Genomic DNA, 57,671 nt, shown 5'->3' with positions numbered 1-57,671 from the left:
CTAGGCGTATAACCCAGTTCCCTGGCGGCTGCAAGAACCTTCTCCTTCGTCTTTTCCTTCAGCGGACCGACATTGTTCAGCACACGGGAGACAGTCGCTTCGGAAACTCCGGCAAGCTCGGCAACCTCTTTGCGGCTTGCGATAGCAATCATCCTTTCCAAAAGTTCTGGGAGCCTAAGCTCCCCTCAAATCTTGTATAATGTACACGCGTACATTCTCTCACGAAGAGCGGTTGGCGTCAATCCCTATTTGAACCAGGACTGGACATGCCCCAGGAACCGTCTGGTCGCCGGAGAAGCATGTCTCATGGAATGCACGGCGATGCCCAGTGAACGGAAGCTGCGTTCTTCGAGCTCCAGCATGGCGACGTTATGGTTCTGGCGCTGGATGACCAGCTCAGGCAGAATACTGATGCCAAGCCCGTTTTCCACCATGGCAATAATGGCATAATCATCCCCCGCCGAAAACTTGATATTCGGCTTGATTGCTGCCTTTTCCAGCACCCTCCTGACATCGTAATCCGAACCTGCCTTGGGGATAATGAAATCCTCATGGGCGATTTGCGCAAGCGGCATATAAGGGGCCTTGCTCAGGGGATGCTCCTTGGAGAGAATGGCCAGCATCCGGTCCTGCTTCAGCGGAAACACCTCGAAGTTCTCCCTTGTGGGCAATGAAATAAATCCGCAATCCACCACTCCGGCCTCGATCCATTGCTCGATTTCCAGATAACCGCCTTCCATCAGCTTGAACCCGATATAAGGATATTCCTGGCGGAACTGCTTAATCATCCCCGGCAGCCAGTGAACCGAAACGCTGGTGAAGGTGCCGATGGTAATCGTCCCTGTCTCCAGGCCATGGATATCTGCGACCTGCTGCTTCAGCTGCTCATTCCATTTCATGATCTCGCGGATGGGCTGAACCACCTGCTCGCCGTTGACTGTCAGCCTGACTCCCGAGCGGTTCCTCAGCAGCAGAGTGAAGCCAAATTCCGATTCCAGACTGCTGATCGTGTGGCTGATTCCCGATTGGGTGAAGCCCAGCACCTCTGCGGCCCGGGTCAGGCTTCCCAGCTCCACTACCTTTAGAAACACCTCGTATTTGCTGATGCTCAAACTGCTATGCACCTCCTGAAATCACATGAGTTTTACTCATGTATTCTATGATAAACATTCAGTTAACTTATGTATTCGAGCATATTATACTATAGTGGCTTGCAACTTGGAATGATGAAGGATGATGAAAGAATGAAGCCGCTTAAGGCTGAACTGCTGCTTATGGCTGTAACTATGTTCTGGGGCTCCTCTTACCTGTTCATGAAGATGGGACTGGGAACACTGGGAGAATTCAATCTGATTGCCCTGCGTTTCGGGCTGGCCTTCCTGCTGGCGGGACTGCTGTTCCGCAGGCGGCTGCGCAGCATCGATGCCAGAACGTTGAAGTATGGAGCGTTGCTCGGCTTTTTGCTGCTTGGGGTGTTCACCTGCATCACCTTCGGGCTGAAGACGACCACGACCTCTAATGCCGGCTTCCTGGTGGCTCTGACTGTTGTGTTCGTTCCCATGCTGGAGGTTCTTGTCTTCAAAAAAAGAGTCGCACCCCAGCAAATCTTCGGCTCCGTTCTCGCCATCAGCGGCATCGGGCTGCTTACGCTGAACGGCTCGCTGCAGGTCCGGCCCGGCGATCTTCTCTGTATCTTGTCTGCCGTGTTCTATGCGGTGCAGATCCTGGTCACAGCCCGGGCGGTCAAGACCAGTGACTCGCTGAACATCGGCATTCTGCAGCTCGGCTTCGCCGGAGGCTATGCCCTGATTCTGTCAGCCGTCTTCGAGACGCCTTCCCTGCCGTCCACCCTGCCCGGCTGGATTGCCATTCTGGCCCTCGGCATCTTCTGCAGCGCCTGCGGCTTCATCCTCCAGCCCGTGGCCCAGAAGTACACCTCGCCGACCCGTACCGGCCTGATCTTCGCGCTGGAGCCGGTCTTCGCTGCCTTCTTCGGCTACTGGTTCGTGCATGAGAAGCTCTCCCTCCAGGGCTACACCGGCGCAGCGCTGGTGCTGCTGGGCATCATCGCCTCGGAGCTGCTGGGCAAGCTGCATGTAGTGCCGCCAGCAAGAATGCTGAAGAAGCGGCGGGCGAATCTGTAGCTTAGTGCCGCAGCAGCCTGACCTTATATAGCGCAAAGAACGTCCCTTCCTGCCAACCGGCAGCAAGGGACGTTCTTCATTCTTACAACAGTACTCGCTTACTGGACCCAGAATCTGAGTCTAACTGTCTATTTTGTAGAGCTTAGCTAGCCCGCCTTCTGAAGTTTCGCGGTAACTACTGTTCATATCCAGGCCTGTCTCATACATGGTCTGTACAACCAGATCAAAAGATATCTTACGGGTATTGGATAAGAAATTGGCCAGGCTCAGCGCATTGATCGCCCGCATCGCAGCCACCGCGTTCCGCTCGATGCAAGGAATCTGAACAAGTCCGTTAATCGGATCACAGGTTAACCCCAAATGGTGCTCCATGGCAACCTCCGCCGCATACTCAATCTGGTCGATCCCCATACCAGACAGCTCTGCCAGTGCAGCCGATGCCATAGAGCAAGCAGTGCCAACCTCCGCCTGGCAGCCGCACTGAGCACCGCTGATGGAGGCGTTCTGCTTCACCAGATTGCCAATGAGCCCGCCGACTGCCAGCGCCCGGAGAACCTGTTCGTCCGGGATATGCTTCTTTTGCTGCATATACCGGAGCGCGGCCGGCACGGTACCGCTGGCCCCGCAGGTCGGGGCCGTTACGATTGTGCCAGCGGCGGCATTCTGCTCGTTGACGGCGAAAGCATAGGCGCTGACGATCCTGTTCTCCCGCGTCTCCGGGCCCTCATCCATATGCCGCTGATTATACAGATATTGCGCCTTGCGTTCGACATTCAGACCGCCTTCCAGAATACCGGTGGCAGCAAGCCCTTCGTCGATCGAACGCTTCATCGCTTCCCAAATCCCACTTAGAAAATCCCAGATCTGTTTGCCTTCACATTGTTCGACGTAATCGCTTAGGCGGATCTGATTCGCTTTACAAATTGTACTGATTTCTGCAAAGGTGTTCTCCGGGTAGACATCGGGCGTTTGCATCTCCTCCCGGCCCTCAATAACAATGTCCCCTCCGCCGATACTTAAGACACGCATGGATGTGGTTTGCTGCCCGTCTTTGTAAGCGAAAAAGTCCATGGTATTGGGATGGGGCAGAACAAAATCGGCTTGTGGAACAAATTGAATCTCCGCCCGAACGGGTGCCAGTGCTCTAATAATGGCCTTGTCCGTCATATGGCCTTTGCCTGTTTTGGCAAGGGAACCATAAATCAGCGCCTTGAATTGGTCTGCGTCTTTATTCTCTGATTTGAAGATTCTGGCCGCCTTCTCCGGCCCCATGGTATGGGAGCTGGACGGTCCACTGCCAATCTTATATAGTTCTGTCAACGATTTCACTGCACCCATCCCCCTTCTCAGTTGTCTTCAGCATGAAATCTTCGTGGTGCTTGGCCAAAATATACTATCGCCCATTCCTCTGAAAACGTTCCTTAATTCTATTCAGCCGCTCAAAAATCCCTTCTTCATCAATGGCCATATCGTACAATTGGCGAGTAAGCTGGAAGCCTTGATCATGGGCGAGGGCTTCCTTCCATGGGTGCGACACAATCGAATGGGCAAGATGTCTTGTAGAGCGGGGTGCCTGCATGATCATCTCTGCCAGTTCCCGTGCACGGGGAAGAAGCTGTTCGTGAGGCAGTACCTCGCTAACCAGACCGAGGTCTAATGCCGTTTGAGCATTGATGTTCATACCCGTGTATGCGTAAAATGCCGCTTTCTTGATGCCTAGTATCTTTTGAAGTGCCAGGACGATTCCATCTCCAGGCGGTACACCGCCCGGGTATGAGCATCGAAAAACGCTGTGCCTTCAGCACAAATGGTAATATCACACAGTGTTCCCAGTTGCCAGTGTGATCCTGTGCCATTGATCACGCCAATGGTGGGGATGCCGATGCAATAGATCATATTTTCAATCATTCTCAATGACTCATGGTACATTTCCACTTTCCGGCTATTCGGCCAATCCATGAATTTTGTTGTCCAGACTTCAGGATTACCAATCTGCCACAACTCCCCTGTTCCTGTAAGGATCATGACCTCATTCTCAGGATCACGGCCAATATCTGACCATACATGACCATATGCTGTCTGGACCGGCCAGTCGAATTGTAACGGTCCCCCGCGAGTGTGCATACGCACTTCGAGGATGCCGCCGCTGCGGGTCATTAAGAATAAGTCTTTATACTTCTCTGAGTACTCTTCGAATCTTGTAGGTCCCGCCATATCTCTATTACACTTCTTTGCCCATTAGACGTCCTTGCATTTTCTTCAGTCTCTCCAGAGCACCTTCTTCATCAATGGCCATGTCATACATTTGGTGAGCAAGCTGGAACCCTTGATCACTGACCAATGCTTGTTTCCATGGACGGGAGATAATTGAATGGGACAGATGTCTCGTTGAACGCGGTGCCTGCATAATCATCTCGGCTAGTTCCCATGCGCGGGGAAGAAGCTGTTCGCGGGGGAGGACTTCACTGACTATGCCCAGTTCCAATGCTGTTTGACCATTGATATTCTTGCCGGTGTATGCGTAGTATGCTGCTTTCTTGAAACCTATCATGTTCTGCAGCGTAAGCAGCATCCCGTCTCCCGGAGGTGTGCCTCCCAGGAAATGCGGATCAAAAAAGTCCGCGTCTTCGGTACAAATGGTAATATCACAAAGAGTCGCTAGCTCACAGTGCGTTCCCGGCCCATTGATCGCCCCGATGGTGGGGATGTCGATGCAGAATATCAGATTCTCAAGCAGTCTCAGCGATTCATGATACTGTTCGAGCTTCTTTTGCTTCGGCCAATCCATAAATTTCGTATTCCAGACCTCAGGGTCCCCGATTACCCATTTATCCCCTGTTCCGGAAATGATCATGACCTCGTTCTCAGGGTCACGGCCAATATCGGACCATGCATGGGACCAGGCCGTATGGGCTTCCCAAGAATGTTTATAGGATCCTCCGTCAGTATGCAATCGCACCTCAATGATTCCGTCACGGCGGGTCATTAATAGAAAGTCCTTGTACTTCTCCGAGTACTCCTCAAATTTGGTTGGTCCAATCATACGTCTTTCTGACATTTCAATTCCTCCTTGTTGTGTTAAGAACTTATCTATTACTTTCAAGCCAATCTCTGGCGAAAGCAGCGTAAGCCGCAGCTCCTCTATGAAGCACCTCATCCGAGAACATCGTCTTTGGATGGTGCATCGGGTAACCATAACCTTCTCCGGTATTGCCTGCATTAAGAAACACTGAGGTACTTGGCACCGCTTGGGATACAAAGGAGAAGTCTTCCGATCCCATTAATTTACCGCCGGGTATTAATTGGGTTAAACCGATACAGGAACTGGCGCCAAAGGTGTTTGCAATAGTAGTTCTCATTTGATGGTTCAGCTCACTGTCACTTTTCACCTCAGGACAGCCCCTGGTATAAATCACATCCACCTTTGCATGAAATATGTCTCCAATACCTGCAGAAATTTCGTGGATGCGGGTTTCGATTTTATCACGCAATTTGGCGTCAAATGTGCGTACGCTGCCTTTGATTCTGGCAGTATCGGGAATCACGTTGCTGGCACTTCCACCTTCCATCACACCAATTGTAAGGACTGCACTCTCAATTGGCGAAATCTCGCGGCTTATGATCCCCTGCAGCGCCAGATGAAGATGAGCCGCTACATTTAATGGGTCCACCGCGGCACTCGGCATCGCTCCATGTGCGCCCCGTCCGCGGATGATGAGTTCGAACCAATCGGAAGAAGCTGATATCGCCCCTCCGGCCTCAGGCACTACAAATTGCCCGGCAGGAATGGGCATTCCAGTCAACACATGAAGCATCATTGCTGCATCCACTTTAGGATTGTCGAGAATCCCGTGTTCAAGCATCATCTTTGCCCCTTGCAAGGTTTCTTCACCCGGCTGAAACATAAGCTTAACCGTCCCGCGAAGCTGTCCTTCGTTTGCCTTCAGGATCTCTGCAGCTCCAAGCAGCATAGAAGTATGCAGGTCATGGCCGCATGCATGCATGTTTCCGTTCAGTGACGCAAAAGAAAGATCCGTTTCTTCTTTAATCGGCAGCCCGTCCATATCTGCACGAATAAGAATCACCTTCCCGGCATGTTGTCCGCCGATGGTAACCATTAAACCTGATTCTCCTACGGGAATGGGCTTAAGATCCATCGACTCCAACCTCTCTTTTACGTAAGCACTTGTTCTGGGCAGACTTAAATCAAGTTCCGGAATCGCGTGAAGATGATGCCTGTACATGACCAATTTCTCCTGAAGCTGATTGGCCATACTCAGAAAGTCATCCGTTTTTTCAATCACAATGAACATCTCCCAAAACACAAATTGAATTAATGTAACAACAGAGCGAAAATGACCTCCTTTCGTATTTTAAGACTTTTTAAGAACACTTTTATCGTACTTTTTAATCTACAAGATGTCAATATAATATTAGACATTTTAAGAACATAATTTCTAAGCTACCGGGAAGATTGAAATATCACATTTATTGTGATATAACTCTTTTGATTGAATTGTTTATGAAAGGAATCTACTATGAAAATCAAGCTGGGCATCATCACGCCTGAGACCCATATGGACTATTTCCGCATCATTGAAGAAGAAATGCGGCCCTTATGTCAGTTTCGGTTTCTTACGATCAGCAACTTCCGGGAAACCAAAGACGTATATCTGAAAAACTTAGGTTCGGTGGACGGATTTGTGATCAGTGGCAGGTTGCTTTACGAGTCAATAGGTATGGAATGTCTGGATGAGAAAGTGCCTGTTCACATTTTGCAGGATAATGAAAACCTTCTGTATAGAGAACTTTTCCGGCTACTGGTTACAGAACCCGGGCTTGACATCTCCAGGATCTATGTGGATTATGCATATATTATTGATTCCTTCAGGGAATTCCAAAAATACCTGACTCACGAAGGAAAGCCCATTGATAGCGGCGATCTGCTTGAACGAGTGGAAACAATGCTCGAGAACCATATCACGCTGTGGGAAGAAAAGAAAATAGACCTGTCCATCACGGCGTTCGGTCATTTTGTTCCAGAACTCAAAAAGCACGGAGTAAGATATATCCTAATACGGCCCACTTTGGAAAATGTTAAAGAGACCATAAAAGAGATCATCAACGAAATTACTATCCTCAAGCTTAAGAACCAGAGGGCAGTTGTAGCATGCATATCGGCCAAAACAACGCAGCCGCCATCCGAAGACGAACTTCATGAGCTGAAAGTCCTTGTCAGCAGGTTTCTGCGCAGCGTGAATCTTGCAGACACGGCCCAAATTTCGGAAGGCTTTGTCAGACTGTACACCACCTACGGAAATTTCATGAAAATTACCTCTAACGCGCATAACTGCACCCTGCTGGAGTATCTGGAAGAGCAGATAAGCGACAAGGTAAAAATAGGGTGGGGCTCGGGGCATGAGTATTTTCAAGCTAACGAAAATGCCACCAAAGCTCACAGACAGGCGAACGCCTTTACGGGCAACTGCAGCTTTTTTATAAACGAGAATCAGAAGGTCATCGGCCCAATGCGGAGCATGAATGTCATACAGTTCTCTGAACAAGGGGACCCGGAAATCATCGCATTGGCCAAAAGGATTGGAATAAACAACATCAATTTGCAGAAAATCATGTCTTATGCAGAAATTATGAGAACAAATAAATTATCCTCTGAGGATGTCGCTCAGTGCCTGTCCATCACCGTCAGAGGTGCGAACCGTATCCTTAACAAGATTGAAGAAAATAAATATGTACAACCGGTATTTGAAAAACGAGAAAACAGTAAGGGTCGGCCCAAAAAATACTACGAGCTGTTGTTTCTTGACAAAGAAGGGCGCAAAATTGGAAAATGATACGCATGCTTCTTTAATATAACGCAAAAAGAACGTCCCTTCCTGCCAACCGGCAGCAAGGGACGTTCTTCATTCTTACAATATTCGCTTAAGATTAATGCCCCATCATCATAGCAGCATCGGTCTGCTGCTCTTCCTGGGAAGGCGCAGCAACGGCTGTCTTCGGCCGGCGCAGAATCAGGCTGATGACCACACCTGCCACAGCGATGCATGCTGAGAAAAAGAACACATCATTGAATCCAAGAACCATGGCAGAGAGCGGATTCGAACCTGCGGCCATTTTACCCATATGCACTGCTATTTGACTGGTCAGATAACCGGTCATCCCGGCCACTGCAAAGGACACCACCACCTGCTGGGCAGCAGCGGTGAGAGGTGTAACCCGGTTCACCCATTCACGCGGCGCCGAGTTCAGCACATGGGTGTTGACCGGCATCATCGAAAGACCCATGCCAAGACCCATCATTGCCAAAGTAGACATAATGAACGGCAGGCCGGTATCCACGGTCACACCCGAAAGCATGAACAGTGCGGTTGAGATGATGCTCAGACCGACAAATACCAATGGACGCGCACCGATTTTGTCAAACAGGCGGCCGCCCAGCGGCATGCCGATCCCGGAAGCCAGCGCCTGCGGCAGCAGGATCAGGCCCGTTTCCAGCGGAGTATAATTGCGGATCTGCTGCAAATACAGCGGTACAAACAGCATGGAACCGAACAATGCAGCTTGGGTTACCCAGCTTAGAATAATCCCCCGGGTGAAATCCGATGATCGGAATACGCGAAGCTCCAGCAGAGGATGCTTATGAAGCAGCTCTACAATGATAAACAATACCAGCGCCACTCCGCCCACAGACAACCCTACAATGGCACCCGTTGAGGACCAGCTTTCACCGCCGCCCTGATTCACACCGTAAGCAAGCATGGAGAAGGCTACCGGAGCCAGAATAATGCCCAGAATATCGAGATGGGCTCTCCCTTTCGTTTCTGTCTTCGGCAGATATTTGATGCCCAGCGTAATCCCTACGATTCCGATTGGCACGTTGATCAGGAAAATCCAGTGCCAGCTCACATATTCCACCAGCCATCCGGACAAAACCGGTCCGAGTGCAGGAGCAAGCAGCATGGGAATACCGAGAAGACCCATGATCGACCCTCTGCGTTCCGGCGGAGCCAGTCTGAAAACCATCGCCATCCCGATTGGAGCAACCATCCCGCCGCCCAGTCCCTGAATGACACGGAAGAGTACCAGCTGGCTTGAAGTTTGCGCGATTGAGCACAGCATAGAGCCCAGTACGAACATAGCGACTGTTGAAACGAATACCTGCTTCGAACCGAACCGGTCCGTCATATACCCGGCAAGAGGGATTACAGCAGCCAGGGCAAGCGTATATCCGGTAATGGCCCATTGTACGGTTTTGAGGTCAGTATTGAAATATTCGACCAGCTTAGGCACGGCTACATTGACTACTGTTCCGTCGAGGATAACCATAATCATCCCTACGATAATGGCCAGCAATGGCGGCAGTATAGCCTTCAGTGAGAAGGGCTGCTCTGCAGGAGCGCCTTTCGCATCCGTTGTATTTGTCATTCTTTTCCCCACTCATTTCTCTATTTGGTTAGTATTATTGAAAATAACGGTCGAACAACCCGTCGATCTGCTCCTCAATGGCGGGAGGATTAAAAACCGGAACGAAATCAGATTTGTCCTCAGGCAGGCTGGAGAGCATAATCACAGGGACAACCACTGCACCATATATCTGAAGCTGCATCATCATCAGCTTGTTTTTGTCCTGCTCACCGGTAATCTCCTGAATCGCCTGCAAAATCTTTTCAAGCCGCATCATTTTGCAGTAGCGCGTGTATTCATCCAGGGAACTCATAATAAGATGTCTCTGGTCAAGCATCTGTCTCGCCATTCCGGGGTAACGCTTGAGTTCTTCTATATAACGGACAAAAAATTCCTTAAGCCGCTCCCTTGGCGGCATTGTATCGTCCTCCAGCACTTTAAAGGCATCATCAAAGGTAGAGAGCAGCATCTTTACCGCATCTGCCAGCAGTTTCTCCTTAGAGCCGTAATGATAGTTGACCAGGGCGAGATTCGTCTCTGCTTTGGCGGCAATATTACGCATTGTGGCACAGCTGAAGCCCTCATTGCGAATCAGATCCACGGTCGCTTCAAGGATGGTCTGTTTCGTGTCCTTTTCTGTATGAGCTGTAATGTTGTGTTCTCTGGTCATAAATCCGGCAATATCCCCTTTCCCCCTCTCTTGTCTAATCAACGTTTTAAACACCGTTTAACAAGAACTAAATTTACGCCCAAAATGCGTTTCTGTCAATAGATTTTCAGAAAAAAAAAGAAGGCTTTCATCCTTTTCGCAAGGGACGATCACCTTCCTGCTTGTTGTGCTTATTTGACCGGACTGGCCGCTGCCTCACTCGCAGCAAGGGGCGCCAAGGTCAGCCCGGTTATTTTTCCCGATGTGTCCACAGTTAAAGTCAGTGTTGCTTCAGACTTCTCAAAGATCAGCACACTCTGGATAATCATTTTGTCCTGAGCCCAGTGGCTGTCCGTGGTTTTCATTCCAAAGTAATTTCCAGCCGGGACCGCAACGGACTCCCAGGTTTTCTGGATAAGCGGCAGGAATGCCTGCTGGGAAGCCGTATTGCTCAAGTAACGTTCCTGAAGCTCCTGGTATTTGCCTGCCGCAAGCAGACCGGTTACTGCGCCTGCCGTTACCTCGGGAGCATAGATCTCAGCTTGCCCGGTGCCCGGATTATAAGAGGCAATAAGCCCAATTGCATTAAAAAAGGAAAGCGGAACATAAATGCGCTTCTGTCTGACTTCTATTTTATCATTCAAAACAACTTTGTCTTTGCCGTTAAGCAAGACCTCATCCCCGCTAAGCTTGAAGTCAATGGTCTCTTTAAACCGTGTCAGCTGAATTTGTCCGGTGCTCCCCTGATACGTTGTTGTATATTTGAGGGCTTCCGCTGTTTCCCGCAGCGGAATCATAAGGTTCGATCCGCTTTTGTAGGCCGCCGACTCCTCCAACTGCAGCAGCTGTCCATTCAGAATTACCTTGATATTATCCGCGGCTTGTGCACGCTGTGGCGGCAATAGCCCTAACCCGGTTGCCAATAACAGAATACTGAGGATTACGGTTGCGATCTTGATCTTCACATCGATTCCACCTCTCCTGTATTTGATTGACTAGGTATTCAAGCTGCAGTAAACAGACCTTACATTAAACATTACCCATTTGTTTTGATTTTATAACACTCCTGCTTTCGGGGGAAGATAAATTATTCTTATTGTGCTATCAGACAACTTATGATAATTTAATTGATAATGATTATCATTATTGTTTAGGAGGGACTCTACAAATTGAAAATCAGAAATTATCCTCTGCCGGGAATTGCACTTATCTTCATACTGCTATTGACCGCCTGCGGCGGCAACACAAACAGTAGCCAGCAAGCAGCTTCTAGTACAGGCCCTATTGATTCCGTTCAGAGTGTGGCGCCTAACTCCTCGGCTTCCGCTGCGACTGGTGAGACCCGTAAATTCACCGATTCTAAAAGTAGGCAAGTGGAAATTCCGGTAAATCCCCAAAAAATAGTCTATATCGGCAGTGATCCTGGAGACCTGCTGGCGTTGGATGTTAAGCCTGTGGGGGCCACGCTGAGTGTTATTGCTTCGCAAGTCGTATATCCCGATTTGCTGAAAGGGATTGAAGATGTCGGGTATCCCGCTGCGCTGGAGAAGGTCCTCTCATTAACACCGGATCTCATCATCTTCAGCGATTGGGATGAGAGCGCATTGGAGTCTCTATCTGAAATCGCCCCTACTGTCGTGATAGGTGAAAACGACACCTATACTAGACTGCGGCAGATCGCAGATCTTCTGGGCAAGCAAGACATCGCTGAGCAAAAGATCACCGAATACGAAACCAAGGCGGCGAACGTCAAAAAGCAGTTAATGCTGGATCTGAAGCCGGGTGAGACTGCCACCGTGTTCCTCCAGCTTGGCAAAACATTGTATGTTATGGGGCATCAGGGGATATCGGTATCGCTCTATGATATGCTGGGATTCGCACCCCCTCCCAAGGTTCAGGAGCTGATCAACCAAGATGAGCTGTTCAGCGAAATTTCGGAGGAAATTTTGCCATCCTATGCCGGTGAAGAAATTTTCATCCTTGGGGATGAGGCCGAGGAAACTTCCTCAGCTTTGAATCAACTGCTGGGCAGCGCCATCTGGAAGTCTATTCCGGCAGTCAAAAATGGTCATACCTATGCTGCCGACAGTAAATGGAATTTTGACGATATCATCACAAGAACACGTCTGCTTGAAGAACTGCCAAAACTTATGGCGAAGGGATCATAGAGCCTGCTTATTCTACATCGAAATTAAAGTACTGTGACGGAAAAGGCTCTTTGATCAGGGTGAAATGCCACCACTCTTTGCTGTAGGGCTTAAAACCGTGTTTGACCATAACATCCTTAAGTATTTTACGGTTGGCATGTTGTGTCTTGCTGATGAGTGAAGTATTGTAATAGGAAATCTCTCCAAAGAAATCATACGGGCTGCCCATATCCACCAGGGTGCCCGTTTTGGCATACGCCAGCGTCAGATCAATCGTACCGCCCCTGGTGTGGCCGGATTTCTTGGCAATAAAGCCCAGCTTGAACAGATTGCGCTTGTCCAGCTTAGGATAGTACTGCTGCTTCATCTTGATGTCAGCGGCATCCTGAGACCAGGCCACAAAATCATCCACTGCTTTTTGCGGACGGTAAGCATCATAAATTCTTAGAATGTATCCCTTGCCGGCCAGATCGTCACTCACCGCCTTTAATGCTTTGGCCCCTGCTTGTGAAAAGATGGCAAGTGGCGCTTTGTAACCGTCAACACGTGATCCCGTAAAATTGTTCTCACTGTAATATCTTATCTCGTACTGTGCTGTAGGAATAACCTCATCCAGATATACGAACCCCTTGGGCAGGCTGTTTTTTTTCTGAACTTTGACCGGCTGGGAAGCAACTCCAGCTTTGTATCCAGATTCTGCCGCAGCGATGCTGCCATGAAATATTAATGCGATGCCCAAGCTGGCCGCGAAGGTAAACGCCGTTATTTTGTTCGCTGCAAGCTTCCGTTTGCTGAGCATTCATTCGCCTCCTCCATCTGCAAGTCAACTCCAGAATAACCTATACTCTTACCCCTGGCTACTGCTAAAAAAACGATGCTGTGCGGGGATGATGTCTTTTCTCCGGTAAATCCTTCTACAAAACAAAAGACACACCCATAGCGGATGTGTCTCTAACAATAATTTATTCTCTTGTGATTAGTGCATCGGAGCTTGTGCTTTGTGCTGCACAATTACACGTTTGATGAAAAAGGCCAGAATCAGGCCGATAATGGCTACACCCATTCCGAAGATAAATGCATTCTGTACCCCTTCGGTGAATGCAGGAAGCACATTGGCAGGATCGGTTGGATCGGCCACAGTTTTCATGTAGTTTTTGGTACCTGCTGTCATGATGCTGACGGCAAGCGCTGTGCCAATCGCACCCGCAACCTGCTGCAGTGTGTTCATGATCGCTGTTCCATCCGGATAGAGCTCCATCGGCAATTGGTTGATTCCGTTAGTCTGTGCCGGCATGAAAATCATCGACACACCGATCATGAGTGTGCTGTGCAGCACGATGACAAAAGCAATCGTGGACGCAGCGGTAATGCCTGAGAAGAACCACAGCGTCACAGCCACGATGATCAGACCCGGAATGACCAGCCACTTCGGTCCATATTTATCGAACAGTCGGCCCATAATCGGCGACATCAGCCCGTTAATAATACCTCCCGGCAATAGCAGCAAGCCTGCTTTGAATGCGGTATAGCCTTGTCCTTGCTGCAGATACATCGGAAGGATGAGCATCGAGGACAGAATGACCATCATACAGATGAAGACCATAGCTACCCCAACGGCAAACATCGGGAATTTAAAAGCGCGCAAGTTGATCATCGGCTGCTTCATCTTCACCTGGCGGACACCGAATAACAGAAGCGCAATCACGCCGATGGCAATCGCAATAATGACTTTCGGGCTTCCCCATCCTTCGGCTTCACCCGCACTGCTGAACCCGAATACGATCCCGCCAAAACCTAAGGAAGACAGCAGAATCGACAGCAGGTCAATCTTGGGTTTGGTCACTTCGCTTACATTCTGCATGAACAGAATGCCGAAGATCAGGGCAAGCACCAGGAACGGCAGTGACAGCCAGAAAATCCAGTGCCAGCTCAGGTTCTCGATCAGGAGACCGGCAATTGTCGGTCCAACCGCCGGAGCAACCATGATGACGAGGCCGATCAGCCCCATCGCCGCCCCTCTTTTTTCAGGGGGGATAATAACCAGAATCGTATTGAACATCAGCGGCAGAAGCAGTGCGGTTCCCAGTGCCTGAACCACACGGGCCGTAAGCAGAAACTCGAAATTCGGCGATATTGCGGCCAGGAAGGTCCCCAGAATAGAAAAGCTTAATGCCGCAACGAACAATTGTCTTGTAGAAAACCATTGCAGAAGCAATCCGGATATCGGTACGAGAATACCGAGGGTAAGCAGGTAAGCTGTTGTCAGCCACTGTGCTGTCGTCGGTGTAATTTCCAGGACCTTCATCAGATCACTTAAGGCCACATTAAGCGCGGTCTCACTGAACATGCCGATAAATCCGGCGAGCAGCAAGGAGACAAGAATCGGTATGGTTTTGAACTTTCTTTCTTCAGTTTGTTTCTTTCCAGTCATGGTAGCTCCCACTCTATAAATCCTCCTGATATAAATATTTTTCTCTATCTTTCCTTTTTCTTGCTTAACCGAGCAATCCGGGAATCATCCTGGCAGCGGCAAGCAGCGGACCGGTGCTCCGGCAGGTCAAGGTCTGAAGCAGTGCGCCTTCAAATAACGAAACGACAACGGATGCCTTATCGGCTGCGAGTTCAGTGTCAATTCCTTCTTCCAGCAGCCGCTGCAGAATGACATCCTGCCAATCCTTGAATACAGCCTGACATGCCCTTCTCAGTTCCTCGCTGATACACGAAGTCTCTACGGCTACCCAGAAACTGAACGGCACCATTCCTTTGTAGTCAGACTCCTCCGCATCCCTGACCATCTGCAGAATGAAATCCTGAACCGCCTGCTCCACGGCTACATCCTTCTCCACGTACTGCTTAAGCTGTCTTACCACGATCTCGCTAGTCTTATGGATGCAAGTTAAGGCCAGCTCCTCTTTGCCATGGGGGAAGTAATAATACAGAGATCCCTTCGGTGAGTCACTGTCCTTGATAATCTGACTTAGACCTGTAGCATGATAGCCTTGTGTGAAAAATAGTCTTGAAGCAGTTTCGACAATCGCTTCACGCGCATTGGGCTTGTTTGACAAGCGCGACACTTCCTTTGCTTTTATAACAATCGGTCTACATAATGAAACCATGAATCCTGGTGAACTGTCAATATTTTATTAATTCAAATTTCAACCTTTGTGATTTCAATTGCTATGATCCGATGGTTCAGTTATAATTTTATTATTCCAATCCGAAAGGTGTGTTTTAATGGGTGAGCGTGCTGATTCGCAGGGAATTCCACGGCCGCTGGTCAAAACCAATCAAGCCTTTATTGTGCTTTCAGTATTGCTAAGCTGGGTAACAGCCCAGTACTGGATTCTGGCGCTGCCGCTTGCCGCTGGAATGTCCGGGCTGATATTGAATTATAATCCTGTCATCAAGCTGGCAGCCCGCTTTCTCCGCAAGGAGCGTTCCGCTTATGTGCTTGAAGACCCGGAGCAGCAGCAGTTTAACCAGAGCATTGCTGTTTTCTGTCTCGCCGCTGGACTGCTCAGCTTCCTGGCAGGGTGGACCATTGCCGCCTACATCTTCACAGTTATGGTGGCTGTGGCTGCCACTGTAGCTATTCTTGGCTTCTGCATCGGCTGCTTCATCCACTATCAATGGAGAATGTACACCTACAGACGCAAACAGGGAAATGCATAGTAATTGGGGTTGAACAACATGCCAGGAGCAGCTTGAAGAACAGCATGTTGTTCACTTGTCCCCGTCAAAGGGCCAACTCCTAGCTCATTATCCCCTTCATGCAGCAGCTCTGAATCCATGGACAAACCTTCTTCCACCATGCCCCCTTGAAAAAATACCTGCAATACCATCCTGCCACCTACACACTCTTCTCTTCCCCAGCGATATCCCAGCGGTGCCGGAACTTCTCCAGACGCGGGTGCACATTAGCAGGCGCCTCCGACAGAATCAGCCGCAGCTTGACAATCCACTCCTCAAAAGAAGCATACGAAGCAAACTGGTTGGCCGTATTAGGCGTCAGATAGAGAAAATACGGCGAAGGATACACTTCGCTGATATGCCGGAGCGCGGAGTCCAGTGGTGTATACTTTTTCCGCTTCCCTTCAAGGCTCTCCACGGTTATGAACGGGCGGCCCTGTTCTCTTTTCCATTCATGCAGACGGTCCTCCCGCTTGTAAAATGCCGACACCGGCTCCTTGCTCATCCGTCTTACCGTTTCTTCATGCAGCGGATACAGCACCAGCTTCGTGAACTTGCGTTCCGTTGCCGTGCGGGCCGCCTGTTCCAGCTCCAGATCGGTGATATGCTCAAACGAATCATAAAATACAAGGGTTCCCTTGCGTTCCGCAGCGGGCGGCTCATAGCCGTAAGGCACGTGCTGAATATCTCGTTTCATCTTTGGCCTCCTGCTTAGTCGTAATAACATATAGCATAGCATGCTACGGAGGCAGTTTCATCATTCAGCACCTTCATGATGCACTTTTTTACCCTTCAGCCTCCGTAGCGCATAAGCTGCTGCACCCAGCGTGCCCGCACGGCTTCCCAGCTCCGCCTGAAGTATCTTGCACCTGCTGCCGGACAGCTTCAGCGCATGTTCCGCCACCGTCTCACGGACACTTCGCAGCAGCCGTTCTCCTGCCGCAGACATCCCGCCGCCAATGATGACGGCCTCCGGATTCAGCAGATTGATCACATTCGCCAGTCCAAAGCCCAGCAGGACGCCTGTCTCATGCATAACCTCTATTGCCAAAGCATCTTCAAGATCGTAAGCTTCTGAGATCATTAGCGCAGTTATCCGCTCCTTGTCACCGCCTGTCCAGGTTTGAATGATGCTTGGCCTGCCTTCCGCCAGCTTTTCTGTGAAGGTGTTCACCATCCCGACTGCCGATACGTATCTTCCGAGGCAGCCCGAGCTGCCGCAGCGGCAGGGACGGCCCTGTCTGAACATGTTCATATGGCCGATCTCTCCCGCGCTGAATGTGGTTCCATATACAACCCTGCCATCATTCACAATTCCCGAGCCCAGTCCCGTTCCCAGCGTCAGCAATACTACGTTCTTGTACCCTCTTGCCGCCCCATGCTGCCATTCCCCATACAGATTTACCCTGACATCATTATCAATAAAGACAGGAAAATCGTAATATGGCTTCATTTCATTCACGATATGTATATGTTCCCAGCCCGGAAAATTGGGTGAAAATAGGGACATCCCTTCTTCGGGATCGAGCAGGCCCGGAATTCCCAGACCCATGCAGGCTATACTCCGAAGGGTAATCCCTTTGTCTTCAGTCAGCAGCTGTACAGAAAGCCGGATTCTCGACAGCACATGGGCCGGTCCCCGGGCGGCTTCCGTGGGTACAGATAACTCTCCGATTGCGGTGAAACCGGGATCAAACAGTGCTGCCTTGATATTGGTTCCGCCCAAATCTACACCGATGGTATACAGTTTCATTTTCACACTCCTCAATGACTGGTATCTCTGCGACTATTATGAGGATCTTCCGCCTATGTGAAAAGAGATTTAAATAACATCTTATATCACTTTTGGAACTTCTGACCGCACAGCCTGGAAGCACGAAATGATTTCCTGTATAACTAAAAAAGGCAGGCTGGCGCTTATCCCGCCAATCTGCCTTGCTTGCGTAGAACGAGAAGCCTGCCTTATGAGCCGGCTCCCTTATATCTTTTGACACCGTAATTCCAGGACAGCAGTCCAATCCCCAGGAATATCGCCCCTACCACCGGAGTCAGCAGCGCCATGCCCTGCATCTCCTCGCGGTGCAGAAACAATGCCGCCGGATAGATTCCGACAAAAGCAAACGGAATAATCCAGGTAAGCAGTACCTGAATCGCCCGGTTATAGATCGTGACCGGATAACGGCCGTAGGTCTGAATGTTATACATCAGCGGCAGAATGCCGGTTGGTGCATCCGAATAAAACGACAATGAAGTCAAAGTCGTATAAATCCCCGTGTAAATCGCAACCGCGCTGAGCGTCAAAATAATAACCATTGGAATGGTCCACCATTCAAAGGGCAGTCCCAGATTGCTCCCGCTGATCCCCATGATAATCAGTCCAATCACAGAGCCTACCAGTGCCGGTGGGTCCACGTTTTCGAGGAAAATCTGGAACAGGTTATGCGCCGGACGGGTCAGGATACGGTCCATTTCACCTTTAACGATATACCGCTCGCTGAAGCCCCACATGTTCACGAAACAGCTGAAGACACCAAATGGCACCATAAAAAATCCGTATACGAACACAACCTCATTCTGGCTCCACCCGCCAAGACTTTCAGTATGCATGAAAATGACCAGAATAAAGATGAAGTTGGTGGCTTGAAACAGCAAATCCGACACCACCTCCACCCAAAAATCGGCGCGGTACGTCAGACGGGTCTTCATATAGTTTTTCAGGTATTCAAATAATAATCCCAAATAGTACAACTCCGCTCACCCTCCCTGCACGAACAGCCGCTGACGCGCCGCGTGGTATAGCCAGACAATCGGAATCAGCAGCACTACGAACCAGATGACCTGGATACCCAGCACATTCCAAATGCCTACTCCCTGCACCCGTCCCGTAAATACAGAACCCGGCAGATAAGTGATGGCTTGAAAGGGCAGAACTTCAAGGACGGAGGACAGCCAGCCCGGAAACAGGCTGATCGGCACGATCAGGCCGGAGAACAGGTCAACCACGACACGCTTCATGCGCATCATGCCCTCGTTATTCTCAACAAAAAACGCCGATAATCCCGTAATGATATTAATCTGTGAACTGATCAGGAAGCTGAAGAAGAGCATAACAAGAAAGCCTGCCCATGCTGACAAATCTGTCGGCAATTGCACCGGAAACAGCAGAATGGCAATCACCATACCCGGGATCATCAGCATCATAAAGCGGAAGAGGCCTTCGCCAAGTCCCTGCATCATTTTGACCAACACATAGTTATAAGGCCTAATGAACTGGATTGCGATGCTTCCGTCTCGGATATCCGTTGAAATCTCCCGGTCCAGGTTGTTGAAATAAAAGGCCCGGGCCATCCAGGATACTGCAACGTACGTCGTCATCTGAGCACCTGTAAAGCCGCCCAGGGATTCACCATCACCGTAGATGGCTCTCCAGGTGAAATAATTCACGCCGATATTCAGCGTATAGATTAGAATGCCGGAATAATAATTGACACGGTAAGCCAGCATGGTCAAAAAACGGATGCGGATGAAATCGAAATAAGCGCCGAGCAGCAGCCTCCAGCCGTTCTCCTGCGGACTGCCTGCGGAAGAACCTCCGGCGGAAGATGTGGCTGCAGCAGCCTTTAGCTGTTCAGACATGGATGACCTCTTTCTCATCCTGCAAAGCAAGAATCTTATCTTCCGGTTTCTCGGCCGAACCTGATTGATAAATGCTGCGGACGATATCATCCGTGTTGGTTTCAATGATTTTGATATCGGTGATGTCTGCCTGGCCCACGACCCGTCCAAGCACATCGGAGACGTTCAGTTCCAGCGGAATCCATACTTTGGCTTCCAGATCATTCTCAGAGGACCAGGTCACCGGCATTCCTTCCGTCCACTGGGTAAGCTGCTGCAGCTTCGTGGCTGCTCCGAATTGGAACTGCACCTCGCGGCCGGTTCCCCAGCGCTGCTTCAGATCCTCAAGACCGCCATCATAAATGATGCGCCCGTCGTCAAGCATAATGACCCGTGAACAGAGTGCTTCAATATCCTGCAGATCATGAGTAGTCAGCAGAATAGTGGTTCCATGCTCACGGTTCATATCCTTAAGGAACTGGCGGATTTCCGATTTCACGACAATGTCGAGTCCAATGGTTGGCTCATCCAGGAACAGGATGGACGGATTATGCAACAGTGCGGCTACCAGCTCACACCGCATCCGCTGTCCAAGACTGAGCTTGCGGACCGGCCGGTTCAGCAGATCCTGCAGCTCCAGCCGCTCTACCAGCTCGTCCAGCCGTTTCTTGAATTCCTGCTCCGGCACCCGGTATACCTTGCGGAGCAGCTGAAAAGATTCAATAACGCCGATATCCCACCACAGCTGGCTGCGCTGCCCGAACACGACACCTATATTCCGCACAAATTTCTCCCGTTCCTCATACGGTACATATCCACCGACAGAGAGGGTACCCGAAGTAGGAACAAGAATGCCTGTGAGCATCTTGATCGTCGTCGATTTACCCGCACCATTCTCCCCGATATAGCCGCAAATCTCACCTTGGGGGATGCTGAAGGAAATATCCTTTACAGCCATGACCTCGGAATACTGCCGTTTAAACAAATCAGCGAAGGCCCCTTTGAGGCCCTCGCGGTTTTTTTGGACTTTGAAGGTTTTGCGCAAGTCCTGTACTTGAATCGCATTCATATCGTACCTCGCTAAGCTAAGTATTAGGTTCAGTACCCCATTATATCATCTCTGCATTATTTGGCTACTCGTCCCTCAAAAAAATCAGCGTCCGGTACCGCCTCCAGATGGCCGGAGCGGGCCACTTTCGTCCTTAAGTACTTTTCATTGAAGACCGAAACGTCGCCCCATAGAGGTATTCTCTTGCCGGTATTCATTCCGGCTGCCTTCAGGGCTTCCATCTTCTTCGGATTATTCGTAATCAGAGTCACCGGCTTGCTGCGCAAGTGCTGCAGAACGCTGATCGCATCCCTGTAATCTCTGGAATCATCGGCAAAGCCCAGCTCCAGATTCGCTTCAACAGTATCATACCCTTCTTCTTGAAGAATGTATGCCATAGCCTTGCTGAAAAGACCGATGCCTCTTCCTTCATGGTTAGCCAGATAGAACAGCGCACCCGACCCGTGCTGAGCAATCATCTTCATCGACTGGCGGAGCTGAAAGCCGCAATCGCAGCGTTTGCTGCCAAAAATATCTCCCGTATGGCAGATGCTGTGCATCCGGATCAGCGCTTCTTCCGAATCTGCAAAATCTCCGTAGACCAGCACGCTCGATTGCTGCCCTTCGGCCAGATTCATCGAGGATAGCCGGGAGATCAGCAATTCCGTAGCTTCTTTACTGTCCCCGCCCTGCAATTCCTCATCGGTGGCTTTCAGCCAGCTGTACCACTTAAAGGTAACCGTCTCTCCATCCAGGTTCACTGGCAGTGTTATAGGGCCTACGAGTATATTCGTGGAATCGTCCATGGTAATCCGCTTGATTTTATTCTGCAATATAGATAAGATATCTGGTTTGATCATATTGGCACCGTCCTAAACAGTATTCTTAAATTTTAAGTATTCACTATTTTTACGTCAAGTAACTATTTGTAAGTAAGTTTATCATTGTAATATAACTTCGTCAAGTTATAATATATATATAAATATTTATAATTACTTATTGTAAGTTTATGATATAATGAATGCGAGGTGATCTTTATGGATAATTTCGAAATGTGCCCACGCTTTGAAAAAGCGGTTGATATGCTCAGTAAACGGTGGGTTGCCCTAATCGTATTTGTTCTGATGAAGGGTCCCCGCCGTTTTGGTGAAATTGAGAGCTGCCTTTCCAATCTGAGCGGCAAAGTGCTGTCGGACCGCTTGAAGGAAATGGAGAACGAAGGCATCATCGAGCGCACAGTGTATCCTGAAATGCCAGTCCGGATTGAGTACTCGTTGACCAGCAAAGGAAATGCCCTGGCTCCTATCCTTGGAGAGATTGGCAACTGGTCTACCGATTGGATTGAGATCGGCGCAAGCAAATGACATCCGGCCTGCAAGCAAAATAGCGCCCTGCTGGTTCCAGCCACGGAATCCGTCAGGGCGCTATTTGTGGTATCTATTTATTATGGCGGCACACGTTATACATCCTTGCGCTGAAACCGCAGCAGTCCCATTGTAAACACTACAACTGCATACAGAGCGCCATAGATTATAAATGAATTGGAAGGAACGGAGTTGATGTCCATGAGTGGGAAAGAACTGAAATTCATACTAACTATGCCGCTCAACTCATCCAGACTGAACAGCTCCGCTGTCATTTTACGCTGCAGGGCATCCGCCGGCATGAGAAGGGACATGATTCCTGTGAGATTATGCAGTGTATTTAGCGCCTCTTCCTTTAAACCAAGCGGGCCGCTCAGCTTATCGATCATTCCCCCGAGCCAGCCCGCTCCGTAGAGCATTGTCATGAAGACACCATTGCCCACTGCCGAGAACAAGCCGGAGCCCAGCATGGATAAGCTGATCAGCAGCGGTACGAGAGAGCCGAAGAGCAGAAATGCTTTTACCAGTGCCGCCCCGTCCCGCGGGATGGGAGCATGGGCATCCGCGATCAGCAGAATCGCAGTAAACAGAAGCAGAGCATACAGCAGCCCTAAGGTGACATACCCGAGCCAGCGGCCCAGATACCATTTCCAGCGCGGCAGCGGACGGGGAAGTAAAGCTTGCATGATCCCCTGTTCGGCTTCCCCCGCAATGGAAGAGAAAGAACTGAAAAAATAGCCAGAAAGGCGATGACAAAAGCCCCGAAGAAAAACCCCATGGTTACAATGAAAGCTCCGTTCGAAAACCTATTGATCAGGTCCCCCCCATTCGCGATGCCGGATCCCCTTTCAGTCCCGCTGCTTCCCACTGTATTTGCCACAAACCAGAACGCGAGCAGGAATACAGCAGTCATAATTAAAGTCATAAGCATTACCTTTTTCCTCAGCAGTTCCTTCCAGGTCATTCCGAGTATTATTCTCATTCCCGCTCCCCCCTGTGGCTAAGCCCGGATACAGCATCCAGGAACCATTCTTCCAGCCGTTCTTTTTTACGGGCAACCTCATACAAGGTCATGCCTTGCTCGATGATAAGTGCATTCAGCCAGCCCACTTGCTCTTCACTCTCGACTTCCGCCTCCAGCCACACCACACTGCCTTCAACGGTCGAAGGTATAGCGATGCCGCCTTCTGCGTGATCCGCATCTTCTACAGCTTGTCTGATCTGCAGTCCCGTATGCTCCATCAGCCAGGACAGCAAAAAAGGCGAATAGCCGCCCACTTTAAAATGCCAGCTAGTTCGCTTATTCAAAATTTCTGCAACTTTGCCGTGCCGCAGGATCTCGCCGTTATTCAGCAGCGCCATCCGGTCGCACAGCACCTCAACATCCTCAAGCAGGTGAGAGTTGAGATAAATGGTGATGCCCCGCTGCTTCAGCCTTTCCAATATAGTCCGTACTTCCATACGGCCGATAGGGTCAAGCGCCGAAGATGGTTCATCCAGAAAAACAAGCTCCGGATCGTTCACAAGTGCGCAGGCAAGACCCAGCCGCTGCTGCATCCCCTTGGAATAATGCTTCACCCGGTCACGGCCCCGTTGTCCAATCCCTACCTCTTTCAGAAGTTCCGGTATTCTCCGGTCTGCTTCAGACTTACCGATACCGCATAAACGGGCATGAAGCCTGACTACCTCCTCTCCGTTCAGCCATTCCTGATACCGGTACAGCTCCGGCAGATAACCAATCTTTGCCTTGGCTGCCACTGTTCCGATCGGATGCCCAAACAAAGCAGCACTCCCGCTGGTAGGACGGATCAAGCCCGCCAGCATTTTGACAAAGGTGCTTTTACCGGCGCCGTTAGGACCGAGGAAGCCAAAGGCTTCCCCTTTCTCAACAGTTATAGATACATCCCGGCAGCCGCGTCCGCTATTGTATTCTTTGGTCAGTAATTGTGCTTCGATTGCGGGTACATTCATTGCGTGATCAACTCCTGAAGCTGCTTCATGAATTTCTCTTTATCCTGATACAGCGATCCGCCGGAAAAATCGAACAGTTGCCCTTTATTCACCCACGTAGCGCTATAAATAGGCCCATCGCTATACTCCATAGTTTCCATAATAACCTTTATACCGTTCACCGTAATCTGCTCGGAATGATTCCCTTTGATCACAGGCATGGGCAGATCTCCGGCCAGAATGCTGCTCCGCTGCAGACTGGATTTCAGCTCATCCGGGAGAAGCGGGAAGTCAATGACAGCCTGCACAGCCTCTTCCACGTTGATAGAAGGATCTACATTCACCACAGGCGTATTCATCTGCATCAGATTCGACCAATGATCATCCGTAGAAAAATCATAGCTTACAGACTCGGGAATCGACAGCGTGACTGGCTTGCCGTCAACGGATTCTGGCAGCAGCCGGGTCGCCCCCAGACGCTTTAGCGCCTTATTCACCTCATCCACCTTGAGTGTCAGTGTAATTTGCTGTGAGGAGTTTACATACACGTTTTTCACCTTATCAAAAGCCTTACCGGCCGGTGCAGCGTAGCCCAATTTATCCTGCAATGCATTCACTGGCAGCATTCCATTGAGTGTACCGTATGAATAGCTGAATGAACCAAATTTGTTGACAGCATCATTGACATTGTCTTCCCCGCTGGCCTTATAGAACAAACTCCGCAGATCATCTTCATTGACGAACGTTACTTCCTGCATCCGGAATTGACCCAGTATGGCCGCCATGGCCGTGTTGCCTACAGGGGTAGCGAGTATGGCAGCGAATACGGCAACCCCTGCCGCAGCTGTTGCCCATTTCCGGCGGCGGGTCATTGCAGGCCGCCGTGTTTTCCGGGCATCAGTTTTCGCCTGTGCAGGAGCGATTGCCGCAGGGCTCACTGAAGGCTGCGCCACATTTCCCATCTGATGGGCGTCCGATCCGGGTGCCGTATGGCCCTCAGCACGATTCACATTCTTGGCTTCCTGCCCCCATGTTGCCCATACCGGATTCACCGGCTCAGCGGCAAGCTTGGTTTGCAGGTTCGTCCAGGCTTCATCCGTAAGTTGTTTATCGGAATCATATTTCAAAGGATTGGTCATTTGCTGGTCCTCCTAAAAAGTCTTGTAAGCACAGGCTGTACTGGATTCGCTTTGTACAAAACTGGCTTCGAAAGTATATGCTTAAGTTTTCTGTCCTAACGTTCATTCAAGGCTCCCGTGGATCAATCCGTCTGAGGAAACGAATTGCTTGCCTGCTGCCTCAGCTTATTAGTCGCCCGGTTAAGCAGTGTTCCGACAACCGGCGGGTTAACCCCGATCTGTCCGGCAATTTCTGTGTAGCTGTAGCCCGAGTAGCGCAGCAGCAGCGCTTGTCTGTCTCTGTCGGGCAGGCCATCCAGCCAAGTCCGCACATCCTCCTGGTCCAGCTTACTGAGCACGGCTTCTTCGCCGGAAGGGGGGCCTGCCTCTGCGCTGAACAGCAGCTCCTGTTTATCCCGGAGACGGCGCTCTCTGGCTTTTTGAGTTAAATAATCATATCCAATCCGGGTGAGTACTCTATGAAGCCAAGCACCCAGCGCATTCGGGTCATCCGGCGGGTTGCGGTATAATCTGAGAAACACATCCTGGGCTAAATCGTCTGCTGCCGCCTCGTCACGGACCAGGGCCGCGAGTTTGCGCCGCACCACCGGATAGTGTTCATAAAATACAGTTCGAAACATTTCAGATTCCGGAATTTCCATAATGTAAATCCTCCTTATTAGCTGCAGCTATAAGTAAGACGGACGCCAAGGCGATTTTGTATCACAATACAGCATAATTATCATAACATTTCTGTTTTCCGGGTATTCAACACAAAAAGCAGCTCCTTTAATTAGAAAGGAACCGCTTTTTGAGGGAAATTAGCTCACATAGTATTGCTTACCACAGGAAAATATAGTAATTTTATAGATGAACCTATCAAAAAATGAAAGGCGGTAATGACAATGGAAAAGATGTGTATGGAAATGATGATGAGCATGTGTATGGAGGACATGATGTCTAAGATGAACACCATGAAGATGTGCATGGAAAAGATGACCGAAATGGGCATGATGGACATGGATATGGACATGATGATGAAGAAAATGCAGGACTGTGATGAAATGATGACGATGTGTATGACAATGATGCGTGAAGGAATGCAAATGTCCAAGTAATCATAAATGTCAAACTAATCATTCGCGGTCTTGGCAGAGCAGACTAACTGCATGCCATTTTTTTGTCTTTTTTATCAACACATGTTTAGATCTATCTGATCTTAATATATCTCTCTTGAATTAGCTTCGCCAGTGTAATCCGCTCCAGCTTCAGCTCCCAGATCCGCTCTTTCCAGCGGTCACTCTCCGGGTCTTCCTCATGATTTCTCAGCTTGTCGAACAGCTCCATCAACAGCAAGTTAATCTCATCAAACCGATTCCACAGTTCCTTGACACTGTCCACTCTCTGCTGCTCAGCAGTTGTCTCCTTGTAATTCTTCAAGCTCGCTATGATGTCAGCCTGCCACTGTCCATCGTTAATTGCTTTGGCGTAGTTTAGAAGATCCAGATAATCATCGACTGACATGTGTACCGACTCCTTAATCCCTTTTATACCAAGTATTATACTCGGTATTAGAGATAATGCAATAGTCTGGGTATAAAAAACAAGAGCGGTTTTGAGATTATCCGCCCTTGCTGCTTAACAATACACGTTTTCTGTTTTATAAAAGTTTCTTGATATCATCCTTGATCTGTTCTGATTGCGGCCCGAATACGATCTGCACCGCACCCTGCCCCAATCTCATGACTCCCGATGCTCCCAGCTGCTTCAGCGCAGCGTCCTTAACAGCCTTCTCGTCGTTGACGATTAGCCGGAGGCGTGTAATGCAGGCATCGATGTTGCGGATGTTCGACGGGCCGCCGACATTCTCCAGAATTTTGACCGCTCTGGACGATGCGGAAATTTTCGCCCCGCTCACATCGGCTTCCAGCACTTCGTCCTCGGTGTCATCCTCGCGTCCAGGTGTTTTCAGGTTGAACTTGGTGATGATAAACCGGAACAGCACATAGTAGAGAACAAAGAATCCAAGACCCACGGGGATCAGAATCCATGCGTTCGTTGACAGCTTCATATTCAGCAGGTAGTCGATCAGTCCTGCAGAGAATCCGAAGCCCAGCTTTACATCAAGCACATACATCAGGAACCCGGCGAAACCGGTGAGCAGAGCATGAACCAGATACAGTACAGGAGCAAGGAACATGAAGGAGAATTCGAGCGGTTCTGTAATCCCGGTCAGGAAGGACGCAATCGCAGAACCAATGAAGATAGATGCGACCATTTTGCGTTTTTCCGGTTTAGCCGTATGAATAAATGCAAGCGCTGCTCCCGGTAAAGCAAACATCATAATCGGGAAAAAGCCTGTCATGAACATTCCGGCCGATTTATCTCCAGCGAAGAAGCGCCACAAATCCCCATGCACCACTTCTCCGGCAGCGTTGGTGAAATCACCGATTTGGAACCAGGCAATGGCGTTGATAACATGATGGAGGCCAAAAGGAATGAGCAGACGGTTCGCTGTCCCGAAAATAAAGGCGCCGACTCCGCCAAGTCCAACCACCCAAGTCCCGAAATCACTAATCACATCTTGAATCGGACTCCAGATCATGCCAACCAGAACAGACAATACTATAGTAGTTACCGCTGTAATGATCGGAACAAAACGTTTACCGGCGAAGAAGCCCAGCCAATCCGGCATTTTTATATTATGGTATTTCTTATAGAGGAAGGCAGCCCACGCTCCCACAAAGATCCCCCCAAGCACACCCATGTTCAGCTTGACATCATCGCCGATGAAAGGCATTTGTGCAGGAATGACCTTGAGGATACTGTCGAGAATCTGGTAGGCAATCAGAGCGGACAACGCGGCAACCGCATCACCGGCAAATCCGATAGCAACCCCTATAGCAAAAATCAATGCCAGATTGCCAAAGATGGCTCCGGCACCTGCATTCAAGAACGGTGCAATGTAGCTGTTGATGAACCGGCCTGCCGCACCTAAGTGGAAATCCTTTTCATAATTAATCAGTGCGAATCCTTGCAGTATCGCCGCCGCCGGCAGTGTAGCTACCGGAAGCATCAGTGACTTGCCCAATTTTTGCAGAAATGCCAACATTCCAATCATCCCCTTGTATCGTAATTTAGCTGTAACTGATAATGAAGCGTATGATTTATTGCCTGGATGCCACAGTTAGAATCATGTCTTTGCCTGCGGTTACTGAACCATAGTGGCAGGCCACTTCAAATTCAGTCTCCCCGTTACTGGTCACAATGACCGGCGTAATCGTCTGATATCCGGCCGCTTGTATCGAAGCCATATCGAACTCAATCAGAGTCTGTCCTGCCTTAACTTCATCCCCGCTGGCGACATAGCTGATAAATCCGCTGCCTTTGAGGCTTACCGTATCAATTCCGATATGCAGCAGCAGCTGCAGTCCTGAAGCATGCTCAATGATTACAGCATGATTGGATTTGACTACATGGGCGATTATCCCGTCAAAAGGGGCAATTAATTTCCCCTCACTTGGTTTTATGGCAATTCCCTGCCCCATATGCCCACCTGAGAATGTTTCATCCGGCACTCCAGTTAATGAAACGGCTTGCCCTGTGACCGGTGCCGAAATCTCCAGCGCGGATAGCTTCGACGGTTGAGCTTCTTTTTTGGACTTCCATTTGGAAAACATGAGTTTCTCTCCTTACTATTTCTGTTAATGGGTTAGTTATTGTTGTTACCAAAAGCTACATCCGCTGCTGCTGATCCAGGGTCTGAAACAAACGGCGCAAATGCATAGCGAGGAAGCATATTTCCTCTTCCGGGACCTCTGTGCCCAGCGAATTCTGCATAACCTTGCCCAGTTTTTGGGCCAGCTTGTATTCTTCTTTGTATTCTTTCTGAATGTGTTTCACGAATGGATTGTCAATGAGTGAACCCTGCAGAATCCGCTCAATGGAAAATCTCAGATGGATCATCAGCCGGATATGATTCATACTCCCGTAAGCAAAGGTTACATTGCGTTCCATGCGGATCATGTCGAGCAGCTCGCTGACAATATTCGAGGCTTTGACCAGCTGGCCTACCGGCACATTGCTGACAGCAGAATACACGTGATAGGTCAGAAAGCCCACTTCATCTTCAGGAATCTGAACATTGAATTCGGCACTGATTTTCTCCGCTGCCCTGTAAGCGATCTCATATTCCTTCGGAAATGACATTTTAGTCTCCTGAAGGAACGGGTTGACAATATCCATACCGCCCCGCAGACGGTAGATGGTGAACTGAATATGGCTCGGGAGCGCCAAATAAATCTTGTCGTTCAACTTGCTGGAAAATTCATGAGCAATATCCGCAATAATATCATCTGTAATTTTCATTACCTTGGGATCAATATCCTCGAGCAAAATCTGGTATTGACTCCATTCGTCACGATCCTCCAGCCGGAACAATTTCTCAATCCGCTGGTCATTCGCATCAATGAACCCCGAATCTTTGACCGCAAACCCGATACCTTTGCCGATAATTACATATTCCTTGCCCTTTCTTCCCCCTTGAACCATCACTACGTTGTTTCCGATTACCCGCAGTACCTCAAACTGCTCGTTTTCCCTGGGCAAGTTCTCCCTCCTTTCCGCCTAATATCCAATTTTTCGCATAAAAAAGAGCCAAGAAAGACTCAAATGAATGAAGTCAATTCTTGGCTCATGCCCTTAAAGGTAACACGCCGATTGCATATAAATGATCATTTATAAGATTATCATAAATCATACCTATATTTCCGTCAATGGGGTTTTTGAAAATGTCAAGTTTGGCTCATTCCCCCATCAGGCGGCACATCCGGGTCACCACATCCTGAATGATTACAGGCTTGCTGATAAAATCCGAAGCTCCGGCAGCCAGACATTTCTCCCGGTCTTCCTTCATCGTTTTGGCGGAAATGGCGATAATGGGAAGCTCCGGCAGCATCAGCTCCTCCCGAATAATCGACAGCGTGTCGTACCCGTCCAAATTCGGCATCATAATATCCAGCAGGACGATATCCACATCAGGCTGCTCTCTGACCATCTGCAGGCATTCGAAGCCTGATTGGGCAGTCAGGATATTCATATCATAAGTCTCCAGCCCTTTTTCCAGTGCATAGATGTTGCGCACATCATCATCCACGATCAGCACCGTTTTACCGTGTAAACTGGAATACTCCTTATCAAACAAGACAGACTCCGCTCCCGTGTCACTATTCGGCTGCTTATCCTCCCGCTCAGCGGCAGCAGCAGCCTGCAGAGTCCATACCCCAGGAAAAACGGATTCGTATCCGTCTTCTTCTTCACGGCATGGAATAAACAGCGTAAACGTGCTGCCTTCCCCCTCTTTACTATCCAAAGAAATGGTGCCCCCAAGCAGCCGGGCCAGTTGGAGCGATATGGACAATCCCAGTCCCGTGCCGCCGAATTTACGCGCCGTTGAGCCGTCCGCCTGGCGGAAAGCCTCGAAGATCACTTCACGGTTCATTTCCTCGATTCCGATTCCGCTATCCTTCACAGCAAAGGCGAGTACGGAACCAGCCTCAGGAAGCTGTGGAGCGGTCGGCGGTTCAAGACGGCTAATGACGACCTCGACAAAACCCTTTTCCGTAAATTTAAAAGCATTGGAAAGCAGATTCCGCAGAATTTGATGCAAACGCATCTCATCTGTAAAAAATATATCCGGAACGTTGCTCTCAAGAATCACCTTGAAATCAATATTTTTCAGCTCCGCCGTCTTGTTAAAATAACCATGCAGCATGGAGGGCAGCTCGGTAAGATTGACAGGGTCCCGCTCAACGGTCATTTTCCCGGCTTCCACTTTGGACAGGTCCAGAATATCATTGATCATTCCCAGTAATTCACTGCCCGACGAATGAATGACTTCGGCATATCCCTGTTCTTCTTCCGTCAAGCTGTCATTCCGGTTCTCGGTAAGCAGCTGTGAAAGAATAAGCATACTGTTAAGCGGTGTACGCAGCTCATGAGACATGTTGGCCAAAAATTCGGATTTGTAACGTGAGCTTAATTCCAGCTGCTCGTTATATTTCTCCAACTGAGCCGCTGCGTTCTCTGCAACTGACTTCTGGTGCTCCAGCTCCCGGTTGAGGGTGAGCAATTCCTGTGTGTGATTCTGCAGTTCTTCAGTCTGGACCTGCAGTTCTTCAGACTGCACCTGAAGCTCTTCGGATTGCACCTGCAATTCTTCATTCATCGTCTGGGATTCGCTGTACAGCTGCTGGATTTCCATCCGTGTCAATACAGAATTCAAGGTGACTCCCATCATTGTCAGCAGTTCATTAAAGAGCTCAATATGATGCGGAGCCCATTGTGTAAGTGAAGCCGCTTCAAGAACGGCCAGTGTTTTGTTCTCAAATAGTATAGGAGCAATTACGGCAAACTTGGGTGCGGATCTCCCCAAACCGGAGTTGATGCTTATGTAATCCTCGGGTAAATTTTCGAGACGAATCATCCTCATATCTACCGCACATTGGCCAATGAGCCCTTCTCCCGGGCGAATCGTACTTTTTCCGAAATCCATCTCTTGTTGCTCTGAACCTGCGTAGGAGTACATTCGTTTATACTCCTTGTTCCCGTCCAGTACATACACAGCACCATACTGCAGCTCCAGGATCACAGACAGCCTGTTCATGAAGGTACGGCACAGCAAGGACAAATCCGTAATCTCCTGAAGTGCAATAGACATTAATGTCAGTTGTTCACTGCTCCACTGCTGCCGCTGCACCGTATCCAGCAGGTCATTCGTGGCATTCCCCAGATCATTGATTTCGTCAAGGGTCTTCACTGAGATCCGTTCAGACATATTACCTCCGCCGGCGATGGTGAGGATCGCCTGGATCACACTCCTAAGCGGCTTGACAATGCTTGCTGAGATCAAATATGTAATAAGCGCGGCCAGCAGTGCAACCAGTCCCCAGAGGATATACATGGTTATTATAAGCTTGTCATTGCTTGCTTTCAGATTGGCTATCCGCTCGCTGGTAAGCTTCCGTTCGTTGTCACGGAAATAGTCAAACTGTGTACGGATGGAATCAATAATAACCTTGCCGCTGTCATTATGAAAAAAAGCATTGACTGCCTGAGTCTGGCCATTCCGTTTCAGATCCACAATATATTGTCCCGCTGATTCGATCCATTGTTCAATACTGCCCTGGATATTGCTTAGATTCTTCAACTGGTCGGGATTATCTTTGATCAGACTGCTTAATCTCGTATAATGAATCTTCCATTCTGTAATCCCGGTGTCATACGGGACCAAATAGCTGGAGTTACCGGTAAGCGCATATCCGCGCTGACCAGTCTCCATATCCAGCACATTTTTTTCGATTTGGTAGGTGAGCTCATGCACCTTCATGTCATGATCGCTGAGAAAAACCGTTTCTTTCTCCAGATCAGTTATTCTGCCCGCCACTACAAGCAGGAACAGGCCCAGCATTAGCAGGATCATGACATATCCGAGCGCAATTCTACTGCGGATTCTCAGGCTCCAGGCTTGCTTGTTAAGCAATGGTACGACCTCCATCCGGCATTCCGGTATCTGTTGCCTTTTAATTGTAAATGCTGGCAATACAGATAACAAGTGGATTATTCGTTAACAAGAATGACTACAGGTAGCTCTCACTCCTGGGCAGTCTATCCTTTAGTTGCCGCACATTGGCTTCCAGCTTCAAGATTACATCCTCCAGGTCCATGGGATCAATTCCCCTGATAATAGGTGCTGGTGCAGGAATGGCTTCTGCTTGTTTACTTTTCTCCTTCAGTTCACGGAGCTCAATCTGCTGTTCCTGCCATTTATCCATCAAATCAGCGATGGTCGCGTAAAAACGCTCATAATCCTTAATTACACTATCCAGAAATGTGTCGACCTCTTCGGCATCGTAACCGCGGAGCTTCATACTGAATTCCTTCTCGTGTATGGTTAGTGCATCCAGTGTAATGCCTAGCTGGCTGAACAGCTTTCTCTGCTTGTCCAGTCTGCGTTTCATGTGTTCATCCATTGAATTGACCTCCAAGTATATAACGTTCATCCGGTAGTAACCATTATAACAGGGTGCAAGCAACCTGAAAATATCACTAAAGTTGCACTTGCTGTGCTCCCCTCCTTCTGATTGCTCCTGACGACAATAGGGTAAGGAAAGAATACGGCAGAAGCATAAATATACCCAGAAAGGATGAGTATACAATGAGCCATCTATCTAATGAACAGCTTGCCAGCCTGAAAAAATCCCTGCTGGAGCGCAAAAAGGAGCTGGAGCAGCATTTCTCCCAGAACGGAGAAGAAAACAGCCTGCTCGGTGACTCGCTCCGAAACTCAACCGGTGAACTTTCTTCCGCAGACAACCATCCTGCCGACACAGGCACTGAAACCTTCGAGCGAAGCCGGGATCTGGCGATCAACCGGTCCCTCTCCGAGGAGCTGTCTGACATTGAAGCTGCCTTGCAGCGGATGAAAGACGGTACCTACGGGATATGTGTGATAAGCAGCCAGGAGATTCCATATGAGCGTCTGAAGGCAATTCCCTATACTCCTTATGCTGTAGATCATGTGCCGCCCCGCGAATCCTTCAGTGACCGGCCTGTGGAAGAGGAAGTAATGACAGCTCCCCCGTCAGGAGCAGGGCGTAACCGCCAGGAGCACAGCGGCAGATTCGATGATGCCGGCGCCTGGGATTCTGTAGAAGATTACGGAAGCGCAAGCTCACCGGTGACTCCCCCAGGTCAGGATGCAGATAAAGAAGAGATTTGATGCTAGAAATTATCCGCTACGGCTTTATTAAGAATCCCCAGGCAGCGGTCAAGATCTGTTTTGACCTGTTTTTTATATAGCCTGGCTTTCTCCTCCCCGTCAGCTGTGAAATGATACAGGACGATTTCCTGAAAATCCACTTTGGGATCATTTCCTTTGAGCTGCTTGGTGCGGTATAGAATACCCTGCTGAACCAGCTCATGCAGCGCCCTGTAAATTTCACTCTGGGGAGGAGAATAGCCGTGGGCTTTGAAATCTCTCCGCAAATCCTCCAGCATTTGATAGCCATAACCTTTATGCTGCTCAACCATTGTAATCAGGTATACCTTAATAAAAGCCCGCTGGGCAATCATAAACGCCATGGGACACCTCCTGATGGTATGTTTGTTCTACGGCTAGTTTTCCTTATCTTTCCTGTACAACTCTAGTATATACTCTATTTTCCAGCTTTCACAATGAGAATTTTTAAGATAGAGCCCTCCCCTTGTAACCTATTAATTAGGTTATAAGTACCCGTTATGGTGTGAATGTAATCGCTGGTGCTGGGGAGCTGGTTTGTTTGGTTTTTTATGTTTTCTATTGTGAATTTTTCATATGTTGAAATCTGGATATAAATTTATTCACTAGATCGTTCATTCGTTGGTTTTACGGATTTAGCGGCTCCCGCTCAGGCCCTCATGATCGCTGAAAGAAACCCGTTGAAGAGACCTGTCTTTCTCCGGTCTTTTCAACATTCCTTGGACTAGATTGGAGTATACAGCACAAGCCTAAGTGGAAAAAGTAAACTTAATTCTGTCCTCCCCGCCCTCCTGTAGGCATTAGTTGGAAAAAGGAAACCTAATTCAGCCCATTCGTCCCTCCACAGCGTATTTCACTTAATTTAAGTCTACTAATTCCCACTAATGCCTCTATAAAACGTCTTTTGAGCATATTTAAGTGAACTATTTCCACTTCAATCATTTGCAGCTCTGGTGCGATTTTGCCTGGGTCCCTTTGCGGACGCGTTGAGCTCCCTACACGATCAAACCGCAGCGATGCGGACTGGAAATCCGTTAATGGGAGAGATTCGTCCATTCCGCAGGTCAAGCGGACTGAGATTCCGCTATTTGTCCGATCTCCCCTTATTCTAGGCTCCATCGGTCGATATAACGGCTGAGTCCGAAACAACCAGGAAAGCAGACTTTTCCGCAAAATAAGGCTTATCTGTCCGCTTCATTCCGCGGATGGAGCCCAAGCCTCCTGCCCCGCCTAAATCATCTGATGTTCGGTGAAAATAAAGTATTAGACTAGAGTCGCTGATTTAACGCGGTTTTTGAATTGAAAAATCGTCAGTTTTTGAAAAGTAAGTTGTAGACTGATCAATTAAAAGAAGCAGCGGCGGACCAAGACCTGATAAATAAAGTCTTAGACTGCCGCTGTTGTCGTTGAACTAACGTTCCCTGTTAGCTCAATGATTCATGTCAGTATTTAAATACCGAAATCCCAATTCATTTATCCGATAACGGACCGGCTTCCCCGGCCAGCAGCTTCAAATTCTTCTCGATCTCACCGTCAATCGCCGATCCCCAACCGTCAGGAATTTGCGGTTTATTAATGAGGTGGAGCATGGTGGATATGTCGGCAAGCTTGGACAGAGCGTACCACCCCTCGGGCAAAGGCTCTCTCGCCTTACGGTTGTAGCCTTCCTCGAAGGCGGCAATGGTGTCTGCGCCGATATAGCGCTCGATTTGCGTCCTTGTCCTGAAGAATTTGCCTATGTCATAAAAGACAGGCGCTGCGAAACAGTACTCGTAGTCGATGAAACAAGGCTCCAATGAAGGCGTGACCATAATATTGGAGAAAATGAAATCGCCATGCGAGAACACATGCTTATCTTCAATCCTCTCTACCAATGCGGCGTGATCCGCCAGGAATTGCATGCACTTCTCTTTGGTTGAAGGTTGAATGTGGGTTCCTGCAAGGCCGTTTAGCAAAGTGTAATATTGGCTCGCGAAGGATTCAAGCTGTTCCGCGATCTGCAAATGCTCGTCTAACAGCGCCATATGCGAATATTCGGTTTGATGCAGCAAGGCAAGCGAGCTGCCGATTCGATGCACGACATGGTCGGGACATCCCTCGTTCTCGGCAATAAAGTCCCCTAGCGTCGAGCCTTCAATAAACACCATGATTAGGTAAGAAAAAGGGATAATCTGCTTGCTATCATCAAAGAAGAAAATCTCAGGGGTGCGAATCTTTGCTTTTGCATACTGATAGGCTGCCGCCTCAATCCCGCTGTGGTCGTTGTTAGCGGGATAAATCCTTAACACATACTTACTACCGCTGTCTGTCCGTAAGGCATAATTGCTGGTGCTCATGCCTTTCGTCAAGGGCGAGACTTGGGTAATGCTTGCCTTGGGGTCGAAAGCGGCGAACAGCCTTCTGACCATGTCTTCGTTAACCTCTTGAAAATCAAACAGTCTAGCCGAGTCTTTCACCGTAGGCCGCCTCCTAGTTGAATTCTAGGGTCAAATTCATTATCAAATTCTCTGATAGCTAAAAAATCACTCATATATTCCTTGGACAACTTCTTTTTATTAATAACTACCAACCCCAGATGCAAATATTATACTGAATTTAATGGTACCACAAATTGGAACTATCCTACCCTTTAGTTGAATGGCGACGGATTCTAAAGCTGATCCGTCGCCATTACAAACTAAAAGTAACGTCGATAAAGTTCTCTCCGACGTTCGCCTCGGAGTTGTGCGTAGATTTGAGTGGTCGATGCCTTCTCATGACCGAGCATTCCTTGAATGAAATCCAATGGAGCACCATTATCAAGGAGCTGGCATGCATAAGTATGTCGAAAGCGATGCGGATACACGTTCACTTGAAGTTCTCCCCGATCTGCAAGCCGTTTTATTGCCCACCTAATCGTAGGTATAGCCATTCGTTTGGTTGGATGCGTATCGGTAACAAATAAGGCTTTGCAGGAATCCGCACGGCTGGACAAGTACTTTTTTAACCATACTTTACACTCTGTCGTAAAATAAACTTCTCTTTGCTTCGATCCCTTGCCATTAACGATTGCTGAGCAGTTCTCCCAGTTTATATCTTCGGCATTAATCTTTTCTACCTCCCCAATCCGGCAGCCGGTGCTGTAGAGAAACTCGAGCAGTGCTCTTTCCCTGAGTGACTGACATGAGATTTTTAAGTGTATGACGTCTTCCTCAATCAAAAACTTAGGAATGCGCTTATCTAATTTGGGTTCTCTCAATTTTAGAGAAGGATTTGAAGTCAGATAAGTCTTTTCATAAGCATAGCGAAAAAGTGAACGAACAAAACGAATCGATGGCCAAGACTGTTTGGCTTCAAACGAACTGCTTGTTTTGCCAAGTATTCCTTCAGTGTGGTTAACGTCACCTCTGTGACATCGAGATTGCCTAGCTCCAGCACTAACATCTTGTGCTGTAAAGTGTATGCTTTTAATGTTTTTGGACTGAATCCTTGAATGCGTTTGTCAGCCTCATACAAACTCCACAACTCATTTAAGTTCATAACAAAACCTCCCTTTAGAAACTATTAAATCTAGTTTGCTTCTAAAGAGAGGTTTTAATCGCCTGCTGTATTAAACTAGTGTTTCCCGTTAGTTCAATCCTTTGTATGCTATTCCGTCAATCATCATAAGACAATCAGAGTCAAAAAACTCTGTCGTAGATGTCATTCTAGCAGGGAATTTATCCTTTTCAAAATACTCACAAAAAACCTGTTCCATTTCAGGTAAGTCCTTAATGTACTTTAGGTATACATTCACCTTAACAACATTATCCAGTGGTACATCAAGTTGATTAAGAGTCTCTTTTAAGTGTGAGAAAGTATTGTGAATCTGTTCTGTAAAGCTCTGTCCAAAACCCCGATGTAATCCGAGAAACACATAGTCACCAGCCGCAACAGCAGATGAATAACTAAATGGTGTTGAAATTCGATTTATCATATACATGAGCCTCCTATGTATTAAGTTCCATATTATATTTTAGAACATACGTTTTTAAATGTAAATATTTACTTTTTGTTGGCTCTCCACGCAATCCTGCCCGTTAGTTTAATGGGGCGTTATAGTCTAATACTTTATTTTCTGAGTCTAACACTTTATTTTTCAGTCCAACATTTTATTTTCTTTGGACATCTGATGCTTCCAAAAAATCCACATTTTTTGGAATTGCATCATTTCTTATACACCAAGTAGAAACGGGTGCCGTCCTAATAAGGACGGCACCCGTTTCAGCGAGAAATAGAAGGATAATTTATAGCGTGTAGCATAGAAATTCTTATATTTCAAAAAAAGACCGCATCTCAGGTTTTTGCCTGAAATGCAGTCTTTATGAACTCTACGAAAACCGGTTAGCTTAGCGGCTTCATAGAGCCATGTTCCCCTTACATCCGGTTGCCGTTGTAGCGGTCCGGGTCGGTGTCTGCGTTCATGGAGCCTCTGTTGCCCATGGCATTGCCAACCGTCGTGTCATCTCTGATTACACCAGGATTGGTTGCACCTCTGTCAGCGATGGGATCATTCAACGTATTGTCGCTATACAAGCTGTCGTATCTGCTGGCATTCAAGGAACGGTTGCCCTGGAATACATTGTGGATATCACGCCCGCGGCCATTGTCGTCCACCAGGACGAGGATTTTGCCGCTGTCCACATAACCTTCATATTCTTTGGCTTCATCCTCAGGGATACCCAGCCCAATCAGTCCGCCAACGAGTCCCCCTGCACCGGCACCAATAGCTGCCCCGCTCAGGGTAGCGACAATAGGGCCGGCGGCCAGAATAGGACCTATTCCCGGAATCGCCAACGCTCCGATCCCGGCAAGCAGCCCTGCGATCCCGCCGACGACTCCTCCGGTTGCCGCACCGGTTGCTACACCTTCCGGAGCCATGGTTCCTGTATCATCCGATATATTTTTCAGTTCGTCCCGGTCACGAGTAATTACTGAGATTTCATCATTGCTTACACCTTGCCGCTGCAGTCCCTCAATTGCTCTGGTCGCTTCTTGTTCTGTGTCGAAAACACCTACGATTTTGTCAGTCACTTGAAGCCCTCCTTCGTAATTGTCGTTCGCTACATTATTACCCGATCGGAGGCCTGCCAAACAGGCGGCAAGCATTTTTAGCAGAATCTCAGCGGAACACGGCCACATCCCTTATTTTGCAGGGCGGGTCCGGTTTGTCGGGGCCGCCTGCAGCGGATCATCCGGCCAATAATGTTTGGGGTAGCGGCCTTTCAGATCTTTTTTGACTTCGAAATACGTACTGCGCCAAAAGCTGGCCAGGTCAGCCGTCACCTGCACCGGTCTTCTTGCCGGTGAGAGCAGATGAAGCAGAACCGGCACCTGACCGCCCCCAATCCGGGGGGTATCCACTTGGCCAAACATCTCCTGGAGCCTGACAGCGAGCACCGGGGCTGCCGGGCTGCTGTAATCGACAGGAATCCGCGAACCGCTGGGAACCGTAATATGCGTCGGCGCTTCCCTGTCCAGAAGCTGCCGGCTGTTCCAGTCCAGCAATCCTTCCAGCGCTCTGGTCACCGGCACCCGCTGAAGATCGCGCAGATTGCGCATCCCCTGAATAAACGGCTGAAGCCATTCCTGCAGGGATGACAGCAACGCCTCCTCCGACACATCCGGGAAATCCGGCCGCAGGCCATGCAGGAACTCCATCCGCTGCCGGAGCTGAACCGTTGCTTTGTCCCAAGGCAGCAGCTTCAGCCCTTCTTCGGCAATTATACGAAGCAGCACCTGTTCAGTCTCTTCCGCAGTGGGCCGTTCATGAGAAGTTTCCTTCAGGATCAAGGCTCCCAGCAGGGTCCGCCGGCGTGCCTGCACACTCCCGCTCTCTTTGTCCCAGTAGACTTCGCGTTCCTCCTGCAGGCTGTCCTTGTGATGCTTCAGCAGATCTGCCTCGGGCAGCTCTGCGGCAAGCATGATCCGGCTCTGGCCGGCGCGGTCATCAATGCCGGCCGCTACAATATAGGGCGAACGCGTCAGCGGCTGCCCTTCCCTCATGGCCGCCCCCCGGCCGCCGGAGAGCAAAAACGCGCCATCGCCGCGTTTCTGCCCGATCCGGTCGGGGTAGGCGAAGGACAACAGCAGCCCGGTGAGGCTGATGTTGTCCGGCAGCGCACCCGGCGCGGCTCTAAGCTGCGCCAGGAAGCTCCGGCTCTCGCGCTGCACCGCGCGCAGAGCTGCCGGGTCCGCTCCGCCGCTGTCCGCAGCGGAGCGCTCGAACCTCAGCAGCGCCTCCACGCGCAGCATGAGGTCGCTGTCCAGGGCCGCGGGACCCCTTAACAGGTCCCGCTCCTGGAGCAGCGCCGCCAGCCGGCAGGCGAGCGGCGCCGCTCCAAGCTCTGCCGCGCGCAGCAGCATATGCGCGATGCGCGGGTGCGCGCCCAGCGCGGCCATGCTGCGGCCGTGCGGCGTAATGGCGCCGCCGGCGTCCAGCGCGCCGAGCTGGCGCAGCAGCGCCGTGCCCTGCGCATAGGGCGCAGCAGGCGGCGCGTCCAGCCAGAGCAGCGCCTCCGGGGCAGGCGCGCCCCACAGCGCCAGCTCCAGGGCGAGCTGCGCCAGGTCGGTCTCCATGATTTCCGGGACGCTGTCATCCGGAAGACGGGCATGCTCCTCCCGGCTCCACAACCGGTAGCATACTCCCGGCGCAGTGCGTCCCGCGCGGCCCCGCCGCTGGTCAGCCGATGACTTGGACACCGGAACCGTGGTCAGCCGGGGCATGCCTGTGCGCGGCGAGAATACCTGAGTCCGCCGCAGCCCCGTATCAATTACAGTCCGTACCCCTTCGATCGTCAAGCTGGTCTCGGCAATGGAAGTAGCCAGCACGACCTTGCGTTCGCCTGGTACAGAGGCAGCCACCGCCGCATCCTGCTGCACCTGCGGCAGCTGCCCGTAGAGCGGACGAAGCACTGTGCCCGGAGGGAGAACACCACTCTCCAATTCACGCTCAGTCCGCCGGATTTCACGCTCGCCGGGCAGAAAAACGAGCACATCCCCCGGCTGCTCGGCAAGCGCGCGGCGGACCGCTGCCGCAGCAGCTTGCTCCAGCGGCCTGTCTCCAGAGCCTGGAAGATAAACGGTTTCTACCGGAAAGGTCCGGCCCGGGCAATCCACTACAGGGGCTCCACCGAGCATTGCCGAGACCCGTCCGCTGTCGAGGGTCGCTGACATAATAAGAATCCGCAGATCCTCCCGCAGCACAGCCTGCGCTTCCAGGGTTAACGCCAGCCCGAGATCCGCATGAAGGCTGCGTTCATGGAACTCGTCAAAAATCACAAGCCCTACATCGCCAAGCGACGGATCACTTTGCAGCATCCGGGTCAACACGCCTTCTGTGACCACAACAATTCTTGTATCCGGGCCAACTTTGGTGTCATTGCGCATACGGTAGCCTACCGTTTGTCCGGCACTTTCGCCCATGGAGGACGCCATGTAGCTGGCGGCCGCGCGGGCGGCCAGCCTTCTAGGCTCCAGCATTAATATGGTTTTGCCGGCCATCCAAGGCTCATTCAAAAATGCAGGAGGCGTCCCTGTCGTTTTCCCGGCGCCCGGCTCGGCAATCAGAACTGCGGCGGCAGAGGTATTCAATATAGTTTTCAGCTCAGGGAGCACCTGTGTAATAGGAAGCTGCTTCATCTAATCTCTCCATAACTTGTTATAATGCGGTATCTCTCATATGATGGGTGAAACCCTATTAAATATCAAGCTTTTTGCATACAAATAGAGAGCCGCCCTGCCCTTCCGGGCAAGCGCCTCTCTTCATCTATTATTCTTCACGGGTGAGCTGTGCCTGAATCTGGTCACCATAGTCGGAGAATGCGCTGCTGTTCTCGAATCCGCGCTGCCGCATAAGCTCCTGAAGGCGAAGCCTTTTTAGCGTGAGCCTGGATTCCAGCTCTTCCCTTTCGCCATCTGCGGCAGCGCCGCTGCTGTGGCAAGCCGCGAGCATTTTTTCCAGCGTTACACATTCCTTGCGGAGCATAATTTCTTCAGGCAGCAGACCGGCGTTCTTCATGATTGTGAAGGACATCCTCAGCTCTTCCGGTACTCCGGACAGATCCTCCAGCTCCAGCGGTTTGCCATGTCCAGGGAGCTTATCGAATTCGCCGTTGCGCATAGCCTCCTGTATCCTCTGTTCCGCAAGCCAGGATAAAATCGACATATCAGCACTTCCCTCCTCTGCCGGAAGGCTTTCTGAATTCAGCAAGTCAACCCGACATGTTACAGTTTTGCCTATAGTTTAGCATAAGGAATGCGGTAAATCACCCGCCGGGAAATACCAGCACTTCATTTCTTTTTCAGATATCCGCGATCTCCATACGGCGATAGCTGCTCCAGCCATTTATTCTCCAGATCGGGCAGCAGTTTGCGGTATTTGGTGAGCTCGGATACTTCGGCTACGAAATCCTCTTCAGGCTTAATCTTCTCCAGAATTTCAAAAACAAAGGCTTTCTCCCCAAATTCCTTCCAGTCTGCCTGAAGCGCTTTATTATCATGATTTCCGATATCCAGCATGAACTTATGCTTGTTCCAGACGCCGTCCAGATTAATGCTGCTGCCCACAAAAGCCTTATCATTTCTGGTATTTACAATCCGGTAAACCCCCATCGGGCGGTGGGAATGCGCATAGTTATAGGCCAGCTCTTTACGTTTAGACTTCTCCATGATTCATGGTCTCCTCTTCATTTATAATTTAACCCAGTAGGTGCTTCCGTCAGGCTCACGGTCCAGCAGCCCGTAATCGATCAGATACCGCCGGAGCGTTACATAATCAGGGGAAGCTTCCTTCAAGAGAGCATTAACTTCCTTCTCCGTGTACTGGCGTCCGGTTTCAAAACGCTTGATCAGCTGGCGGAGAATAGCCGCTTTACGCTTCTGTTTCTTTGGGAACTCCGAGAGCGGACCGTCCGGCCCCTGCTTAAAATAAGCGCTCAGAATCTCGGCATTCTCTTCCTCGGTAATCGCAAACCGCTCGTCAACCATAGCCGCAGAACGCGGAATGCTGACAAAAGGCGAGGACGCCCCCGGCTTATCTTCGGCAAGCTCCATCACGGCAAGGAACAGCTTCGCCTGCTTCACCTTTTCCCGCAGCGTAAACCGGTGATTCCGCACCGTGGAAGTGCTGCCAATGCCGAGCTCCTTGGCAGCTTCTCCATCGCTCAGGCTGTGCCGGAAAGCATTCAGCAGCCCCTTCTGCAGCTCTGTCAGTCCGGTAAGCTTCTTATCCAGCCCCAGCAGCCAGTTAAACATACCGCCATGCACTTGTTCCACATGAAGAGCTGCATACTTCCCGGCTTCATAATAACGGCTGTCTTCCTTGTAGATCAGACCTTTTTCAAATTCCTCTCCGCAGACAAGACATGTATAAAAACCTGAATGCGCCCGCATTTCAAACCGGTATCCCTGCTTCAGCTCACTAATGGAGGCATTCCAGAACTTTTCCGAAATGCTAACCGATTCATTGTCTTCTGCCAACATGATCACCCAATTCATCATCAATTATATAGACATATTATCATTTCGTTTGTTATTTTACAACCATCTAATTAGAAAAGCACAAACAGCCTTATCCTTAGTCATCCCTGACTCATGGATAAGGCTGTTTCCTGGTTTTTATGACAAAAGCGATTCCGCGCCATCAATTATGATCTGCGCTCCGGTAATATGAATCGCGTCATCCGAAGCGAGAAAAGAGACCAGGTCGGCTACATTTTCCGGCTTGCCGGGGCCGTCAGCAAGGGGCTGGGCCCCCTCCGGGAACTCAATCGGGATGACGATCGTTTCCACTTCCTCATTAAATTCTGTACTTTCATCGATGTTAGTGGAGATCGCTCCCGGACAAATGACGTTAACCCGGATTTTGAACTTCGCCAGCTCCAGCGCCGCCATCTTGGCAAAAGCAACCTGTCCGGCTTTGGTGGTGCTGTACGGTGACCAGCCAAAGCTGGCGAACCGGCTGTTGCCGTTGATGGAGCTGGTGATGATGATGCTTCCTTTGCCCTTTTCCTTGAGATGCGGAATGCTGTATTTCAGTGTCAGGAAAGTCCCCGTCAGATTCACGGACATTGTACGCTCCCAGTCACTCAGACTCAGCTCCTCAATCGGCCCTACCGCACCATTGATGCCGGCATTGGCAAAAACAATGTCCAGTCCGCCGAAATGCTCAACAGTCCTGCGCACCGCCTCTTCCATACGCTTCTCGTCCGAAGTGTCCACATCAATGGCCAGGGCGCAGTCCTTGCGCAGCTTGTTCAACTTCTGTTCCAGAACGGAGGTACGTTCATTCACCAGATCAAACAAGGCCACATTTGCACCTTCACGGGCCATCTGAATCGCTGTCGCTCTGCCGATTCCGGAGCCCGCTCCTGTAATGATGGCCGTTTTACCGAGGAAACGCTTCTTTTTCATTATATTTGGGCTCATATGTACACTCCCTTTCCAAGTCGTCCACCATAGTGGCTCTGTTTCAAGATTACCCAAACAGGCCCTGATTATAATCATTTTATGCAAAATTTGCACAAACCCAGGTGCGACATGCACACAATCCCCCCACAAAGTAAGGCCTTTGCATGGAAGCTGATTCAGGTGCTTTGCGGGGCCCCCCATGTATCCTTTCTGGTAGGTCAAAAAAGCCCCGCTCCCGCGAGGCCACTCCTACACTCCTTCATTTCTCCAGCTGCCGCACATCGACCTTCACTGTCAGCGTTCCGCCAACCCCTCGGTAGACTCCTTTTACCGGAACGATATCCTTGTAATCCCTGCCATGCCCCAGCTTAATGTACCGCCAGTTCACTTCCATGTTATTCGTAGGATCAAAGCCCAGCCAGCCGGTGCCGGGAATATGCGTCTCCACCCAGGCATGCGAAGCCTGCTCGAAATCGGCATTGCCGCCCTGAAGATCTCCGACAAAATGATACCCGCTGACATACCGGGAAGGCAGTCCGGCACTGCGGCAGACGGCAATCATCAGATGGGCGTAATCCTGGCATACCCCCCGTTTGAGCTTTAGCGCTTTTTTCACGGTAGTGTTGACACTTGTGGCTTCGGGGTCATACGTAAACTGCCCGTAGATCGTCGAAGACAGCTTTTTGGTCCATTCGTACATATCCTCTGCTGCATCAAACGGATGCTGTGAAGCAAATTCAATCAGTTCAGGTGTCACTTCCGTATAACGGGTAGGCAGGATGAACTCCACATACCGGTTTTGGAACTTCTCATCGTTCAGCAGCTTCACCTGCTCCTCCAGCGGAATATGCGGCAAATCCGTGCCTTGCGCCTTATCCAGCGTAACCACAGTGGCCTTGGTGCGGATGACCATTTCGGTATGCGGCTTATTTACAGAATAAGCATGAACCCGGTTCCCAAAAAAATCCTCATACGTCAGCAGATTGGCCGGCGGAATTACTTCTACTTCATGATGGTAGCAGGATTGCCGGTAATTGGTGCGCGGCGTCAGACGGATTTCATTGACACTGTCCGTAACCGGCTCCGGGTAGCTGTATGTCGTCGTATGATCGATTTGTATTTTCATGCGGACACTCCTTCACGGCGAAAAAAGGCGCCTTCCATCGTTCTGCCCAGCTTCTGGCAGGAACCCATCAACGATTGCAGTACGTCCTCGACAAGATCGCCGGACATCTCTTCTTTTTCCATATAATCCAGCTCGGCCTTAATCTTGCCGGCCTGGCGGATAACCCGTTCATGCCCGGAGCCTTTCTCGGAAGAATCCAGCTTCAGCTTCGCTAAATGCTCCTCCAGCTTATGGAACGAGAAGCGGATCGAACGGGGAAAATAGGCATTCACGATCAGGAACTCCAGTATGCTCTCCGGTGACACCGCATCCGCATAATACCGCCGGAAGGCTTGATATCCGCTTACTGATTTGAGCACCGCCTGAAGCTGGGTGTAGACCGCGTTGATATCCTTGGACTTGCAGGATACCGTTACCGCCTGCAGAATCCGGGTCGTATTCTCTGCCCTTTCCAGAAACCGCCCGCTCTCGATAAACCGCCATTCATTGCCCCGCAGCATCACGGACTGCTCTGCACCGAGGAACATGGCAGCACGCTCTTTTACTTGCTGGTAGAACTGATGGGGACCGCTCAGAATTTCCGCCACTGACTGCTCTCCAAGCCACAAGTTGAAGCTGTTGATGATATCCCACAGTTCGCTGGGGAGATGCTGCCGCAGGGTGCGGAGATTATTTCTCGCCTGATGGACACAAGAGAACAAAGAATTAGAATTACCAAGATCAAGTGTAATGAAGGATAAAACATCCTGCTCGGAGAAGCCGTCAAACTGCTGTTGATATTCATTCCGGACACCCAGCGCATCAATCAGTCTGGACCACTTGTGTCCCTCCGCCTGGAAATCCTCTTCCTGTTGAATATGATAATGAACATCGATCAGCCGTGCGTGATTCTCCGCCCGCTCAATGTAACGGCCAATCCAGAACAAAGCCTCCGCGTTGCGATTCAGCATCGTACCACTCCTTCGTTAACGTATAGATGCCGCACTTTGTTAAGATATATGATTGTAAATGTTCCAAGCTAATGTTGTCCTGCCAATTCCTGCTCTTAAGCCATTACCCAGGTATCCTTCACACCGCCTCCCTGTGATGAGTTGACCACCAGCGATCCTTCCTTCATGGCGACACGGGTCAGCCCCCCTGGAATGACATGCGGCTTACGGTCCGAACCCATCAGCACAAATGCCCGCAGATCAATATGGCGCGGAGTCATGCGGCCTTCGGAGAGCACCGGTGCTCTTGACAGTGACATTATGGGCTGGGCGATATATCGGGCCGGATGGGCAAGGATTTTGAGCCGGAAATCTGCCAGCTCGTCTTTGGAGGCCTCGCTGCCGATCAGCATGCCATACCCGCCGGATAACGAAGTTTCTTTAACTACCATTTCTTCCAGATGATCCAGCACATACTGGCGTTCCTGTGTCCTGGACAGCAGATAGGTGGGGACATTCCCCAAGATAGGCTCTTCGTTCAGATAATACCGGATCATATCCGGGACATAGACGTACATCGCTTTGTCATCGGCCACACCGGTTCCCGGTGCATTGGCTATGGCAATATTTCCTGCCCGGTAAGCATTCATCAACCCGGCCACTCCCAGGAGTGAATTCGGCTGAAAAGCCAGCGGGTCTATAAAATCATCATCCAGTCTGCGGTACAATACATCCACGCGCCGCATGCCGTTCATTTCCTTTAGGTAGACCTTGTGGTCCTGGGCAACCAAATCCCGGCCTTCGACCAGGTGGATTCCCATTTGCTGGGCCAGAAAAGCATGTTCATAGTAAGCAGAATTGTATTCACCCGGAGTCAGCAGCGCAATCACCGGGTCCTTCGTCCGGGACGGGGAAAGGCTGCGCAATACAGAGAGGAACCGGTTCAAGCAGTGGTCCACATCCCGGATGGAGCTGGCCAAAGACAATTCGGGAAACAGCTGGTTCATCAGGGATCTGCCTTTAAATAGGTAGGAAAACCCTGAAGGTGTCCGCAAATTGTCCTCAAGCACATAATATTCCCCGTTGTGATGACGGATGAGGTCAATTCCAGAGGTCGTGACGTAGGCGCCGCCGGGCACCCGCAAACCGGACATCTCCGGACGGAAATAGCAATTAGAGAGGATCATGCGGCGCGGCACGATGCCATCTTTGACAATGTATTGCTCATGATAGATATCGTGTATGAACAGATTCAAGGCTGTAATCCGTTGAGCAATCCCGGCTTCCAGCCGCTCCCATTCCACTTTGGGAATAATCCGCGGAATCATATCAAAGGGAATCGTACGCTCCATAGGATGGTCCTGTGCAGGATTGTACAGCGTAAAGGTAATTCCCTCTTCCATCATCCGACGCTGCATCATTTTCTGTTTGAGCTGCAGCTCTTCGGGGCTCATCCCGGAAAACATGCGGTTCACATGTTTGTAATGCGGCCGGATACTCCGTTCATCAGCATACATTTCATCGTAAAAATGCTGCAGTGGATACGGAGACAGTCCGGGCAGAGGATCAAGTTTGGACATGAGCCCGACTCCTTTCGGATCAATATAATGTGTCATGTTTGTTGACAAAATAGTGTGATTTTCAGAAATGAACTACGAAAATATTAAAATATACATTCATCATACGTAAATGATATTGTCCATGTCAATATATATAACAGCATAATGGAGTATAGTATCCATCACACTTTCGTGGAATCGCTTCCTTTCTCAAAAAATGTTGATCAAGGATATGTATATGAAGAATACATAGAATTGTATGCGGGAGAGTTGACAAGCAGTACTATTATGAATTTTTCATATATTGAATTTTTATGGTGTTTTCCAGGAAAAAGAGCGGCCGGTGCTTCTATTAAAGAGGCACGGCCGCTCCTGGCGTCCAAGATTCCTATGGTTTGGTTAAAAAGCTGCTCTATTCCTGCTTTTCGTTATCCTCTTCCGCGGAAATCATACCGGCGAACAGAGCATGGACGAACTGGGTGGAGTCAAACGGCTGCAAATCCTCCATCTTCTCACCTAAGCCGACAAGCTTCACCGGAAGATTCATTTCCTGACGGATGGCAACGACAATCCCGCCTTTGGCCGTGCCGTCCAGCTTGGTCAGCACCAGGCCGGTGACGCCGCTTTTTTCGCCAAACAGCTTGGCCTGGGTCAAAGCATTCTGGCCCGTGGTGGCATCCAGCACCATCAGCACCTCATGCGGTGCGCTGGGAATCTCCCGCTGAATGACACGGAAGATTTTGTTAAGCTCTTCCATGAGATTGCTTTTGTTCTGCAGTCTGCCTGCGGTGTCGCAGATGAGCACATCCACATTCCGCTGCTTGGCAGCCTGCACGGCATCGAACATCACCGCAGCCGGATCAGAACCAGCCTGCTGCTTGATGACATCTACACCCGCACGCTGTCCCCAGACTTCCAATTGCTCTATGGCCCCCGCCCGGAAGGTATCGCCTGCGGCGAGCAAAACCTTTTTGCCCTCTTGTTTGTAGCGGTGCGCCAGCTTGCCGATGGTAGTCGTCTTGCCGACACCGTTTACCCCGACGAACAGAATGACAGTAATGCCGTCCGGATTTTCTCTCAGGCTGTTATCATCGTCACCGCGCAGCAGCTCCATCAGCTTCCGGGACAGAATGGGCTGCAGCTCAGAAGCATCCTCGATACGCTTCTGCTTCACTTCTACTCTTAGCTCCTCAACGAGAGTCATCACAGTATTTACACCGACATCCGCACCGATCAGAATCTCTTCCAATTCCTCATAGAACTCTTCATCTATCTTCTTGCGGCGGGAGATCAGGTCGGATACCTTCTCAACGAACCCCTTACGTGTCTTTTCCAGACCGTCGCGGAATTGTTTCGTTACGCTCTCCGTTTTGCCGGAGATACTTTCTTTTAATTTTCGGAAAAAGCTCATAGTGTTCCTCCTAAAAGTATGGTGAGCATACACATCTCTGAATCCATTGGGCTAAGCAATCTCCGCTTCCTCATCCTCCAGTTTAACCGACACCAGCTTGGATACGCCGCCCTCTTCCATCGTGACACCATAGAGCACATCCGCTTCTTCCATGGTTCCCTTGCGGTGGGTGACAACAATAAACTGTGTCTGCTCCGAGAATTCGCGCAGATACTGGGCAAAGCGCACCACATTGGCTTCATCGAGGGCTGCTTCGACCTCATCCAGTACGCAGAAAGGCACAGGCTTGACCTGCAGGATGGCGAACAGCAGCGCCATGGCTGTAAGTGCCCGCTCCCCACCGGATAAAAGCTGCAGATTTTGCAGTTTTTTGCCGGGAGGCTGGGCAACAATATCAATCCCCGTGTCCAGCATATGCTCTGGGTCCAGCAGCATCAGATCGGCCCGTCCGCCGCCGAACAGCTTGGTGAATACGGTGCCGAATTCACGGCGGATGGCGTCGAAAGTCTGCTTGAACCGTTTGGACATTTCCTCTTCCATCTCACGAATAACGTGGTACAGCGTGGTTTTAGCTTCTACCAGGTCATCCTTTTGGCCGCTCAGGAATGTAAACCGCTCATGCACGCGCTGATATTCCTCAATCGCTCCCAGATTCACCTCACCCAGCGAAGAAATGCTGCGTTTGAGACGCTGCACCTCCTGCTGGGCGGCAGGCACATCCTCTGGCACCGCATAACGCTGCTTCGCCAGTTCATAGCTGAGCTCATAGTCGTCGCTCAGCTTGCGCAGAATATTATCCAGCTCCACATCGAGCCGCCCTACAGCAACTTCTGTGGAGCGCAGCTTGTCGTCAACGGATTTGAGCGCCTGGCGCTGATCCTTGGTTTCGCCTTCGGCCAGCTCCAGCTTTCGTGTCAACGCCGCACGGTCAGCGCGGGCGAGATCCAGCTTGGCCGCCGCCTCTTCTTTTTTCAGCCGGTAGCTGTTCAGTTCTTCCTTCTGCTTCACAGCTTCCTTCGTGTTTTCTTCCAGATCCTTCTCTATCGTGATCAGCAGGCTGCGGTTCTGGCGCAGCTCTTTATCCTGCGAACCCGCATCGTGCCTCATGCGCCGCACCTGCTCTTCCAGAGAGAAAATCTCCTGGTCCAGCTTGCCCTCTGTGACCTTCATTCCGGTCAGCTTGCTCTGCAGCTCTTCCTTGGCCGACTCATTCGCCTTGCGTGCAAATTCAGCACTCCGGATCGCCTCGTGGGCATCTTTCTCTTCCTTCTCCAGCCGCTCAAGCTCAGCAGCCGCCTGCTTGCGGCTCTCCTCCAGCGCCCGGACCTCGCTCTCGAACCCGCTGCGCTCCGCACCGGCTCCGTCGACCTGCTCCTGCACATGGCGAAGCTCCTGCTCCAGCTGTTTCAGGTCACCGGAGACACGCTGCTCCTCCAGACGTTTCTCATCACCGTCATGGCGCAGTTCCTCCAGCTTCCTTGAAGCAGTCTCCTGCTCCTCCCGCAGCCGGCTGATGCCCTGCTTCAGCTTCGCAATCTGCCGCTCGCTCTCTTCAATCTCGCTGAACAACTGGTCCAGCTGACGCTTGCGGCTTAAGAGGCTGTTGTTCTTCTTATGCTGGCTTCCCCCGGTCATGGAACCGCCCGCATTGACAACATCCCCTTCCAATGTCACCACTCTATAACGGTACTGGCACTTGGCAGCAATGCGGTTCGCCTGTTCCAGGCTCTCGGCGATAACCACATTCCCCAGCAGGCTGCCGACTATACTTGCATATCTATCTTCGAAACCCACCAGCTCAGAACCAATTCCGACAAAACCGTCCGCACCTTCCACCATACTGCGGTCGCTTCCGCCGATCTGCCGGGCACGGATGACATCGAGCGGCAGGAAGGTCGCGCGTCCCAGTTGACGTTGTTTCAGAAAGCTTATTGCTTGCCGGGACACCGCCTCATTATCCATTACCACATGCTGGAGCGAAGCGCCCAGCGCCGTCTCGACAGCCATTTCCAGCTTCTCCGGAACAGAAATCAGCTCAGCGACAGCACCGTGTACGCCGCTTAGCTGACCTTTGCGCGCACCCTTCAGCACCTCTTTGACACCAAGCATGAATCCGTCAAAATCATCCTGCATTTCCTTCATCGTCTCATGCCGGGAAACCTGGGCTTCACGCTTCTGCTCCCATTTGCGGAGTCCGCTCTGTGTCTCCTCCAGCAGTTTCTGCCGTTTGCTGGTCTGCTCGCTCTCCGTGATGTAAGCGTTGCGCAGCGCACCGATTTCTTTGCCCAAGCCAGCAATTTTGTCCTTCAGACCGTTTTGGGCAGAGGTCAATTCCTTCAGCTTCGCTGTCCATTTCCCGCTCTCTTCCTGGCTGCGGCTCATTCTGCGCTCCAGGCTTTCCTTCTGCTGGTCCGCATAGCGGATTTCATTCCGGGCCTGGGCCATCAGATTCATCAGCTCCAGGAGTGCACTCTTCAGCTGCTCTTCCTTGCTCTGGTTAATGCCTCCGGCTACACCTTCCAGCCTGGACTCCTCATCCGCGAGCTGTGTTCGCAGCTCTTCCAGAGCCAGCCGCGATTGCTGCAGCTTATGCTCCAGCTCTGCAAGCTCACGCTGCCGGCCTTCGGAACGTTCTCCCACAGATCCGAGCGTAGCCAGCAGCTGCTCCCGGTTGCTCTCCAGATTGCGTCTGCGTTCCTTCAGCAGTTCACCGTAGCCTTCGCTTTTTTCATTGGCTTCACTATAACGAAGCAGCTGCTCCTGCAGTTTCTCTACTTCTTCTTCCAATGCGCGCAGCTCGGCGCGTCCGCTTTCAAGCTTAGCATCATGGGCCGTAACGATAGTGGACAGTTCAAGCTGTTCGTCTCGCAGCACTTCCAGACGGTCATTGCCTTCCTTCCACGCGGTATGTATGCCTTCGATCTGGTGGACATACACAGAGATCTCCAGCTGCTTAAGCTGCTCGCGCAGTTCCTTGTAACGGATTGCCTTCTCGGACTGCTCCTTCAGCGGTCCTATCTGATCCTCCAGCTCACTGATCAGATCATGAATACGCAGCAGATTCTGCTCTGTTTCATCGAGCTTGCGTCCCGCATCTCTTTTGCGTGATTTATATTTAACAATCCCTGAGGCTTCTTCAAATATGCCGCGCCGGTCCTCGGAACGGGTACTGAGTATTTCTTCAATCCGGCCTTGTCCAATAATCGAATAAGCCTCGCGCCCGATGCCGGTATCCATGAACAGCTCTGTGATATCCTTCAGACGGCAAGCCTGCTTATTGATTAAGTATTCACTCTCTCCGCTGCGGTGCACACGGCGGGTTACAGTCACCTCGCTAAAATCCAGAGGCAGCGCATGATCCTCGTTATCCAGCGTAAGCGACACTTCCCCGTAGTTCACGGCCTTGCGCGCATCGCTCCCGGCAAAGATAATATCCTCCATCTTGCCGCCGCGAAGCGATTTGGCGCTTTGCTCGCCCAGCACCCAGCGGATACCGTCGGAAATATTGCTTTTGCCGCTGCCGTTCGGACCTACTACGGCTGTAATTCCGCGCACAAATTCCATTTCCGTTTTATCGGCAAATGATTTAAAGCCAGCTAATTCAATCCGTTTCAAAAACATACCCTCTTATTCACCTCTGCCCCATTATACCATAGCGGTTCACCGCCTAAAATAGCCCTAAAACACCGGAGCTGGCGGACTTCAGCTCCTCTTTGCCACAAGCAGAAGCGGCATCGCCATCCTTTATAAGGATTGTACCGTTTCAGCGAGACGGGTGTATTCCGAAAAAGAGCAGCAAAAGTCTGACCTCCGCCTGTACGCCGGCATTCAGACCATTGCTGCTCTCCTCCGCTAGACTAAAAACAAACCTTAAACCTGCAGCCCGGCACTCAAGCGCCATCTTCCTTCAGCCGCAAAAGTGCTGCCGCTGCCGCCTGCTGCTCCGCTTCTTTCTTGGAGCGACCACTGCCGCTGCCAAGTGACCGGCCCGCCATATAAACCTCAGAGACGAATTCCCGTTCATGTGCCGGTCCGCGTTCTTCAATAATCCGATATTCCAGCGTACCCATTCCGTGATGCTGAATCAGCTCCTGAAGCTCCGTCTTGAAATCGCTCATCTGCATTTGCAGCTTGCCGTCCGTCTCCACCAGCGGGAATACATGATTATCCAGAAACCGCCGGGCCGTTTCCAGCCCCTGGTCCAGATAAAGCGCTCCCACGAAGGATTCGAACACATCTGCGAGCAAGGCCGGGCGGGTTCTGCCGCCCGTAAGTTCTTCCCCTTTACCCAGCAGTACATAGCGCCCAAAACCCAGACTCTCGGCAAATCTGACTAAGGATGGCTCGCATACGATTGCCGCGCGCAGCTTGGTCAGTTCACCTTCAGGTCTGTCCGGAAGCAGATTGTACAAATATTCAGACACCGTCAGCTCCAGAACCGCATCGCCCAAAAATTCCAGGCGTTCGTTGTCCTGATGCTGATTGAACCGGTGTTCATTCACATATGAGGCATGGGTAAAGGCCTGCTTCAGAAGTACAGCATCGTGAAATTGGATTTGAAGTTGGCTTTGTAACTGCTTCAGGTCTCCTTTCACCGCACTGTCCCCTTACTGATTATATTTTTTGAGAATTACCGTGGCGTTATGTCCTCCGAAGCCGAAAGAATTCGACATAACGATGTTAAGATCTGCTTTGCGCGGAACATTCGGAACATAATCCAAATCGCATTCCGGGTCAGGATTGTCCAAATTAATGGTTGGCGCAATCATACCCTTTTGCAGAGACAATCCGCATATAATGGCTTCCACACCTCCGGCAGCACCAAGCAAGTGGCCTGTCATGGATTTGGTGGAGCTGATCGCAACCTTGTAGGCATGTTCTCCCAGAGCCTTCTTAACAGCAGAAGTTTCCGACTTGTCGCCTACAGGTGTGGAGGTTCCATGCGCGTTAATGTAATCGATCTCTTCAGGCGCAATTCCGGCATCACGGATCGCCATCTTGATGCAGCGCGCTGCACCATCCGGGTCCGGCTCTGTCATATGGTGGGCATCCGCGCTGAGACCGTAGCCAATCACTTCCGCATAAATCTTGGCACCGCGTTTCTCGGCATGCTCCAGTGATTCAAGAATCAGAATCCCTGCACCTTCGCCCATTACGAACCCGTCACGGTCAATGTCAAACGGACGGCTGGCCTTCTCAGGCTCTTCGTTATGTGTAGACATCGCTCTCATTGCACAAAAGCCAGCCATTCCGGTTGGACGGATGGTAGCCTCCGAACCGCCACAGATCATTGCGTCCGCATCGCCGCGCTGGATCAGACGGAAGGACTCCCCAATCGAATGACTTCCTGTTGCACAGGCCGTCACTGTTGTTGTGTTCGGACCTTTTGCACCTAAACTGATTGACAGCTGCCCTGAGCCCATGTTGGCAATCATCATGGGAATAAAGAACGGGCTGACACGTTTGGGGCCTTTGTCCAAAAGAAGATTGTGGTTGTCTTCCCACGTGCCCAGTCCTCCAATACCGGAACCGACGGATACACCGATCCGTTCCGCATCGATATCCTCCCCGATCACAAGTCCGCTGTCCTTCAGCGCATCTTCTCCGGCAGCCACAGCGAACTGGACAAAACGGTCCATCTTCCGCGCTTCCTTGCGGCCAAACCGTGCCTCTGGATCAAAATCTTTGACTGAAGCTGCAATCTTGGTAGTATACTCACTGACATCAAAGGTATCTACCGTTGAGATTCCGGACTTTCCGCTCATCAGATTATCCCAGAACGTATCCAAATCCGTACCCAGCGATGTTATCACGCCCATACCTGTAACAACTACTCTATGACTCAAACACAATCACCCCATCTTAGGCTGTATCTTCTTGTAAGAAAAATTATATAAACTTAGGTCGCCGCAAGGTCAAACCTTGCGCGATTCAGTTATTTTCTCCGTAAAGGTGCATGTGGCATCCTTTGGTGCTGCTATTGCTCTGTAAAATGAGGAGAAGTCCCGCCCTCTGTAGGAACGGGACTCTCAATCATATGACTCTAGGTATGAGATTGTATGTACTTCACAACTTCACCCACGGTCGTAATCTTCTCTGCATCTTCATCAGAGATTTCCATATCGAATTCATCTTCCAATTCCATAACCAATTCTACTACATCAAGAGAATCAGCACCTAAATCATCTTTGAAAGACGCTTCTAATGTTACCTCAGCTTCATCGGCACCTAAGCGGTCGATGACAATGCGTTTCACACGCTCCAATACATCGGACATCCGGTTCACCTCCTCTTTTGGTATTATACGAGATATGAAGTCAAAATACCATAGAGCTCAAAAAACGCTTTCCGGCCGCCCCAATTCTCTTTCACTGTAAGACTTTACAGCTTTGCCGGCCTTACATGTACATTCCGCCATCCACGTGAAGCGTCTGGCCTGTCATGTAGGCTGCCCCTTCCGAGGCCAGAAATACAACTGTCATGGCAATATCCTCCGGCCGCCCGAGTCTGGCAAGGGGAATCCCCTTCACATACTCGCTGCGGACTTCATCGGACAGCTCAAGCGTCATTTCGGTATCAATAAATCCCGGTGCGATGCAGTTTACCGTGATTCCCCGTGAGGACAGCTCGCGGGCGGCTGACTTGGTCATCCCGATGATGCCTGCTTTGGCAGCGGAATAGTTCACCTGCCCTGCATTCCCGATCACGCCAATAACCGAAGAAATATTGATAATCCGGCCATAACGCTGCTTCATCATCGGACGGGTAGCTGACTTCAGACAGTTGAACACGCCTTTGAGATTCGTTTCAATAACCTGGTCGAACTCTTCTTCCTTCATGCGCATGATCAGATTATCCCGGGTGATGCCGGCATTATTGACCAGAATATCAATTTTGCCCCAGGTGTCAATAACCTTTTTTACCATATTCTCTGCTTGCTGGCTGTTGCCGACATCGCCTTGGATGGCAATGCCCTCTGAGCCAAGCTCGACAATGCGGGCTACGGTCTCCTGTGCAGCTGCTTCGTTACCGGAATAATTTACGGCCACTTTCACACCATGCTCCGCCAGCTGAAGCGCAATACTGCGGCCGATGCCGCGGGATCCGCCTGTGACGAGAGCGGTCTGGCCTTTTAATGCTGAGAACATCGCTTATCCCCTTTCATCCATCACACATGATTACACCGGTCTTACCAGCCAGCCTTTGCACTTTCAAGACTGTTGATATTGACAACCTTGACGGTCTTGTCAATCTTGCGGATCAATCCTGCAAGCACACTGCCGGGACCAATCTCCACAAAGGTGTCCACTCCGGCGGCAATCAGCCACTCTACACTATCCTGCCACAATACAGGAGAAAATACCTGCTGCATCAGAAGTTCCCGAATTTCATCCGGTTCTGTGACTGCTGTTGCATTCACATTAACAACTACCGGTACAGAAGGAGTGTTGATGGTTACCTGTTCTAATTCAACAGCCAGGCGTTCAGCAGCTTCCTTCATTAAGGAGGAATGAAAAGGTCCGCTTACTTCAAGCGGAATGGCCCGTTTGCCGCCAATTTCCTTGACGCGCTGGGCGGCTTCTTCAACCCCCGCCTTGGAACCGGAGATTACAATTTGCCCAGGGCAGTTGACGTTGGCAAGTTCTACAGCGTTGCCAGCTTCCGATATGCAGCGGCACAGCTCAGCCAAGGCTTCACGCTCCGCGCCAAGTACAGCCGCCATTGCCCCTTGTCCACCGGGAACCGCTTCTTCCATAAAACGTCCCCGAAGACGCACCAGGCTTACTGCATCTTCATATGACAAAGCTCCGGCTGCTACCAGCGCACTGTATTCCCCGAGGCTGTGCCCCGCAACATAATCAGGACTCACGCTGTGTTCACGCAGTGCTTCAAGATATGCAACACTGGTTGTTACAAGTGCGGGCTGTGTATTCACTGTCTGCTTCAGTTCACTGTCCGGTCCTTCAAAAATAAGGCGGCTAAGCGGAAACCCAAGCACTTCATCGCCCTTTTCGAATACTTCATGGCTGTGCGGGAGAGCATCATACACATCCTTACCCATACCCACTGCCTGTGCACCCTGGCCGGGAAAAACAAATGCAATTTTACCCATAAGTCTGAACTCCTTCTCGTTGAACGGCCGGGACGTCAGCCTCATTCGGCTGTCCTGACGCCACTTCCTTCTATAATATATAGGTTCTGCTGACTACCAGATCAGAACAGAAGCCCCCCAAGTAAGTCCGCCGCCAAAACCGACCATCAGTAAGGTGTCGC

The 57,671-nt window shown here is 50.3% G+C and carries 60 protein-coding genes (2 of these 60 only partly in view); 7 read left to right on the top strand and 53 right to left on the bottom strand.

Translation table 11 applies throughout. The features are described 5' to 3' along the window. Positions 1-152: the start of a LacI family DNA-binding transcriptional regulator gene (locus BLQ82_RS04300; protein ID WP_074647746.1), read on the bottom strand. 898 nt of this gene lie to the left of the window's left edge; only the first 152 of its 1,050 coding nucleotides appear in the window; the start codon lies at positions 150-152; its stop codon lies off the left edge, out of view. Between the two features lie 93 nt (positions 153-245). Continuing rightward, the gene (locus BLQ82_RS04295; RefSeq protein WP_062527996.1) at positions 246-1,112 is read right to left on the bottom strand and encodes a LysR family transcriptional regulator; all 867 of its coding nucleotides are present in this window, start codon (positions 1,110-1,112) and stop codon (positions 246-248) included. Between the two features lie 132 nt (positions 1,113-1,244). Here BLQ82_RS04295 and BLQ82_RS04290 point away from each other — a divergent pair, with 132 nt between their 5' ends. Further along, on the top strand, positions 1,245-2,144 hold the full coding sequence (locus tag BLQ82_RS04290; protein ID WP_062527992.1) for a DMT family transporter: 900 nt from the start codon (positions 1,245-1,247) through the stop codon (positions 2,142-2,144). A 120-nt stretch (positions 2,145-2,264) separates the two neighbouring features. On the opposite strand, the gene BLQ82_RS04285 is transcribed toward BLQ82_RS04290, so the two are convergent. From BLQ82_RS04285 to BLQ82_RS04270, 5 genes are read right to left on the bottom strand one after another with little or no spacing between them, the layout of a single operon-like run. Further along, positions 2,265-3,482 (bottom strand): L-serine ammonia-lyase, iron-sulfur-dependent, subunit alpha, encoded by a 1,218-nt coding sequence (locus tag BLQ82_RS04285; protein WP_244280688.1) that lies wholly within the window; start codon positions 3,480-3,482, stop codon positions 2,265-2,267. A gap of 55 nt (positions 3,483-3,537) precedes the next feature. Next, positions 3,538-3,858 carry an enoyl-CoA hydratase-related protein gene (locus BLQ82_RS32530; RefSeq protein WP_244280698.1) on the bottom strand — a complete coding sequence of 107 codons (321 nt, stop codon included), beginning with the start codon at positions 3,856-3,858 and terminating at the stop codon, positions 3,538-3,540. A gap of 2 nt (positions 3,859-3,860) precedes the next feature. Beyond that, positions 3,861-4,358, bottom strand: coding sequence for a Clp protease/crotonase-like domain-containing protein (locus BLQ82_RS32525; RefSeq protein ID WP_244280687.1), 498 nt, complete (start codon positions 4,356-4,358; stop codon positions 3,861-3,863). A 7-nt stretch (positions 4,359-4,365) separates the two neighbouring features. After that, the gene (locus tag BLQ82_RS04275; RefSeq protein ID WP_062527987.1) at positions 4,366-5,202 is read right to left on the bottom strand and encodes an enoyl-CoA hydratase/isomerase family protein; all 837 of its coding nucleotides are present in this window, start codon (positions 5,200-5,202) and stop codon (positions 4,366-4,368) included. A 28-nt stretch (positions 5,203-5,230) separates the two neighbouring features. Further along, complete coding sequence (locus BLQ82_RS04270; RefSeq protein WP_062528548.1) at positions 5,231-6,457, bottom strand: M20 metallopeptidase family protein; 1,227 nt, start codon at positions 6,455-6,457, stop codon at positions 5,231-5,233. 225 nt (positions 6,458-6,682) lie between these two features. Between BLQ82_RS04270 and BLQ82_RS04265 the strand changes: the two genes are divergently transcribed. Then, on the top strand, positions 6,683-7,996 hold the full coding sequence (locus BLQ82_RS04265) for a hypothetical protein (RefSeq protein WP_062527985.1): 1,314 nt from the start codon (positions 6,683-6,685) through the stop codon (positions 7,994-7,996). Positions 7,997-8,090: 94 nt separating this feature from the next. Here BLQ82_RS04265 and BLQ82_RS04260 read toward each other — a convergent pair whose 3' ends face one another. The 3 genes from BLQ82_RS04260 to BLQ82_RS04250 all read right to left on the bottom strand — a co-directional run bounded on the left by BLQ82_RS04260 (position 8,091) and on the right by BLQ82_RS04250 (position 11,180). Further along, positions 8,091-9,587 carry a DHA2 family efflux MFS transporter permease subunit gene (locus BLQ82_RS04260; RefSeq protein WP_062527983.1) on the bottom strand — a complete coding sequence of 499 codons (1,497 nt, stop codon included), beginning with the start codon at positions 9,585-9,587 and terminating at the stop codon, positions 8,091-8,093. Between the two features lie 34 nt (positions 9,588-9,621). Then, a complete protein-coding gene (locus BLQ82_RS04255; protein ID WP_208861942.1) occupies positions 9,622-10,278 on the bottom strand; it encodes a TetR/AcrR family transcriptional regulator in 657 nt (218 codons plus the stop codon). A gap of 128 nt (positions 10,279-10,406) precedes the next feature. Then, positions 10,407-11,180: a stalk domain-containing protein gene (locus tag BLQ82_RS04250; RefSeq protein ID WP_062527976.1), complete on the bottom strand. Its 774-nt coding sequence runs from the start codon at positions 11,178-11,180 to the stop codon at positions 10,407-10,409. A gap of 204 nt (positions 11,181-11,384) precedes the next feature. Here BLQ82_RS04250 and BLQ82_RS04245 point away from each other — a divergent pair, with 204 nt between their 5' ends. Next, on the top strand, positions 11,385-12,383 hold the full coding sequence (locus BLQ82_RS04245) for an ABC transporter substrate-binding protein (protein ID WP_062527975.1): 999 nt from the start codon (positions 11,385-11,387) through the stop codon (positions 12,381-12,383). Between the two features lie 7 nt (positions 12,384-12,390). On the opposite strand, the gene BLQ82_RS04240 is transcribed toward BLQ82_RS04245, so the two are convergent. The 3 genes from BLQ82_RS04240 to BLQ82_RS04230 form a co-directional block, all read right to left on the bottom strand. Next, on the bottom strand, positions 12,391-13,161 hold the full coding sequence (locus tag BLQ82_RS04240) for a M15 family metallopeptidase (protein WP_082722828.1): 771 nt from the start codon (positions 13,159-13,161) through the stop codon (positions 12,391-12,393). Positions 13,162-13,338: 177 nt separating this feature from the next. Further along, positions 13,339-14,793: a DHA2 family efflux MFS transporter permease subunit gene (locus BLQ82_RS04235; RefSeq protein ID WP_062528546.1), complete on the bottom strand. Its 1,455-nt coding sequence runs from the start codon at positions 14,791-14,793 to the stop codon at positions 13,339-13,341. Positions 14,794-14,857: 64 nt separating this feature from the next. Then, entirely contained in the window at positions 14,858-15,436 is a 579-nt protein-coding gene (locus BLQ82_RS04230) for a TetR/AcrR family transcriptional regulator (RefSeq protein WP_341874778.1), read from the bottom strand. Positions 15,437-15,596: 160 nt separating this feature from the next. Here BLQ82_RS04230 and BLQ82_RS04225 point away from each other — a divergent pair, with 160 nt between their 5' ends. Next, positions 15,597-16,034, top strand: a complete 438-nt coding sequence (locus tag BLQ82_RS04225) for a DUF4395 domain-containing protein (RefSeq protein WP_062527970.1) — start codon at positions 15,597-15,599, stop codon at positions 16,032-16,034. On the opposite strand, the gene BLQ82_RS04220 is transcribed toward BLQ82_RS04225, so the two are convergent. The 7 genes from BLQ82_RS04220 to BLQ82_RS04190 all read right to left on the bottom strand — a co-directional run bounded on the left by BLQ82_RS04220 (position 16,007) and on the right by BLQ82_RS04190 (position 21,575). Then, positions 16,007-16,204 carry a hypothetical protein gene (locus BLQ82_RS04220; protein WP_062527968.1) on the bottom strand — a complete coding sequence of 66 codons (198 nt, stop codon included), beginning with the start codon at positions 16,202-16,204 and terminating at the stop codon, positions 16,007-16,009. The genes BLQ82_RS04225 and BLQ82_RS04220 overlap by 28 nt on opposite strands. Before the next feature lie 8 nt (positions 16,205-16,212). After that, complete coding sequence (locus tag BLQ82_RS04215) at positions 16,213-16,749, bottom strand: hypothetical protein (RefSeq protein WP_062527966.1); 537 nt, start codon at positions 16,747-16,749, stop codon at positions 16,213-16,215. A 60-nt stretch (positions 16,750-16,809) separates the two neighbouring features. Then, positions 16,810-17,805, bottom strand: a complete 996-nt coding sequence (locus BLQ82_RS04210; protein ID WP_062527964.1) for an ROK family protein — start codon at positions 17,803-17,805, stop codon at positions 16,810-16,812. A gap of 209 nt (positions 17,806-18,014) precedes the next feature. After that, the gene (locus tag BLQ82_RS04205) at positions 18,015-18,758 is read right to left on the bottom strand and encodes an ABC transporter permease (protein WP_208810851.1); all 744 of its coding nucleotides are present in this window, start codon (positions 18,756-18,758) and stop codon (positions 18,015-18,017) included. Positions 18,759-18,806: 48 nt separating this feature from the next. Then, the gene (locus BLQ82_RS04200; protein WP_062528545.1) at positions 18,807-19,601 is read right to left on the bottom strand and encodes an ABC transporter permease; all 795 of its coding nucleotides are present in this window, start codon (positions 19,599-19,601) and stop codon (positions 18,807-18,809) included. Between the two features lie 79 nt (positions 19,602-19,680). Then, positions 19,681-20,736 (bottom strand): ABC transporter ATP-binding protein, encoded by a 1,056-nt coding sequence (locus tag BLQ82_RS04195; protein WP_062527960.1) that lies wholly within the window; start codon positions 20,734-20,736, stop codon positions 19,681-19,683. 56 nt (positions 20,737-20,792) lie between these two features. Next, a complete protein-coding gene (locus BLQ82_RS04190; protein WP_062527958.1) occupies positions 20,793-21,575 on the bottom strand; it encodes a GTP cyclohydrolase II in 783 nt (260 codons plus the stop codon). A gap of 177 nt (positions 21,576-21,752) precedes the next feature. Here BLQ82_RS04190 and BLQ82_RS04185 point away from each other — a divergent pair, with 177 nt between their 5' ends. Continuing rightward, positions 21,753-22,079, top strand: a complete 327-nt coding sequence (locus tag BLQ82_RS04185; protein ID WP_062527956.1) for a catDE operon transcriptional regulator CatR — start codon at positions 21,753-21,755, stop codon at positions 22,077-22,079. 95 nt (positions 22,080-22,174) lie between these two features. Here the strand turns inward: BLQ82_RS04185 and BLQ82_RS04180 are convergent, their stop codons facing one another. The 5 genes from BLQ82_RS04180 to BLQ82_RS04165 form a co-directional block, all read right to left on the bottom strand. Beyond that, on the bottom strand, positions 22,175-22,765 hold the full coding sequence (locus BLQ82_RS04180; protein WP_244280686.1) for a hypothetical protein: 591 nt from the start codon (positions 22,763-22,765) through the stop codon (positions 22,175-22,177). Then, positions 22,690-23,061 (bottom strand): hypothetical protein, encoded by a 372-nt coding sequence (locus tag BLQ82_RS32520; RefSeq protein WP_244280685.1) that lies wholly within the window; start codon positions 23,059-23,061, stop codon positions 22,690-22,692. Before BLQ82_RS32520 ends, BLQ82_RS04180 begins: the two co-directional genes overlap by 76 nt. Beyond that, positions 23,058-24,050, bottom strand: coding sequence for an ABC transporter ATP-binding protein (locus BLQ82_RS04175; RefSeq protein ID WP_074647743.1), 993 nt, complete (start codon positions 24,048-24,050; stop codon positions 23,058-23,060). The genes BLQ82_RS32520 and BLQ82_RS04175 overlap by 4 nt, the downstream gene beginning before the upstream one ends. Continuing rightward, positions 24,047-25,168, bottom strand: a complete 1,122-nt coding sequence (locus BLQ82_RS04170) for a hypothetical protein (RefSeq protein WP_062527952.1) — start codon at positions 25,166-25,168, stop codon at positions 24,047-24,049. Before BLQ82_RS04170 ends, BLQ82_RS04175 begins: the two co-directional genes overlap by 4 nt. Before the next feature lie 122 nt (positions 25,169-25,290). Next, positions 25,291-25,809, bottom strand: a complete 519-nt coding sequence (locus BLQ82_RS04165) for a sigma-70 family RNA polymerase sigma factor (protein ID WP_062527950.1) — start codon at positions 25,807-25,809, stop codon at positions 25,291-25,293. Positions 25,810-26,052: 243 nt separating this feature from the next. Between BLQ82_RS04165 and BLQ82_RS04160 the strand changes: the two genes are divergently transcribed. After that, positions 26,053-26,265 carry a hypothetical protein gene (locus BLQ82_RS04160; protein WP_062527948.1) on the top strand — a complete coding sequence of 71 codons (213 nt, stop codon included), beginning with the start codon at positions 26,053-26,055 and terminating at the stop codon, positions 26,263-26,265. A gap of 91 nt (positions 26,266-26,356) precedes the next feature. On the opposite strand, the gene BLQ82_RS04155 is transcribed toward BLQ82_RS04160, so the two are convergent. From BLQ82_RS04155 to BLQ82_RS04130, 6 genes are all read right to left on the bottom strand, one after another. Further along, complete coding sequence (locus tag BLQ82_RS04155) at positions 26,357-26,671, bottom strand: hypothetical protein (protein ID WP_062527946.1); 315 nt, start codon at positions 26,669-26,671, stop codon at positions 26,357-26,359. Between the two features lie 136 nt (positions 26,672-26,807). Next, positions 26,808-28,259 carry an N-acetylglucosamine-specific PTS transporter subunit IIBC gene (gene nagE, locus BLQ82_RS04150; RefSeq protein WP_062527945.1) on the bottom strand — a complete coding sequence of 484 codons (1,452 nt, stop codon included), beginning with the start codon at positions 28,257-28,259 and terminating at the stop codon, positions 26,808-26,810. Between the two features lie 55 nt (positions 28,260-28,314). Further along, a complete protein-coding gene (locus tag BLQ82_RS04145; protein ID WP_062527943.1) occupies positions 28,315-28,827 on the bottom strand; it encodes a PTS sugar transporter subunit IIA in 513 nt (170 codons plus the stop codon). A 55-nt stretch (positions 28,828-28,882) separates the two neighbouring features. Next, positions 28,883-29,755: a PRD domain-containing protein gene (locus BLQ82_RS04140; RefSeq protein WP_074647740.1), complete on the bottom strand. Its 873-nt coding sequence runs from the start codon at positions 29,753-29,755 to the stop codon at positions 28,883-28,885. Positions 29,756-29,951: 196 nt separating this feature from the next. Beyond that, positions 29,952-32,687, bottom strand: coding sequence for a CHASE3 domain-containing protein (locus tag BLQ82_RS04135; protein WP_062527941.1), 2,736 nt, complete (start codon positions 32,685-32,687; stop codon positions 29,952-29,954). A gap of 97 nt (positions 32,688-32,784) precedes the next feature. After that, positions 32,785-33,177 carry a DivIVA domain-containing protein gene (locus BLQ82_RS04130; RefSeq protein ID WP_062527939.1) on the bottom strand — a complete coding sequence of 131 codons (393 nt, stop codon included), beginning with the start codon at positions 33,175-33,177 and terminating at the stop codon, positions 32,785-32,787. 185 nt (positions 33,178-33,362) lie between these two features. Between BLQ82_RS04130 and BLQ82_RS04125 the strand changes: the two genes are divergently transcribed. After that, complete coding sequence (locus BLQ82_RS04125; RefSeq protein WP_062527937.1) at positions 33,363-33,926, top strand: TraR/DksA C4-type zinc finger protein; 564 nt, start codon at positions 33,363-33,365, stop codon at positions 33,924-33,926. 2 nt (positions 33,927-33,928) lie between these two features. Here the strand turns inward: BLQ82_RS04125 and BLQ82_RS04120 are convergent, their stop codons facing one another. The 22 genes from BLQ82_RS04120 to BLQ82_RS04020 all read right to left on the bottom strand — a co-directional run. Beyond that, a complete protein-coding gene (locus BLQ82_RS04120; RefSeq protein ID WP_020432045.1) occupies positions 33,929-34,288 on the bottom strand; it encodes a replication termination protein in 360 nt (119 codons plus the stop codon). Between the two features lie 1,125 nt (positions 34,289-35,413). Further along, positions 35,414-36,400 carry a phosphotransferase family protein gene (locus BLQ82_RS04115; protein ID WP_062527935.1) on the bottom strand — a complete coding sequence of 329 codons (987 nt, stop codon included), beginning with the start codon at positions 36,398-36,400 and terminating at the stop codon, positions 35,414-35,416. A gap of 221 nt (positions 36,401-36,621) precedes the next feature. Beyond that, positions 36,622-37,143 (bottom strand): tyrosine-type recombinase/integrase, encoded by a 522-nt coding sequence (locus BLQ82_RS33055; RefSeq protein WP_341874776.1) that lies wholly within the window; start codon positions 37,141-37,143, stop codon positions 36,622-36,624. A gap of 59 nt (positions 37,144-37,202) precedes the next feature. Continuing rightward, positions 37,203-37,463: an integrase gene (locus BLQ82_RS33050; protein ID WP_341874775.1), complete on the bottom strand. Its 261-nt coding sequence runs from the start codon at positions 37,461-37,463 to the stop codon at positions 37,203-37,205. Between the two features lie 88 nt (positions 37,464-37,551). Continuing rightward, the gene (locus tag BLQ82_RS04105; protein WP_036684125.1) at positions 37,552-37,899 is read right to left on the bottom strand and encodes a RidA family protein; all 348 of its coding nucleotides are present in this window, start codon (positions 37,897-37,899) and stop codon (positions 37,552-37,554) included. Between the two features lie 440 nt (positions 37,900-38,339). After that, positions 38,340-38,996: a general stress protein gene (locus tag BLQ82_RS04100; protein WP_074647737.1), complete on the bottom strand. Its 657-nt coding sequence runs from the start codon at positions 38,994-38,996 to the stop codon at positions 38,340-38,342. Between the two features lie 111 nt (positions 38,997-39,107). Continuing rightward, positions 39,108-41,603: an ATP-dependent helicase HrpB gene (hrpB, locus tag BLQ82_RS04095; RefSeq protein ID WP_062527933.1), complete on the bottom strand. Its 2,496-nt coding sequence runs from the start codon at positions 41,601-41,603 to the stop codon at positions 39,108-39,110. 130 nt (positions 41,604-41,733) lie between these two features. After that, the gene (locus BLQ82_RS04090; RefSeq protein ID WP_062527931.1) at positions 41,734-42,129 is read right to left on the bottom strand and encodes a DnaJ family domain-containing protein; all 396 of its coding nucleotides are present in this window, start codon (positions 42,127-42,129) and stop codon (positions 41,734-41,736) included. Between the two features lie 125 nt (positions 42,130-42,254). After that, on the bottom strand, positions 42,255-42,632 hold the full coding sequence (locus tag BLQ82_RS04085; protein WP_062527929.1) for a GIY-YIG nuclease family protein: 378 nt from the start codon (positions 42,630-42,632) through the stop codon (positions 42,255-42,257). A gap of 21 nt (positions 42,633-42,653) precedes the next feature. After that, a complete protein-coding gene (locus BLQ82_RS04080; protein WP_062528543.1) occupies positions 42,654-43,445 on the bottom strand; it encodes a DUF2087 domain-containing protein in 792 nt (263 codons plus the stop codon). 135 nt (positions 43,446-43,580) lie between these two features. After that, positions 43,581-44,390 (bottom strand): SDR family oxidoreductase, encoded by an 810-nt coding sequence (locus BLQ82_RS04075; RefSeq protein WP_039790931.1) that lies wholly within the window; start codon positions 44,388-44,390, stop codon positions 43,581-43,583. A 241-nt stretch (positions 44,391-44,631) separates the two neighbouring features. Continuing rightward, on the bottom strand, positions 44,632-45,498 hold the full coding sequence (locus tag BLQ82_RS04070; protein WP_062527927.1) for a transglutaminase family protein: 867 nt from the start codon (positions 45,496-45,498) through the stop codon (positions 44,632-44,634). Continuing rightward, positions 45,495-46,448, bottom strand: a complete 954-nt coding sequence (locus BLQ82_RS04065; protein WP_062527925.1) for an alpha-E domain-containing protein — start codon at positions 46,446-46,448, stop codon at positions 45,495-45,497. Before BLQ82_RS04065 ends, BLQ82_RS04070 begins: the two co-directional genes overlap by 4 nt. Positions 46,449-46,543: 95 nt before the next feature. Continuing rightward, positions 46,544-48,007, bottom strand: a complete 1,464-nt coding sequence (locus tag BLQ82_RS04060; RefSeq protein WP_062527923.1) for a circularly permuted type 2 ATP-grasp protein — start codon at positions 48,005-48,007, stop codon at positions 46,544-46,546. A 391-nt stretch (positions 48,008-48,398) separates the two neighbouring features. Further along, positions 48,399-49,397: a signal recognition particle-docking protein FtsY gene (ftsY, locus tag BLQ82_RS04055; RefSeq protein WP_062527921.1), complete on the bottom strand. Its 999-nt coding sequence runs from the start codon at positions 49,395-49,397 to the stop codon at positions 48,399-48,401. A 51-nt stretch (positions 49,398-49,448) separates the two neighbouring features. Then, positions 49,449-53,018 (bottom strand): chromosome segregation protein SMC, encoded by a 3,570-nt coding sequence (gene smc / locus BLQ82_RS04050; protein WP_062527919.1) that lies wholly within the window; start codon positions 53,016-53,018, stop codon positions 49,449-49,451. 269 nt (positions 53,019-53,287) lie between these two features. Continuing rightward, a complete protein-coding gene (rnc, locus tag BLQ82_RS04045) occupies positions 53,288-53,992 on the bottom strand; it encodes a ribonuclease III (protein WP_039839031.1) in 705 nt (234 codons plus the stop codon). Positions 53,993-54,004: 12 nt separating this feature from the next. Beyond that, on the bottom strand, positions 54,005-55,243 hold the full coding sequence (fabF, locus tag BLQ82_RS04040; protein ID WP_074647734.1) for a beta-ketoacyl-ACP synthase II: 1,239 nt from the start codon (positions 55,241-55,243) through the stop codon (positions 54,005-54,007). A gap of 197 nt (positions 55,244-55,440) precedes the next feature. Further along, the gene (locus BLQ82_RS04035) at positions 55,441-55,674 is read right to left on the bottom strand and encodes an acyl carrier protein (RefSeq protein ID WP_019911228.1); all 234 of its coding nucleotides are present in this window, start codon (positions 55,672-55,674) and stop codon (positions 55,441-55,443) included. Between the two features lie 121 nt (positions 55,675-55,795). Continuing rightward, on the bottom strand, positions 55,796-56,545 hold the full coding sequence (gene fabG, locus BLQ82_RS04030; protein ID WP_062527915.1) for a 3-oxoacyl-[acyl-carrier-protein] reductase: 750 nt from the start codon (positions 56,543-56,545) through the stop codon (positions 55,796-55,798). Between the two features lie 41 nt (positions 56,546-56,586). Then, positions 56,587-57,510: an ACP S-malonyltransferase gene (gene fabD, locus BLQ82_RS04025; RefSeq protein ID WP_062527913.1), complete on the bottom strand. Its 924-nt coding sequence runs from the start codon at positions 57,508-57,510 to the stop codon at positions 56,587-56,589. A 93-nt stretch (positions 57,511-57,603) separates the two neighbouring features. Then, positions 57,604-57,671, bottom strand: partial view of a beta-ketoacyl-ACP synthase III gene (locus BLQ82_RS04020; RefSeq protein WP_167529893.1) — the final stretch only. Its footprint extends 925 nt past the window's final position; 68 of the gene's 993 nt are visible here — the last part of the coding sequence; the start codon falls outside the window, past its right edge — the gene reads right to left on this strand; the stop codon is at positions 57,604-57,606.

The sequence above is a fragment of the Paenibacillus jilunlii genome (assembly GCF_900102965.1).
GTDB lineage: Bacteria > Bacillota > Bacilli > Paenibacillales > Paenibacillaceae > Paenibacillus_AQ > Paenibacillus_AQ jilunlii.
The sequence above is the reverse complement of the archived record's forward strand: the minus strand, read 5'-3'. Positions and strand labels throughout refer to the sequence as shown.

Coding starts and splice junctions, on each gene's coding strand:
- BLQ82_RS04035 (WP_019911228.1), bottom strand. CDS start 55,674: ATGTCCGATGTATTGGAGCGTGTGAAACGCATTGTCATCGACCGCTTA.
- BLQ82_RS04205 (WP_208810851.1), bottom strand. CDS start 18,758: ATGAAGACCCGTCTGACGTACCGCGCCGATTTTTGGGTGGAGGTGGTG.
- BLQ82_RS04130 (WP_062527939.1), bottom strand. CDS start 33,177: ATGGATGAACACATGAAACGCAGACTGGACAAGCAGAGAAAGCTGTTC.
- BLQ82_RS04120 (WP_020432045.1), bottom strand. CDS start 34,288: ATGGCGTTTATGATTGCCCAGCGGGCTTTTATTAAGGTATACCTGATT.
- BLQ82_RS04160 (WP_062527948.1), top strand. CDS start 26,053: ATGGAAAAGATGTGTATGGAAATGATGATGAGCATGTGTATGGAGGAC.
- BLQ82_RS04270 (WP_062528548.1), bottom strand. CDS start 6,457: ATGTTCATTGTGATTGAAAAAACGGATGACTTTCTGAGTATGGCCAAT.
- fabG (WP_062527915.1), bottom strand. CDS start 56,545: ATGTTCTCAGCATTAAAAGGCCAGACCGCTCTCGTCACAGGCGGATCC.
- BLQ82_RS04190 (WP_062527958.1), bottom strand. CDS start 21,575: ATGATCAAACCAGATATCTTATCTATATTGCAGAATAAAATCAAGCGG.
- fabD (WP_062527913.1), bottom strand. CDS start 57,510: ATGGGTAAAATTGCATTTGTTTTTCCCGGCCAGGGTGCACAGGCAGTG.
- ftsY (WP_062527921.1), bottom strand. CDS start 49,397: ATGAGCTTTTTCCGAAAATTAAAAGAAAGTATCTCCGGCAAAACGGAG.
- BLQ82_RS04290 (WP_062527992.1), top strand. CDS start 1,245: ATGAAGCCGCTTAAGGCTGAACTGCTGCTTATGGCTGTAACTATGTTC.
- BLQ82_RS04215 (WP_062527966.1), bottom strand. CDS start 16,749: ATGAAACGAGATATTCAGCACGTGCCTTACGGCTATGAGCCGCCCGCT.
- BLQ82_RS04170 (WP_062527952.1), bottom strand. CDS start 25,168: ATGACCAATCCTTTGAAATATGATTCCGATAAACAACTTACGGATGAA.
- BLQ82_RS33050 (WP_341874775.1), bottom strand. CDS start 37,463: ATGAACTTAAATGAGTTGTGGAGTTTGTATGAGGCTGACAAACGCATT.
- BLQ82_RS04260 (WP_062527983.1), bottom strand. CDS start 9,587: ATGACAAATACAACGGATGCGAAAGGCGCTCCTGCAGAGCAGCCCTTC.
- BLQ82_RS04070 (WP_062527927.1), bottom strand. CDS start 45,498: ATGAAAATACAAATCGATCATACGACGACATACAGCTACCCGGAGCCG.
- BLQ82_RS32520 (WP_244280685.1), bottom strand. CDS start 23,061: ATGAGAATAATACTCGGAATGACCTGGAAGGAACTGCTGAGGAAAAAG.
- BLQ82_RS04180 (WP_244280686.1), bottom strand. CDS start 22,765: ATGCAAGCTTTACTTCCCCGTCCGCTGCCGCGCTGGAAATGGTATCTG.
- BLQ82_RS04060 (WP_062527923.1), bottom strand. CDS start 48,007: ATGTCCAAACTTGATCCTCTGCCCGGACTGTCTCCGTATCCACTGCAG.
- BLQ82_RS32525 (WP_244280687.1), bottom strand. CDS start 4,358: ATGGCGGGACCTACAAGATTCGAAGAGTACTCAGAGAAGTATAAAGAC.
- BLQ82_RS04105 (WP_036684125.1), bottom strand. CDS start 37,899: ATGATAAATCGAATTTCAACACCATTTAGTTATTCATCTGCTGTTGCG.
- BLQ82_RS04145 (WP_062527943.1), bottom strand. CDS start 28,827: ATGTTTTCCAAATGGAAGTCCAAAAAAGAAGCTCAACCGTCGAAGCTA.
- BLQ82_RS04075 (WP_039790931.1), bottom strand. CDS start 44,390: ATGAGCCCAAATATAATGAAAAAGAAGCGTTTCCTCGGTAAAACGGCC.
- BLQ82_RS04285 (WP_244280688.1), bottom strand. CDS start 3,482: ATGGGTGCAGTGAAATCGTTGACAGAACTATATAAGATTGGCAGTGGA.
- BLQ82_RS04240 (WP_082722828.1), bottom strand. CDS start 13,161: ATGCTCAGCAAACGGAAGCTTGCAGCGAACAAAATAACGGCGTTTACC.
- BLQ82_RS04080 (WP_062528543.1), bottom strand. CDS start 43,445: ATGTTGGCAGAAGACAATGAATCGGTTAGCATTTCGGAAAAGTTCTGG.
- BLQ82_RS04165 (WP_062527950.1), bottom strand. CDS start 25,809: ATGGAAATTCCGGAATCTGAAATGTTTCGAACTGTATTTTATGAACAC.
- smc (WP_062527919.1), bottom strand. CDS start 53,018: ATGTTTTTGAAACGGATTGAATTAGCTGGCTTTAAATCATTTGCCGAT.
- BLQ82_RS04175 (WP_074647743.1), bottom strand. CDS start 24,050: ATGAATGTACCCGCAATCGAAGCACAATTACTGACCAAAGAATACAAT.
- BLQ82_RS04185 (WP_062527956.1), top strand. CDS start 21,753: ATGGATAATTTCGAAATGTGCCCACGCTTTGAAAAAGCGGTTGATATG.
- BLQ82_RS04155 (WP_062527946.1), bottom strand. CDS start 26,671: ATGTCAGTCGATGATTATCTGGATCTTCTAAACTACGCCAAAGCAATT.
- BLQ82_RS04085 (WP_062527929.1), bottom strand. CDS start 42,632: ATGGAGAAGTCTAAACGTAAAGAGCTGGCCTATAACTATGCGCATTCC.
- BLQ82_RS04265 (WP_062527985.1), top strand. CDS start 6,683: ATGAAAATCAAGCTGGGCATCATCACGCCTGAGACCCATATGGACTAT.
- nagE (WP_062527945.1), bottom strand. CDS start 28,259: ATGTTGGCATTTCTGCAAAAATTGGGCAAGTCACTGATGCTTCCGGTA.
- BLQ82_RS04195 (WP_062527960.1), bottom strand. CDS start 20,736: ATGAATGCGATTCAAGTACAGGACTTGCGCAAAACCTTCAAAGTCCAA.
- BLQ82_RS04220 (WP_062527968.1), bottom strand. CDS start 16,204: ATGGTATTGCAGGTATTTTTTCAAGGGGGCATGGTGGAAGAAGGTTTG.
- BLQ82_RS04125 (WP_062527937.1), top strand. CDS start 33,363: ATGAGCCATCTATCTAATGAACAGCTTGCCAGCCTGAAAAAATCCCTG.
- BLQ82_RS04235 (WP_062528546.1), bottom strand. CDS start 14,793: ATGACTGGAAAGAAACAAACTGAAGAAAGAAAGTTCAAAACCATACCG.
- BLQ82_RS04065 (WP_062527925.1), bottom strand. CDS start 46,448: ATGCTGAATCGCAACGCGGAGGCTTTGTTCTGGATTGGCCGTTACATT.
- BLQ82_RS04210 (WP_062527964.1), bottom strand. CDS start 17,805: ATGAAACTGTATACCATCGGTGTAGATTTGGGCGGAACCAATATCAAG.
- BLQ82_RS04275 (WP_062527987.1), bottom strand. CDS start 5,202: ATGTCAGAAAGACGTATGATTGGACCAACCAAATTTGAGGAGTACTCG.
- hrpB (WP_062527933.1), bottom strand. CDS start 41,603: ATGAAGCAGCTTCCTATTACACAGGTGCTCCCTGAGCTGAAAACTATA.
- BLQ82_RS04090 (WP_062527931.1), bottom strand. CDS start 42,129: ATGTCGATTTTATCCTGGCTTGCGGAACAGAGGATACAGGAGGCTATG.
- BLQ82_RS04225 (WP_062527970.1), top strand. CDS start 15,597: ATGGGTGAGCGTGCTGATTCGCAGGGAATTCCACGGCCGCTGGTCAAA.